Source organism: Bradyrhizobium sp. AUGA SZCCT0431, assembly GCF_018131065.1.
GTDB lineage: Bacteria > Pseudomonadota > Alphaproteobacteria > Rhizobiales > Xanthobacteraceae > Bradyrhizobium.
Window position 1 is genome coordinate 1 of the sequence record NZ_JAFCLR010000050.1, and the last position, 54418, is coordinate 54418.

The 54418-nt window shown below is 61.3% G+C and carries 40 protein-coding genes and 6 pseudogenes; 17 read left to right on the plus strand and 29 right to left on the minus strand.

Features of this window, described 5'->3' with window-relative positions; translation table 11 throughout:
• Positions 1 to 193: 193 nt before the first annotated feature.
• The 7 genes from JQ567_RS32995 to JQ567_RS33025 form a co-directional block, all read right to left on the minus strand.
• Positions 194 to 2155 (minus strand): acetyl-CoA carboxylase biotin carboxylase subunit, encoded by a 1962-nt coding sequence (locus JQ567_RS32995; RefSeq protein ID WP_212442727.1) that lies wholly within the window; start codon positions 2153 to 2155, stop codon positions 194 to 196.
• Positions 2156 to 2160: 5 nt separating this feature from the next.
• Positions 2161 to 3777, minus strand: a complete 1617-nt coding sequence (locus JQ567_RS33000) for an acyl-CoA carboxylase subunit beta (protein ID WP_212442688.1) — start codon at positions 3775 to 3777, stop codon at positions 2161 to 2163.
• A gap of 98 nt (positions 3778 to 3875) precedes the next feature.
• Positions 3876 to 4742 carry a 3-keto-5-aminohexanoate cleavage protein gene (locus JQ567_RS33005; RefSeq protein WP_212442689.1) on the minus strand — a complete coding sequence of 289 codons (867 nt, stop codon included), beginning with the start codon at positions 4740 to 4742 and terminating at the stop codon, positions 3876 to 3878.
• A gap of 109 nt (positions 4743 to 4851) precedes the next feature.
• Positions 4852 to 5670: a helix-turn-helix domain-containing protein gene (locus tag JQ567_RS33010; protein ID WP_212442690.1), complete on the minus strand. Its 819-nt coding sequence runs from the start codon at positions 5668 to 5670 to the stop codon at positions 4852 to 4854.
• A 246-nt stretch (positions 5671 to 5916) separates the two neighbouring features.
• Positions 5917 to 6573 (minus strand): glutathione S-transferase family protein, encoded by a 657-nt coding sequence (locus JQ567_RS33015; protein ID WP_212442691.1) that lies wholly within the window; start codon positions 6571 to 6573, stop codon positions 5917 to 5919.
• A complete protein-coding gene (locus JQ567_RS33020) occupies positions 6573 to 7736 on the minus strand; it encodes an acyl-CoA dehydrogenase family protein (protein WP_212442728.1) in 1164 nt (387 codons plus the stop codon). The genes JQ567_RS33015 and JQ567_RS33020 overlap by 1 nt, the downstream gene beginning before the upstream one ends.
• Before the next feature lie 160 nt (positions 7737 to 7896).
• Positions 7897 to 9051, minus strand: a complete 1155-nt coding sequence (locus JQ567_RS33025; protein ID WP_212442692.1) for an acyl-CoA dehydrogenase family protein — start codon at positions 9049 to 9051, stop codon at positions 7897 to 7899.
• Positions 9052 to 9224: 173 nt separating this feature from the next.
• On the opposite strand from JQ567_RS33025, the gene JQ567_RS33030 reads away from it, so the two are divergent.
• The gene (locus JQ567_RS33030) at positions 9225 to 10433 is read left to right on the plus strand and encodes an ABC transporter substrate-binding protein (RefSeq protein WP_212442693.1); all 1209 of its coding nucleotides are present in this window, start codon (positions 9225 to 9227) and stop codon (positions 10431 to 10433) included.
• A gap of 776 nt (positions 10434 to 11209) precedes the next feature.
• Positions 11210 to 12757, plus strand: a complete 1548-nt coding sequence (locus JQ567_RS33035) for a long-chain fatty acid--CoA ligase (protein WP_212442694.1) — start codon at positions 11210 to 11212, stop codon at positions 12755 to 12757.
• Between the two features lie 112 nt (positions 12758 to 12869).
• On the opposite strand, the gene JQ567_RS33040 is transcribed toward JQ567_RS33035, so the two are convergent.
• Both JQ567_RS33040 and JQ567_RS33045 read right to left on the minus strand, forming a co-directional pair.
• Entirely contained in the window at positions 12870 to 13079 is a 210-nt protein-coding gene (locus JQ567_RS33040) for a cold-shock protein (protein ID WP_192735591.1), read from the minus strand.
• 227 nt (positions 13080 to 13306) lie between these two features.
• Positions 13307 to 14071 carry a helix-turn-helix transcriptional regulator gene (locus JQ567_RS33045; protein WP_212392061.1) on the minus strand — a complete coding sequence of 255 codons (765 nt, stop codon included), beginning with the start codon at positions 14069 to 14071 and terminating at the stop codon, positions 13307 to 13309.
• Between the two features lie 192 nt (positions 14072 to 14263).
• Here JQ567_RS33045 and JQ567_RS33050 point away from each other — a divergent pair, with 192 nt between their 5' ends.
• The 3 genes from JQ567_RS33050 to JQ567_RS33060 all read left to right on the plus strand — a co-directional run bounded on the left by JQ567_RS33050 (position 14264) and on the right by JQ567_RS33060 (position 19726).
• A complete protein-coding gene (locus JQ567_RS33050; protein ID WP_212442695.1) occupies positions 14264 to 16537 on the plus strand; it encodes a marine proteobacterial sortase target protein in 2274 nt (757 codons plus the stop codon).
• 199 nt (positions 16538 to 16736) lie between these two features.
• Entirely contained in the window at positions 16737 to 17306 is a 570-nt protein-coding gene (locus tag JQ567_RS33055; protein ID WP_212442696.1) for a class GN sortase, read from the plus strand.
• 197 nt (positions 17307 to 17503) lie between these two features.
• Positions 17504 to 19726, plus strand: a complete 2223-nt coding sequence (locus JQ567_RS33060) for an acetate--CoA ligase family protein (protein WP_212442697.1) — start codon at positions 17504 to 17506, stop codon at positions 19724 to 19726.
• 120 nt (positions 19727 to 19846) lie between these two features.
• On the opposite strand, the gene JQ567_RS33065 is transcribed toward JQ567_RS33060, so the two are convergent.
• Positions 19847 to 20608, minus strand: a complete 762-nt coding sequence (locus JQ567_RS33065) for a trypsin-like serine protease (RefSeq protein ID WP_212442698.1) — start codon at positions 20606 to 20608, stop codon at positions 19847 to 19849.
• Positions 20609 to 20718: 110 nt separating this feature from the next.
• Between JQ567_RS33065 and JQ567_RS33070 the strand changes: the two genes are divergently transcribed.
• The 4 genes from JQ567_RS33070 to recQ all read left to right on the plus strand — a co-directional run bounded on the left by JQ567_RS33070 (position 20719) and on the right by recQ (position 25783).
• Entirely contained in the window at positions 20719 to 21354 is a 636-nt protein-coding gene (locus JQ567_RS33070; RefSeq protein ID WP_312017508.1) for an HAD-IA family hydrolase, read from the plus strand.
• A gap of 108 nt (positions 21355 to 21462) precedes the next feature.
• Positions 21463 to 22413 carry a MoxR family ATPase gene (locus JQ567_RS33075; RefSeq protein WP_212442700.1) on the plus strand — a complete coding sequence of 317 codons (951 nt, stop codon included), beginning with the start codon at positions 21463 to 21465 and terminating at the stop codon, positions 22411 to 22413.
• A gap of 5 nt (positions 22414 to 22418) precedes the next feature.
• On the plus strand, positions 22419 to 23795 hold the full coding sequence (locus JQ567_RS33080; RefSeq protein WP_212442701.1) for a VWA domain-containing protein: 1377 nt from the start codon (positions 22419 to 22421) through the stop codon (positions 23793 to 23795).
• A 125-nt stretch (positions 23796 to 23920) separates the two neighbouring features.
• Positions 23921 to 25783 carry a DNA helicase RecQ gene (gene recQ / locus JQ567_RS33085; protein WP_212442702.1) on the plus strand — a complete coding sequence of 621 codons (1863 nt, stop codon included), beginning with the start codon at positions 23921 to 23923 and terminating at the stop codon, positions 25781 to 25783.
• Positions 25784 to 26017: 234 nt separating this feature from the next.
• Here recQ and JQ567_RS33090 read toward each other — a convergent pair whose 3' ends face one another.
• Positions 26018 to 27031, minus strand: a complete 1014-nt coding sequence (locus JQ567_RS33090; RefSeq protein ID WP_212442703.1) for a 1-aminocyclopropane-1-carboxylate deaminase — start codon at positions 27029 to 27031, stop codon at positions 26018 to 26020.
• 160 nt (positions 27032 to 27191) lie between these two features.
• On the opposite strand from JQ567_RS33090, the gene JQ567_RS33095 reads away from it, so the two are divergent.
• Positions 27192 to 27656: an Lrp/AsnC family transcriptional regulator gene (locus JQ567_RS33095; RefSeq protein ID WP_212442704.1), complete on the plus strand. Its 465-nt coding sequence runs from the start codon at positions 27192 to 27194 to the stop codon at positions 27654 to 27656.
• A gap of 24 nt (positions 27657 to 27680) precedes the next feature.
• On the opposite strand, the gene JQ567_RS33100 is transcribed toward JQ567_RS33095, so the two are convergent.
• The 3 genes from JQ567_RS33100 to JQ567_RS33110 form a co-directional block, all read right to left on the minus strand.
• Complete coding sequence (locus JQ567_RS33100) at positions 27681 to 28949, minus strand: S1C family serine protease (protein ID WP_212442705.1); 1269 nt, start codon at positions 28947 to 28949, stop codon at positions 27681 to 27683.
• A 183-nt stretch (positions 28950 to 29132) separates the two neighbouring features.
• Positions 29133 to 30125 carry a tripartite tricarboxylate transporter substrate binding protein gene (locus JQ567_RS33105; RefSeq protein ID WP_212442706.1) on the minus strand — a complete coding sequence of 331 codons (993 nt, stop codon included), beginning with the start codon at positions 30123 to 30125 and terminating at the stop codon, positions 29133 to 29135.
• A 159-nt stretch (positions 30126 to 30284) separates the two neighbouring features.
• Positions 30285 to 31589 (minus strand): MFS transporter, encoded by a 1305-nt coding sequence (locus tag JQ567_RS33110; protein WP_212442707.1) that lies wholly within the window; start codon positions 31587 to 31589, stop codon positions 30285 to 30287.
• A gap of 202 nt (positions 31590 to 31791) precedes the next feature.
• Here JQ567_RS33110 and JQ567_RS33115 point away from each other — a divergent pair, with 202 nt between their 5' ends.
• Entirely contained in the window at positions 31792 to 32814 is a 1023-nt protein-coding gene (locus tag JQ567_RS33115; protein WP_212442708.1) for an MBL fold metallo-hydrolase, read from the plus strand.
• An 81-nt stretch (positions 32815 to 32895) separates the two neighbouring features.
• Entirely contained in the window at positions 32896 to 34209 is a 1314-nt protein-coding gene (locus JQ567_RS33120) for an MFS transporter (RefSeq protein WP_212442709.1), read from the plus strand.
• 6 nt (positions 34210 to 34215) lie between these two features.
• On the opposite strand, the gene JQ567_RS33125 is transcribed toward JQ567_RS33120, so the two are convergent.
• Positions 34216 to 34383, minus strand: coding sequence for a hypothetical protein (locus tag JQ567_RS33125; RefSeq protein WP_212442710.1), 168 nt, complete (start codon positions 34381 to 34383; stop codon positions 34216 to 34218).
• 625 nt (positions 34384 to 35008) lie between these two features.
• On the opposite strand from JQ567_RS33125, the gene JQ567_RS33130 reads away from it, so the two are divergent.
• The 4 genes and pseudogenes from JQ567_RS33130 to JQ567_RS33145 form a co-directional block, all read left to right on the plus strand.
• Positions 35009 to 35986, plus strand: coding sequence for a BTAD domain-containing putative transcriptional regulator (locus JQ567_RS33130; RefSeq protein WP_212442711.1), 978 nt, complete (start codon positions 35009 to 35011; stop codon positions 35984 to 35986).
• 149 nt (positions 35987 to 36135) lie between these two features.
• Entirely contained in the window at positions 36136 to 38148 is a 2013-nt protein-coding gene (locus tag JQ567_RS33135) for a caspase family protein (protein ID WP_212442712.1), read from the plus strand.
• Between the two features lie 110 nt (positions 38149 to 38258).
• Positions 38259 to 38597: a hypothetical protein gene (locus tag JQ567_RS33140; RefSeq protein WP_212442713.1), complete on the plus strand. Its 339-nt coding sequence runs from the start codon at positions 38259 to 38261 to the stop codon at positions 38595 to 38597.
• 923 nt (positions 38598 to 39520) lie between these two features.
• Positions 39521 to 40233: pseudogene (locus JQ567_RS33145) on the plus strand (transposase); the annotation flags it as partial.
• Between the two features lie 81 nt (positions 40234 to 40314).
• Here JQ567_RS33145 and JQ567_RS33155 read toward each other — a convergent pair.
• The 9 genes and pseudogenes from JQ567_RS33155 to JQ567_RS33195 form a co-directional block, all read right to left on the minus strand.
• A complete protein-coding gene (locus JQ567_RS33155; protein ID WP_212442716.1) occupies positions 40315 to 40704 on the minus strand; it encodes a response regulator in 390 nt (129 codons plus the stop codon).
• Between the two features lie 9 nt (positions 40705 to 40713).
• A pseudogene (locus JQ567_RS38445) lies at positions 40714 to 41583 on the minus strand (sensor histidine kinase); the annotation flags it as partial.
• A gap of 716 nt (positions 41584 to 42299) precedes the next feature.
• Positions 42300 to 43487, minus strand: a complete 1188-nt coding sequence (locus JQ567_RS33165) for an FIST signal transduction protein (protein ID WP_212442718.1) — start codon at positions 43485 to 43487, stop codon at positions 42300 to 42302.
• A gap of 211 nt (positions 43488 to 43698) precedes the next feature.
• Positions 43699 to 44160, minus strand: a complete 462-nt coding sequence (locus tag JQ567_RS33170) for a cysteine rich repeat-containing protein (RefSeq protein WP_212442719.1) — start codon at positions 44158 to 44160, stop codon at positions 43699 to 43701.
• Between the two features lie 77 nt (positions 44161 to 44237).
• The gene (locus JQ567_RS33175; RefSeq protein ID WP_212442720.1) at positions 44238 to 44717 is read right to left on the minus strand and encodes a DUF992 domain-containing protein; all 480 of its coding nucleotides are present in this window, start codon (positions 44715 to 44717) and stop codon (positions 44238 to 44240) included.
• 51 nt (positions 44718 to 44768) lie between these two features.
• On the minus strand, positions 44769 to 45572 hold the full coding sequence (locus JQ567_RS33180; protein WP_212442721.1) for an outer membrane protein: 804 nt from the start codon (positions 45570 to 45572) through the stop codon (positions 44769 to 44771).
• Complete coding sequence (locus JQ567_RS33185; protein ID WP_212442722.1) at positions 45569 to 45916, minus strand: HdeA/HdeB family chaperone; 348 nt, start codon at positions 45914 to 45916, stop codon at positions 45569 to 45571. The genes JQ567_RS33180 and JQ567_RS33185 overlap by 4 nt, the downstream gene beginning before the upstream one ends.
• A gap of 331 nt (positions 45917 to 46247) precedes the next feature.
• Positions 46248 to 46964: pseudogene (locus JQ567_RS33190) on the minus strand (transporter); the annotation flags it as partial.
• Positions 46965 to 47149: 185 nt separating this feature from the next.
• Entirely contained in the window at positions 47150 to 49162 is a 2013-nt protein-coding gene (locus JQ567_RS33195; RefSeq protein WP_212442723.1) for a hypothetical protein, read from the minus strand.
• A 403-nt stretch (positions 49163 to 49565) separates the two neighbouring features.
• Here JQ567_RS33195 and JQ567_RS33200 point away from each other — a divergent pair.
• A pseudogene (locus JQ567_RS33200) lies at positions 49566 to 49788 on the plus strand (IS5/IS1182 family transposase); the annotation flags it as partial.
• A gap of 38 nt (positions 49789 to 49826) precedes the next feature.
• On the opposite strand, the pseudogene JQ567_RS33205 reads toward JQ567_RS33200, so the two are convergent.
• The 5 genes and pseudogenes from JQ567_RS33205 to JQ567_RS38455 form a co-directional block, all read right to left on the minus strand.
• A pseudogene (locus tag JQ567_RS33205) lies at positions 49827 to 50173 on the minus strand (haloacid dehalogenase-like hydrolase); the annotation flags it as partial.
• A 133-nt stretch (positions 50174 to 50306) separates the two neighbouring features.
• A complete protein-coding gene (locus JQ567_RS33210) occupies positions 50307 to 52016 on the minus strand; it encodes an arylsulfatase (protein ID WP_249165891.1) in 1710 nt (569 codons plus the stop codon).
• 140 nt (positions 52017 to 52156) lie between these two features.
• Positions 52157 to 53146, minus strand: coding sequence for a formylglycine-generating enzyme family protein (locus JQ567_RS33215; RefSeq protein ID WP_212442725.1), 990 nt, complete (start codon positions 53144 to 53146; stop codon positions 52157 to 52159).
• A 94-nt stretch (positions 53147 to 53240) separates the two neighbouring features.
• Positions 53241 to 53570, minus strand: coding sequence for a helix-turn-helix domain-containing protein (locus JQ567_RS38450; RefSeq protein ID WP_312017509.1), 330 nt, complete (start codon positions 53568 to 53570; stop codon positions 53241 to 53243).
• A 363-nt stretch (positions 53571 to 53933) separates the two neighbouring features.
• Positions 53934 to 54418 (minus strand): annotated as a pseudogene (locus JQ567_RS38455) (IS5/IS1182 family transposase); the annotation flags it as partial.

Consider the following 54418-nt stretch of genomic DNA (forward strand, 5'->3'; position numbering starts at 1 on the left):
CCGAAGTGTCGCAATATGAATCACACAAAATGCCGATTCGGGAATCCCCAATAAACTAGATGTGTGCATGCCCTAGGGCGAACGCCGGGACCCATAACCCCGGTCATATGTTGCTAGAAAAAGCTGTTGACCATTGTGCTTAACAATAGCCGCCGCGGCGTATGGGTCCCGGGTCAAGCCCGGGACGACATGGCTACGCAGCCGCATCGATCTCCACCACGATCTTCCCCGTCGTCACCTGCTCGCCTTCGGCGACATCGATGGCCGCGACCGTGCCCGCAACACCCGCCGTATGCACGTGCTCCATCTTCATCGCTTCCAGCGTCATCACCGGCTGGCCGGCCGCGACCTGATCGCCCGGCTTGACCAGCACGGCCACGACGCGGCCGTTCATCGCCGCGCGCACCTTGCCGTCGCCGCCGCTGGCCGCGGCCGACACCGGTGCCGCCAGCGTCAGGTCGCGAACCGCAATCGTGGCGCCGCGGTGCAGGAAATAGAGCCGATCCCGGTCACGCAGGAGTTTGACGGACTCCGCAAGACCGTCGCGGCTGAAGCGGATGGTGTCGCCGCCGACGGCGTGAACTTCGATCCGATAGAGCGTGTTGTTGAGACCGCGATAGCTGCCGTCGCGCTCGCGCACGATCTCGATCTCATGGACCGCGCCGTCGATCTCGACACGAATGGGAACCGGGAACGCCGCCGCCAGCGAACGTCCGGGCTTCCACTTCGGCGCCGAGGGATCGGTGACATACAGCAGCAACGCCGCAAGCTCGGCTTCCGAAGCGGCATCCTTGCGCGGCGCCAGCAATTCATCACGATGGCTGCCAATGAACGCCGTGGTCGCCTGACCCGCGGCAAAACCGGGATGGCGCAGGCATGAAATCAGAAAGCCCTGATTGGTGGTGACGCCGAATGCGGCCACCTGCTCCAGACCAACGATCAGCTTGCCCCGCGCCTCATCGCGGGTAGCGCCATGGCTGATGATTTTGGCGATCATCGAATCATAGAACGGCGGAATTTCGCAGCCGGATTCCAGCGCATGTTCGACCCGGATACCGTCAGGCATCTGCCACAACGCCATCGTGCCTGATTGCGGCATGAAATCGTGGCCTGCGTCTTCCGAACAGAGCCGCACCTCGATAGCATGACCGGAGAATTTGATGTCTTCCTGGACCAGCCCGAGCGGCTCACCGCTGGCGACGCGCAGTTGCAGCTCGACCAGGTCGAGGCCCGTGATCGCCTCGGTGACGGGATGCTCGACCTGCAGCCGCGTATTCATTTCCATGAAATAGAACTCGCCGCTGCTATCGAGCAGGAATTCCAGCGTGCCGGCGCCCTCATAACCGATCGATTTCACCGCTGACACCGCGACCGCGCCCATCCGCGCCCGCAGCCGCTGCGACACCGCCGGCGATGGCGCCTCCTCGATCAGCTTCTGATGACGCCGCTGCACCGAGCAATCGCGCTCACCGAGATGGACGGCATTGCGGTAACGGTCGCCGAACACCTGGATTTCGATATGGCGGGGATTAACGATGGCGCGTTCCAAAATGACCGTGGGATCGCCGAACGCGCCCTGCGCTTCCGACCGCGCGCTACGCAGCGCATCCGGAAACGAAACGGCATCCGCGACCAGCCGCATGCCGCGGCCGCCGCCACCGGCCACCGCCTTGATCATCACGGGAAAGCCGATCTTTTTGGCTTCGGCCAGCATGACAGGGCCGCTCTGGTCGGCGCCCTGATAGCCGGGCACGCAGGGCACACCGGCCTTTTCCATGATCTCCTTGGCGCCGGCCTTGTTGCCCATCGCTCGGATCGCTTCCGGCGACGGCCCAATGAACACCAGCCCCGCATCGCGGCAGGCTTGCGCAAAATCCTCATTCTCGGCGAGGAAACCGTAGCCGGGATGCACCGCCGTGGCGCCGCTGGCTTTGGCCGCCGCAATGATCGCCTCGATCCGCAAATAGGATTGCGCCGGCAGCGCCTCGCCGATCCGCACGGCTTGATCCGCTTCGCGGACATGCAGCGCGTCGCGGTCGGCATCGGAATAGACCGCGACCACGCCATAACCGAGACGGCGCGCGGTGCGCATGATGCGCAATGCGACCTCGCCGCGATTGGCGATCAGGATCTTGAAGAACGGCGTCGGCTTCATCATCGTCATGGCCGCGCGACCGAGAATTGCATGCGCTGGGGCGTGCGGGCTTCGGCCTCGCGGCAGATCGCCAGCACCTCGGACAAGATGCTGCGGGTATCGCGCGGATCGATCACGCCGTCATCGAGCACGCGTGCCGAGGTCGAGAACACGTCCATCTGGCCGTCGAACACGCCTGTTATCTGCGCCTTCATCGCATCAAGTTTTTCCTTCTCGACCGGCTTGCCGCGCCTCGCGGCGGCCGCTTCGGTCACGATGGCCATGGTCTCCGCCGCCTGCTCGCCGCCCATCACCGCGGTCTTGGCGTTGGGCCAGGAGAAACAAAACCGCGGATGGAAGCCGCGCCCGCACATGCCGTAATTGCCGGCGCCGAACGAGGCGCCGCAATAGATGGTGATCTGCGGCACCGTGGCCGAGGTCACCGCCTGGATCATCTTGGAGCCGTGCTTGATCATGCCGGCTTCCTCATAGGCCTTGCCTACCATGTAACCGGTCGTGTTGTTCATATACAAAAGCGGCGTGTGCGACTGGCAGCAGGCCTGGATGAAATGCGTCGCCTTGTTTGCGCCGGGCACGTCGAGCGGACCGTTATTGGTGATGATGCCGATCGCCTGCCCCTCGATGCGGGCGTGGCCGCAGATGGTGGCGGGGCCGTAATTGCTGCCGAATTCGGTAAAATCGGAATCGTCGATAAAGCGCGCGATGGCCTGCCGCATGTCGACCGGACGCTTGTGGTCCATCGGCATGATGCCAAGCAGTTCCTCCGCGTCATAGCGCGGCGGCCGGTACGAGGTTTCAGCCGGTTTTGGCCGGTCCCACTGCATATTGGTCATGATGTCGCGCGCGATCCGAAGCGCGTCGCGGTCATCTTCGGCGAGATAATCGCCGAGGCCGGAAATCGAGGTGTGCATCTCGGCACCGCCAAGCTCTTCCTCGGTCGCGATCTCGCCCGTCGCCGCCTTGAGCAGCGGCGGCCCGGCGAGGAAGGCGCGGGTGCGGCCGCGCACCATCACGATGTAGTCGGAGAGCCCGGTCTGGTAAGCGCCGCCCGCGGTCGACGAGCCGTGCGTCACCGTGACCACAGGCAGTCCCGCCGCCGACAGCCGCGCCAGGTTGCGAAAGATATTGCCGCCGCGAATAAAATCCTCGACGCGGTAGCGCAGCAGATTGGCGCCGGCGCTTTCGACCAGTTGCACGTAGGGCAGCTTGTTCTCCAGCGCCAGTTCCTGCACGCGCAAGGTCTTGTCGAGGCCATAAGGCTGCAACGCGCCGGCGTCGATGCCGGAATCATTGGCGCTGACCATGCAACGGATGCCGGAGACGAACCCGATGCCGGCGATCGCCCCGCCGCCCGGGATGCTCTTGTCGGCATCCGGCACGTCGAACATGTAGCCCGCCAGCGTCATCAATTCGATGAAGGGCGAGCCTGGATCGAGCACCAGCGCGACGCGCTCGCGCGGCAATAGTTGGCCGCGCTTGTGAAAGCGGTCCTTGGCAGCGGCGGAGGCGGCGCGCGTCCGCTCCTCAAGCCCGCGCATCCGCGCAATCAGCGCCAGCATGCCGTCGCGGTTGGCCTTGTAGCCGGCGCTGCTTGGGGCGATGGTGGATTCAATGATGGCCATGAATGTTCCTGGTCGTCATTCCGGGGCGTCCGAAGGACGAACCCGGAATCTCGAGGTTCCGGGTTCGATGCTTCGCATCGCCCCGGAACGACAATTAATTAATGCCTCGTCCCAAAAATCTGCCTTGCCTCAGCGGGGCTGGCGATCTCGCGCCCAGCGCGGCGGGCGCAGGCGGCGATGGCTTCGATCAATTGGCCATTGGAGGTCACCTTGGTGCCGTCGGCGAGATAGAAGGTGTCCTCCAGCCCGGTGCGCAAATGACCGCCGAGATCGGCGCAACGCTGGTGCAGCGGCCAGATTTCGGCGCGGCCGATCGCGGTGACCTGCCAGTGCGCTTCCGGCAATTTGAGCTTGAGCAGGATCGGCAGCAGATCCGGATCGGCCGGCATGCCCGAAGCGACGCCCATCACGAAATTATACTCCAGCGGCCCTGAATACATGCCGGTCTGCCGGTACATGCCGACGCAGCGCACGATGCCGACATCGAAGCATTCGAACTCGGGGATCGTGCCCGCCACTTTCATCACGTCGAGATAGGCCTGCACCTTCTCGACTGCGTTATCGAACATCATCGGCGGCCAGGCCCAGGTGTTGTCGGATTTCACCTTGAGGTAATTCAGTGAGCCTGCGTTGCAGGCCGCGATCTCGGGTTTTGTCTCGCGCACGCAATCGAGCGCGCCGCCGTAATTCGGGCCTGACGTGCCGGTGGTGTGGTTGATGATGACGCCGGGGCAGGCCTCGCGCACCGCCTGCTGAATCTCTTTGCTGACGCTGACTTCCCACGACGGCAGGTGGCCCTTGTTCGGCTCCTGCTGGCGCAGATGGATGTGCATGATGCTGGCGCCGGCGTTGAAGGCGGCCTTGGCCTCGCGCGCCATCTGTTCGGGCGTGACAGGCACGTTGTGCTGTTTCGGGTCGGTCAGCACGCCGTTCAGCGCGCAGGTAATGACGGCCTTGTCGCTCATCGATCAGCCTTCGAAAATGGGCGGAAATCGCCCTTGTTTTGCGTATGATCCGTTCGGAAAACCGCTTCACACTTTTCCGGATCATGCGCTGCCGATCATGCGGCCCGCATCAGCCCGCTTCTTGCGTCCACCCGCTATTGGCGCCGCTGGTGCGATTGCTGCGGTAGATCGCCAGATCGCGCGAGCCGGAAAAGATCGCGCGCGGCTTCAAGCCGTAGAAGCGGCGGATCGAGTGGCTGAAATGCGTGGAGTCGGGATAGCCGATGTCCTGCGCGAGATGCGCAAGATTGATGTCCTGGTTGGCGAAATGCAGCAAATGCCGCGCCCGCTTCCAGGCGCGGAACGAGCGGAACGAGATTCCGGTCTCTTCCTTGAACAGATGCAGGAAGCGCGACGGCGAGAGGCCTGCTTCCTCGGCGCAGCTCGCGGCCGTCACCGGTTCGCCGCAGAATCGTCCGATCTGCAGTATGGCGCGCGTCACACGTGGATCGAGCACGCGTTGCGGGAGGGCTTCGCCAAGGCACAGAAAGTCGAATTCGGCGCTGGAGAAATCCTCGCCCGCATGGTGCTCGCGCAAGGCGAGATAGGCGGCGCGAATGCGCTCCGCGAAGGCTTTGCCTTCAGGCCCCGACAGCCGCCCGGCGAGGTCTTCGATGACGCCGGGACAAACGCTTTCCGGCTCGATCACGACGCTCAGCACCGAACGATAGTCGCTGGCGATGGTATGCCCAGTGTTCGGCAGCACCGCCACCATTTCGGCGTGGCTGTTCCGGCCATCGGCCGTAAGCCATAACCCGCCTTCGATCGCGACATAGATGTTGAACGCACCCGAGCAGCGTTCCCGCGGCCGGCCGAGCAGGCCCGCGTAGAACACGCGTTCCGGAGTGATCAGCATCAGATGGCCCGATTTCCGGCCGATGTCGTCCATGGTGCATCCTCCTCGCGCGGCTCTTGGGGCGCTGCGATAGGGCAACCATAGCGGAAAATGGGAGGCTGTCACGGACGAGAATTGGCCCAAACAGGGACCGCAAATGCCGACAAAAGCCGTCATTGCGAGCGAAGCGAAGCAATCCATAGCGCCGAATAACGGATAGATGGATTGCTTCGTCGCGGAGCCTGTCATCGGGCGCGCATTCGCGCGACCCGTTGGCTCCTCGCAATGACGGAGGGTGCGTCAGTTCCTTACCCGCGGTGCCACATTCTGCTCGACGCCCGCCTTTTGCTCGGCGGCCACCGCCCGCTTATAACCGTCACGCGCCTGCAACCGCGCCCAATAGGCCGCAACATTGGGCCCGAAATCCTTGGCCAGGCCGATATTTCCGGCCAGCCGCAACGCATAGCCGTTGGCGATATCGGCGGCGGTAAAGCGGTCCGCGCAGAGCGTTTCCGATTTGCCGGTGGCGGCTTCCACGGCCCGCAGCCGCCCGAGGAACCATTTGGCATAGTCGCCGGCCACCTGCGGATTGCGCCGCTCCTCCGGCTCGAGCTGGCTGTATCTCAGCACCAGCGTTTGCGGGAAGGTGAGCGTGGCGTCGGAAAAATACATCCAGTTCAGGAACGCGCCATAGCCGGGCTCGTCCGGCCCCACGATCAGGGGCGTCGGACCATATCTGGTGCCGATGTAGTGGCAGATGCCGGACGATTCCGTCATCTTGGTCTCGCCATCGACCATGAAGGGAATGGTGCCGAGCGGATTGATCGCGAGATATTCCTTGGCGAACACCCGCGGCGGAAACGGCAGCATCTTGAGCTCATAGGGCAGCCCGAGCTCCTCCAGCATCCAGAGCGGGCGGAACGAGCGCGCCCCGTCGCAGTGATAAAGTGTGATCATCAGGCGTTTCCTATGGTTCCCGGCAGCGTGCCCATCATCTTGCACAACACCGTCAGCATCACCTCATCGGCGCCGCCGCCGATCGAGGTCAGGCGGCTGTCGCGATAGGCGCGGCTGACATGTGTCTCGTTCATAAAGCCCATGCCGCCCCAGAATTGCAAACAGGCATCGGTGAGTTCGCGGCCCAGCCGTCCGGCCTTGAGCTTTGCCATGGTCGCAAGACGCGTGACGTCCTCGCCCGCGATCAGCGCCTCGGCGGCACGGTAGATCAGCGCCCGCAACAGCTCGACCTCGGTCTGCATTTCCGCAAGCTTGAAATGGACAATCTGGTTGTCGAGGATGGTCTTGCCGAACGCTTTTCGGTTGCGCGTGTATTCGATGGTCTCGGCGATAATGTACTCATGCGCCTTCAGGCATGCTGCGGCGCCCCACAGCCGCTCCTCCTGGAACTGCACCATCTGGTAGGTAAAGCCCTTACCCTCCTCGCCTATGCGGTTGCGCTTGGGCACCCGGACATTGTCGAAGAAAATCTGCGCGGTGTCGGACGAGCGCATGCCCATCTTGTCGAGCTTTCGCGCGACCTCGACGCCCTTGCTCTTCATCGGCACGCAGATCAGAGACTTGTTGCGATGGACCTGCCCATCGCTGGTGTTGGCAAGCAGGCAGATCCAGTCCGCCTTCACGCCATTGGTGATCCACATCTTGCCACCATTGATGACGTAATCGTCGCCATCTGAGCGGGCATTGGTCTTGATCGAGGCGACGTCGGAGCCGGCGCCCGGTTCGGACACGCCGATGCAGGCAACCGCATCGCCCGCGATCGCGGGCGCCAGAAATTCACGGCGCACTTCATCGGAGCCGAACCGCGCCAGCGCCGGGGTGGCCATGTCAGTCTGCACCCCGATCGCCATCGGCACGCCGCCGCAATGGATAGCGCCGAGCTCTTCGGCCATCATCAGCGCGTAGCTGTAATCGAGCCCCTGCCCGCCGAATTCGACGGGCTTGTTGAGTCCGAGAAAGCCGAGATCGCCGAGCTTCTTGAACAGCGCATGCGAGGGAAACTGTTCGGCCTTCTCCCATTCGTCAACGAAGGGATTGATTTCGGCGGCGATGAACTTTTGCAAGGCCCGGCGTGGTTCGTCGTGGTCGGCGGTGAAGAGCATTTTTGTTCCCTGTCGTTCCGGGGCGGCGCAAAGCGCCGAACTAAGATGCGCAATTGCGCATCTGAGAATCTTGATATTATTTAACTCACCTCTAGATTCCCCGATGTGCAATTGCACATCTGAGGTTCGCGTCTTCGACGCGCCCCGGAATGACGAGAATTCACAACCCCATCTGCCTCGACGCCAGATCCTTCATGATCTCCTCCGTCCCGCCGCCGATCGCATTGACCTTTACTTCGCGGTAGATGCGCTCGACCTTGATGCCGCGCATGAAGCCGGCGCCGCCGAAAATCTGCACGGCTTCGCTGGCGCAGAACGCCATGGTCTGCGTCGCCTGGTTCTTCATCATGCAGATTTCGGCGACCGGGCTTTCGCCCTGCCCGAGCCGCCACGCCAGCATTTCCAGCATCGCCTGCGAGGCCGCGACCTTCTGCGCCATGTCGACCAGCTTGTGGCGGATCACCTGGTGCTGCGCGATCGGTTTTCCAAAGGTCTGGCGCTCCTTGGCGTAGGCGATCGCCTCCTCGACGCAGACGCGCGCGTAAGCCGTGCAGCTCGCCGCCATGCCCATCCGCTCGCTGTTGAAGTTGTGCATGATCAGCTTGAAGCCCTGGCCTTCCTCGCCGAGCAGGTTTTCCACCGGCACGCGGCATTCGTCGAAATGCAGCGTCGCGGTATCCGACGCCCACCAGCCCATCTTCTTGAGTTTGGTGCGCGAAAGCCCCGGCGTATCGCCCTCGATCAGGAGCAGGCTGACGCCGCCGGCGCCCTCTCCGCCGGTGCGCACGGCGACCGTGAGATAATCGGCGCGTATGCCCGAGGTGATGAATGTCTTCTCGCCGCTGACGACATAATGGTCACCGTCGCGGCGCGCCTTGGTGCGGAGATTAGCGACGTCGGAGCCACCGCTCGGTTCGGTGATCGCCAGCGCCGATATCTTCTTGCCCGACAGCACCTCAGGCAGCACCCGCGCCTTGATCTCGGGGCGGGCGGCGCGCGCGATCGGCGGCGAGCCGATGGTGTGGCTCATCAGGCTGGAGCTGACACCGCCGGCGCCGGCACGCGCGAGTTCCTGCGAGGCCACGATTTTCATGAACTGGTCGGCAGCGACGCCGCCATATTCCTCGGGGAAACCGAGCCCAAGCAACCCGATCTCGGCGGCCCTGGCATAGAGCGCGCGCGGAAACTCGCCGGCCTCGTCCCATTCATGGGCATAGGGCTCGATCTCACGCGTCACAAAGCGCTGCATCACGTCGCGAAACGCTTCGTGATCCGCGTTGTAAAACGGGCTGTTCGCCTTTGTCCGCTCCAGCATGCTGTCCTCCCGACGGAATCACGATGCCCTGAATCGGCCTACGTAAACTTGCGTTGAGCGGCTGACGGGCGCCAGCGCCAGCAACTCAACGCAAGACCGGTTCCCCGGCCATGCCCTAGCCTTCTGCAAAAAAGCAATAACACAAAATCGGCAAAACGCCGGGGAGATGAAGCATGATCCGATCGAGCCAATCTGTCCCGGCCATTTTCCTGGCGCTGTCGCTCGCCGCATCATCAGCGGCTTTCGCCCAGCAACCCGGCATCACGTCTACCGAAATCAAATTCGGCAACATCATGCCGTATAGCGGCCCGGCCTCGGCGCTCAGCGTCGTCGGCAAGGCCTTTGCCGGCTATTTCGACATGATCAACGAAAAGGGCGGCGTCAACGGGCGCAAGCTCAACATGGTCTCGCTCGACGACGGCTTTTCGCCGCCGAAGACGGTCGAGGCGACGCGGCGGCTGGTCGAAAGCGACAACGTCGCCTTCATGTTCGGCACCATGGGCACCGCGCCGAGTTCAGCGACCGCGAAATACCTCAACAGCGCCAAGGTGCCGCATCTGTTCCTGATCTCATCCGCGTCGAAATGGAACGATCCGGTCAACCAGCCCTGGCTGATGGCGCTGCCCTGGGCGCCGAATTACGTCGAGGAAGCCGGCATCGACGTGCGCTATGCGCGCGCCAAAAATCCCAACGCACGCTTTGCGATCCTTTACCAGAACGACGACGCCGGGAAGGATTATTTGCGCGGCGTGAAAGAGGCGCTTGGGGCCGACGCCGACAAGGCGATCGCACTGGCATCGAGCTTCGAAGTCGCCGATCCGAGCGTGGATTCGCAGATCCTGACGCTCGCCAACACCAAGGCCGACGTTTTCCTGATCTACAGCGTGACGCCGCGCGCCTGCGCGCAGGCCATCCGCAAGGCCTATGAGACCGGCTGGCGGCCGATCCGATTCATCTCCTCGGGCTGCGCCAACAAGGAGACGGTCATGGTGCCGGCGGGCCTCGAAGCCGCGAGCGGCATCATGTCGGTCGGATCGCTAAAGCCCTATGCGGCCGACTCCAAAGATCCCGACCTGGTCGCCTACCGCGAATTCATGAAGGCGCGGGTGCCGAATGTCGATCCGGCGAATTTCGCCGCCGGATATGGCTACATGGTCGCCCAGGCGCTGGTGGTGGTGCTGGAGCAATGCAAGAACGATCTGAGCCGCGAGAACATCATGGCGCAGGCCGCCAACCTCAGGGATGTGCAACTGCCGCTGCTGATGCCGGGCGTCAAGCTCAACACCTCACCGAAAGACTATCGGCCCATCAAGGACGGCTACATGGTCGAGTTTCGCGACAACCAGTTCAACGTCATCAGCGAGTTGCTGCGGGGTTCGTGAAGCGACTCCCCCAAGAACAATTTCTGATTTACGGAAATTTTTCTTGACCCGAGCCCGACTCAGCAATATATCGATTGGGTCCCGTCCCGGTACGAGGGGCGTTTCGCGATCGTCATAAGCGCGGGATGGGATGCGGTGGACGCTGAGGTTGCGCTTGACGCGTGCAGCTTGAGCGTACGGTGAAGTCGTGTGGTCCCGACGCCCCGATGCTGGCGTCAAGTTCCAAAGAGGCTAACGCTTCGGAGGAGCGACGGTGACAACGAGCTCGGCCCGACCGAGGAGAGCACGAAGTAAGCCGTAAAGCCATTGCGCAGGGAATGTCGGATGCCTCCGCTGCCCTGTATGCTCGTGTGCGCATTTTTTTGCACAGTTTGCACACGAGACCGCGGGTGCAGTGCGCACCCGACATTCCCTGCGCCCTCTGTTTGGAGGGTTAAGGAAATTCGATAGCAAGCCTCGGGCGAATCGAGCCGCGAGATCGCGAAGGTGTGTTTGCGTGATTCTATCCCTGTCGTCCCGGCGAAGGCCGGGACCCATACGCCGCAGCCCATCGGCGAGAATGCTGGCGTTCGAGACCTTCCGCAAAACAAGTGCCACGGCGTATGGGTCCCGGCCTTCGCCGGGACGACGCGTGATCTATCTAAACCGGCTGGTGCGTCGCGTCCCACCCTCAGCCACTCCACGCAAGACAGCATCCCCATATGACCTCTCAACTGCTAGAAATGCCATCAAGCAAAACCAGCGGCGCAAGAACCGCGCGACGTCAGGAGGAAGCCTTGTCCGTCCGCTATTACGACTGGATCGCCCATTTCGGCCGCCGTACGCCGGATAAAATCGCGGCGATCGACCTCGCCAGCCAGCGCCGGCTTTCCTATGCGGAGTTTGATGCGAGGATCTCGCTGCTCGCCACGCATCTGCGTGACAAACTCAAGATCGCGCGTGGCGACCGTGTCGCGGTGCTGGCGCTGAACACGACCGATACGCTGGAGGTGCAGTTCGCCTGCTTCCGGATCGGCGCCGTGTTCCTGCCGCTCAACACCCGCCTCACCGTACCCGAGCTGCAGTTCATTGTCGGCGATGCCTCGCCAAAAGTCATGATCCACGACACCGACCTTGCCGAGGTCGCGCTATCAGTCGCCAAACTCTGCAACGTTTCATCGGCACTGCTGCTCGGTCCCGGCGGCACCTATGAGGCGGCTATCGCCGCGTCAAAACCGCTCGATCGCGCGGAGATGGTCACGCTCGATGACATCTCGACCATCATGTACACCTCGGGCACCACGGGTCAGCCGAAGGGTGCGATCATCACCCACGGCATGACGTTCTGGAATTGCGTCAATCTCGGCGGTCCCGCGTACATCTCGCCGTCGTCGGTGCTGCTCACGGTGCTGCCGCTGTTCCACACCGGCGGGCTGAATTGCTATACCAATCCCGTGCTGCACGCCGGCGGCACCGTGCTGATCATGCGCGTGTTCGATCCTGCGCTCGCGCTGCAATTGATCAGCGATCCCTCCCAAGGCATCAACCAGTTCTTCGGCGTGCCTGCGATCTACCAGTTCATGTCGCAGCATCCGTCGTTTGCTGCAGCCGATTTCAGCCGGCTCGTGATCGGCGGTGTCGGTGGCGCGCCGATGCCGGTGCCGCTGTTGAAAATATGGGAAGCCCGCGGCGTCGCCCTGCAGCAAGGTTACGGCATGACCGAGACCAGCCCCGCGGTGCTGACGCTCGACAAGGAGGACGCCGCGCGCAAGGCCGGCTCCTCCGGCAAGCCGGTGCTGCATACGGAAGTGCGGATCGTTCGCCCCGATGGGTCAGACGCCGATGTCGGCGAACTCGGTGAACTCTGGGTCAAGGGACCGAACGTCACGCCCGGCTACTGGAATCGGCCGGACGCCAACCAATCATCCTTCACCGACGGCTGGCTGCACACCGGTGACGCCACGCGCGTCGATGGAGAGGGCTTCTACTACATCGTCGATCGCTGGAAGGACATGTACATTTCCGGCGGCGAGAACGTCTATCCGGCCGAGGTCGAGAGCGTGCTGCATCAATTGACGGCCATTGCCGAGGCCGCCGTGATCGGCATCCCGAACGAGCAATGGGGTGAGGTCGGCATGGCGATCGTCGCGATCAAGCCCGGCCATACGCTTTCAGCCGACGAAATTCACGCGCATTGCCAGGCCAATCTGGCGCGGTTCAAGTGCCCGCGGGTGATCGAGTTCGTCGACGCGCTGCCGCGCAATGCGACGGGAAAGATTCACAAGCCGACGCTGCGAAAGAATTTCAGCGTGTTGAAGCCGACCGATAAGGCCATTGCCTCGTGATCGCGTGCCGACAAACGAAAAGCCCGCAGGTTCATCACCGGCGGGCTTCTGTATCAGAGGCTAATTAGAGGATCCCAGTACATCCGTGGTAATCCGTAATCAGCAACCGTTATTAGTCGACGCGAAGGTTCTCAGCGCTGGTCTTGCCGCGCATCGGGTCCTTCTTCGCTTCGAACGAGATCTTCTGACCTTCGTTGAGCGAGCTCAGGCCTGCGCGTTCGACAGCCGAGATGTGAACGAACACGTCCGTTCCGCCATCGTCGGGCTGAATGAAGCCAAAACCCTTGGTCGCGTTAAACCACTTTACTGTTCCGGTAGCCATGTAACTATCTCCAAGATGCGCGAATGCGCTTTGCTCACACGACCTCCGCGTGAGCTTGATCCGATTTCAACGATGTCTTGGGGATGGGCCGGTGTCGGCGTAGTCAACAAGGCAAACGACAATTCGAATGCAGTTGATATAGGCCCTTCCGCAGGAAATGCAAGGGACGATAGCGTTTTCGCGCGAAGCGGGTTCCGGCTCGCGTGAAGAAACGCGTCAAACGACAGCTAACCAGGCAGAAACATGGCAAACGGCTCGTCGATCGTCCGCCGCAGACGTTCGCGATACAGCGCATAATTGGCATTATCGGACGAAATGCGCCCAAAACTCGGGTTTGCGACCATCTTGATCGGGACATACGCGATCGGAGCGGCAATCGGTGTCAGCATGGAACCGCGCCCTGCCAGCAGCGTGGTGATGATGCCGTACATTTCGCCTGATATGGCCACGCGCGCCACCGTGATCAGGCGATGCTGACCGTTCCGGTTGGTGACGAGATAGATGTGGCCGGACTGGTTTGGCACCGCGACTTCGCCGAATTGGGTGTACAAGGCATCCTGCCGCTCGCCTTCGTGGAATACGAGCGACGAGGCCGCATCACTCCAGACAATCTCGGTACGGTAGGCGAAGATCGCGTCCTTGTCGCCGAACGACGGCCGTATCGTGACATAGGCGCCTTCAATCCACGCCACCGCGCGGCGCGAATAGGCGCCCAATCCATCCGGCGCGATGTCACCATTGACCGGCGCGGCCGGCGCCGGCGCGTCGGGCGTCTTGCGCAGGGATACGCCGAGCGCCTGTTCGAGCCGCACCGTGGTCGCGAGCGTGAATGGACGGCGGCCGCCGAGCACCTTCTCCAGCGTCGAAAGGCTGAGTTTTGCGAGTTCGGCCAGCGACTGGCGGGAGATGCGGCGGCGGGCGATCTCCTCCCGAATGGTATCGGCGATCTGCCGGCTTTGTTCGGCGGAAAGCTGCTTGTCCGGCGTCGGCATCGTCACCCCTGTTCGGCCTGTTTGGGCAGTCTACCAGACACACAATCCATCACAAACCCGCACAAACCCGTCCGGGCCGTGGCGCACCAAGCTGGCGTCAGGCTGAACAATGCCGATCATTCCGCTCGCGCCACATCGCGCGTTACCGGAAATTTCCCTGCACGACGAACACGTCGCACGGGAGTGAAGGAAATGACGATTTGCGGTGAAATCCAGCCCGACAGGCGTACGCGCCTGTCGCGCAAAATGCGCGTAATACTGTTCTTCGCCTTTGAAGGCGCCGCCGCACTCCTGATCGGTTTTGCGGCCTTATTTTTGAGCTTTGAGCCGGCCTGGTCCGCCGAACGCGCGCGGACCGCCTTCCTCAAGCCGGGCGATGCCCGTTCCGGTTCGCTGCTGCTGAAAACCGAGGACGGCTATGCCGACGCCTCGCGGCTTGGCATCGATGTCGACATCACCGTGTCCGGCCCCACGGTCCGCGCCCGCGTCACGCAGGTTTTCCGCAACCCGACGCAAGACTGGGTCGAGGCGGTTTACGTCTATCCGCTGCCGTCCGGCGGCGCCGTCGATACGCTGAAGATGGTGGTCGGCGACCGCGTCATCGTCGGCGACATCAAGGAGCGCCAGCAGGCCCGCATCATCTATGAGCAGGCGGCACGTAACGGACAGAAGGCGGCGCTGACCGAACAGGAGCGGCCGAACATCTTCACCAACTCGGTCGCCAATATCGGTCCCGGCGAAACCGTGCTGGTGCAGATCGAATACCAGGAACCGGTGCAACAGAGCGGCAATGAATTCTCGCTGCGGCTGCCGATGGTGATCGGGCCGCGCTACAATCCCGCACCCGTGGTGCAGAGCGTCGACTTCCGGCCCGGTGGCGGCGGCTGGGGCGCCAGCAAATCCGATCCGGTGCCGGACCGCGACCGCATCTCTCCGCACGTGCTCGACCCCGCGACCAACGCGCCGGTCAATCCGACCAGCATCACGGTGCGGCTGCAGGCCGGCTTCCCGCTCGGCGAGACCAAGAGCCATCATCACACCATCAAGACCGAAAGCCCCGACGGCAGCACGCGCATCATCAAGCTCGCCGAAGGCGCGGTGCCGGCGGATCGCGATTTCGAGCTGACCTGGAAGCCTGCCGCGGAGAAGGCGCCATCGATCGGCCTGTTCCGCGAACATGTCGGCGGCAATGATTATCTGCTCGCCTTCGTGACGCCGCCTTCGGTCGAACAGAACGACAGGAAGCTGCTGCCGCGCGAGGTGATCTTCGTGATCGACAATTCCGGCTCGATGGGCGGCGTCTCGATCATCCAGGCCAAGGCCAGCCTCACTTACGCGCTCGGCCGCCTGCAACCTGCCGACCGCTTCAACGTGATCCGCTTCGATCACACCATGGAGATGCTGTTCCCAACCTCGGTGCCGGCCGACCGCGAGCGTGTCGGTCAGGCCACCGCGTTCGTCGGCGCGCTGCAAGCCAATGGCGGCACCGAAATGGTGCCGGCGATGCGCGCCGCGCTCAGCGACAACACTGGCGATGCCAATTACGTCCGCCAGGTCGTGTTCCTGACCGACGGCGCGATCGGCAATGAGCAGCAATTGTTCGAGACCATCAACGCGTTGCGTGGCCGCTCGCGCATCTTCATGGTCGGCATCGGCTCGGCGCCAAACACCCATCTGATGACGCGCGCCGCCGAACTCGGCCGCGGCGCCTTCACCCATATCGGCTCGGTGGAACAGGTCGAGGAGCGCATGCGCGGGCTGTTTTCCAAGCTGGAGAATCCCGCGGTGACCAACCTCACCGCCAAATTCTCCGACGCCACCGCCGACGTCACGCCATCGGCGATCCCGGACCTCTACCGCGATGAGCCGCTGATTCTTGCCGCCAGGCTCGACAAGCTCGCCGGCTCGGTCGAGATCAAGGGCCGGATCGGTGACCGTCCGTGGGTGGTGACGCTTCCGCTGGCGAATGCGGCCGAGGGCAAGGGCCTGTCGAAACTATGGGCGCGGCGCAAGATTGCCGATGCCGAAGTTGCACACACCACGCGGCAGGAGAGCCCGGAGGATGCCGACAAGACCATCCTCGCGCTCGCACTCGAGCATCAACTGGTGACGCGGCTGACCAGTCTCGTCGCGGTCGACAAGACGCCGAGCCGTCCCGAAGGCGAACCGCTGAAAGCCTCGGAACTGCCGATCAACCTGCCGGCCGGTTGGGATTTAGCCAAAGTGTTCGGTGAACGCCCGCTTCTGCCGGTCACGCCGATGGAACGTCGCGCCGAGGCCGGCGAGGCCGGGGTTCAGGTTGCGGCATTGAAACGCGCGGCCCCTGCGGTCACGGCAGCGCCGGGCACGGTCCAGCTCCCGAAGACGGCGACCGACGCCGAGCTGAGAATGATCCTGGGTGTGATCTTCCTCATATTCAGTCTTGTCCTGTTCGGGTTCAATCGGCGCCAGGCGTTGATCCCCTGACGCCCATTTGACGGAGGAGGCCCCCCAAGCTCCTCCCGAATGCGCGCGCGGCCCTCCGTCCCCCAGGGTCGCGCGCGCGACTTTTTTCAAAGTCGCCTTCAACGCCGTCATTGCGAGCGAAGCGAAGCAATCCATGGCGCAACGGAAACGAGAGTGGATTGCTTCGTCGCTTCGCTCCTCGCAATGACGGATCTCCCAAATGCGCCGCTTCATCCTCCCTCTCCTCCTCGCCGTCACCGGCCTTATCCTGTTCGGCCAGGGCGGCTACATCCACGCCAAGGCGTTGCTCGCGCAAATCCTGCTCGAGCGCGCCTTCACCGAAACCATCGCCACCGGCCGCGAAACCAAACCGTGGTCATGGGCGGATACCTGGCCGGTGGCCCGCATCGAGGTGAGGCGAATCCATGCCAGCACCATCGTGCTGGCCGGCAGCAGCGGCCAGGCGCTCGCGTTTGGGCCGGGTCATGTCGAGAACACGCCCGATGCCGGCGAGCGCGGCGTGGCGGTCTACTCCGCGCACCGAGATACGCACTTCCGTTTCCTGCAGAATGTCGCCATCGGAGACGAGATCGACGTCACGCGCCGCGACGGCAAGAAATTCCGATATCGCGCGGATTCGACCTCGATCGTGCGTTTCGATGCTTCGGGCATCGATCCGTTGCGCGACGGATATGAGCTGGTGCTGTCGACCTGCTGGCCGTTCGAAGCGCTGACGCCGGGGCCGGATCGCTATCTCCTGCACGCCACCTTGATCGGGCCTGTTCCCTGAGTTCATCCGCCCGTCAATCCCGGGCGACGAGGAATACTCCGCCTGCCGGGATATCGTGCGCTGCGCGAAGGGCGCTATCGGGCCAACGCGTGTTGCCACCCTCCTCAAGTCTCAATAAAAAGAATGAAAACCCATGGCCGAAGCGATCGCACGAGATCGCCTCTGCCAAAGGAAACAACAAGGTAAGGGCACACTCCATGGAAGCTCGGGTAGTCAACGCGTCGCATTCGGCCGAAAACTGGTCGCCCTCGTCCGACGCCAGCGACATCGTCAAAAGCATCCATGCCATGCTCCACCCGCGCAACATCGTGCTGGTGGGTGCAACCGACAAACCCGGGAACTATGCCGAGCGCATCTGGAACAATCTGGTCAAGTACCAATACAAGGGCAAACTGTTCCCTGTTAACGCCAAGCGCGAAACGATCTGGGGCGTGCCCTGCTACAAGGATTTCGCCAGCCTGCCGGAGAAACCCGACCACGTGCTGGTGCTGGTGCCGGCGCGTTTCGCGGTGCAGGTGATCCGCGACGCCGCAGCCGCCGGCGCCCGCTCCGCCACCATCGTCACCTCGGGCTTCAGCGAATTGCAGGACGCGGAAAGCCAGCGGCTGGCGGTCGAACTGAAAGAGGCGGTGCGTGAAACCGGCTTGGCCGTCACCGGCCCGAACTGCCTCGGTAATCTGAGCGCGGGCGAAAACCTGTTCACCAATATCGATGACCGCATCGTGACGATGGAAGCGGGTCCCGTCGCGATCGCCGGGCAATCCGGCGCGATCGTGATGGCGATCCGGCAGGCGCTGGAAGATCGCGGCGTCGGCGTCGGCTACATGGTCACGACCGGCAACGAGACCGGGCTCGAGACGCCGGACCTGATGGCCTATTTCGCGGCCGATCCTTCGATCCGCGTGATCGTGGTCTATCTTGAAGGCGTGCGAAACACCAAGGTGTTCCGCGAGGCCTGCAAGGCCGCGCGCGCCGCCGGCAAGCCCGTGATCGCGCTCAAGCTCGGCGCCTCCGAGGGCGGCCGTGCGGCTGCGATGGCGCATACCGGCGCGCTTGCCGGCTCGATACAAACCTTCGATGCGATCTCGACGCGCGAAGGCGTGATCCGCGTTCGCGGCCTCGACGAACTGATCGAGACCACCGAATGTTTCGTGCATGCCGAACCGCCAAAGAGCAATCGCCTCGCCGCGGTGTCGCTGTCGGGCGGCAAGCGCGGGCTGCTGATCGACGCGTTCGATTCAGCCGGGCTCGACTTTGCGCCGCTGAGCGCGGACGCGACCGAGAAACTCGCAAAGATGCTCGGACCGGGCAGCATCGTCGGCAATCCGCTCGACGCCGGATTCGCCGCCGTGGTCGATCCCTCCGTCTACATGCAATCGATCAAGATCATGATCGACGATCCCGACACCGATATCGTGATCATCGACGCCGAGCTGCCGAAGGCGCCCCATGAACTGCGCGAACGCAATTTACGTATCGTCAACGACATGGCGGGCGCCGCCTCCAAACCCGTGGTCTACATCAGCGCGATGTCGATTGGCTTTACCGAGTTCACCAAGGGCTTGCGCAAGTCGCTGCCGAACATCGCGGTCATGCAAGGCCTCGACCGCGCGGTGGGCGCGATCAAGTCGCTGATCGAATATGCCTCGCTGCGCAAAGTCGTGCCGGAGATCGCGTCGAGTTCGAAGGCTTCCGCCCGTGCCGTGCTGGAGAAGACGCTAAAAAGCGCCAACGGCGCGGCCGCCCTCGATGAGGTCGCCTCTAAAAAGCTGCTGAAGGCTTACGGCATTCCTGTTTCCAAGGAAGAGATCGCGCAGACCGCCGCGGACGCGGTGAAGATCGCCAAGAATATCGGCTTCCCCGTGGTCGCCAAGGTGGTCAGCGCCGAGATCCTGCACAAATCGGACATTGGCGGTGTGGTGCTGAACATCAACAATGCCGCCGAGGTGAAGAAGGCGTTCAACGACATCTCCGCGCGGGTCAAGAAGCTGAAGAACAAGCCGAAGCTCGAAGGCATCCTGATCGCGCAGCAGGTCAAGTCCGACCTCGAACTCGTGGTCGGCGCCTCGCTCGATGCCGAGATGGGCCCCGTGGTGCTGTTCGGCACCGGCGGCGTCGATATCGAACTGATGAAGGACGTCGCCCTCGCCGGCGCGCCGCTCGATGCCGACGAGGCGAAACAGCTGATTGGCAAGACCAAGGCCGGCGTCAAGATGAAGGGCTATCGCGGCAAGCCCGCGCTGCACGAGGCTTCGGCAGTGAAGGCGCTGGTTGGGCTATCCAATCTGATGGCGGACGCGGGAACCCGCATTGCGTCGATCGACGTCAATCCGTTCCTGATCAACAGCAAGCTCGGCGTCGCCGTCGACGGCCTGATCGTGCTCAACAACGCCGCGGCCAACAAGGCGGCGGGGCATTAGAGCTACGCAGGAGCCGTAGGGTGGGCAAAGCGAAGCGTGCCCACCATCCAAGGGCAACGATTTCGATAGATGGTGGGCACGGCGCGAAGGTGCACCTTTGCCCACCCTACGAATCGTGTCTCACAACCCCGCGCCCCATTGCCGCGCGGTCTGCGCCAGCCAGTCGCGGTAAAGCGTCAGCGGCGTGACGCCGGTGAGCCCGCCGCAACCGGCCGAGCTATTGGGTCCGGTCGACCAGCTGACGACGCCGACGATGGCCGGACCTGATTGCTTGTCCTCGAATACCGGCCCACCAGAGTCTCCAGTGCAGGCGCCGAGCCCGTCGCGGGTGCCCTGGCTCACGGGATCAACCAGCCGAATCTGCAGCGTCCCCGGCTTGCCGGTTGCGACCAATCCGGCGGCGCGGATGGTGCCGCCGCTCTTGCCATCGCCGCGCATCGTGACGCCGATGCCGGCGATCGTAAAGCGGCTGCCGACAAGAATTGGAATATTGGGCATGCCGAGCGTCGATGGCGTCTTGCCTTTGACGGGTGAACCCAGTTGCAGCAGCGCCACATCGGCGGTCGCCCGGTGCGCCAGCATCGCCTGCATCTTGAAGCCGGGATGAATGGCGACGCTCTTGACGTCCTGCAACGACGGCTGCTTGTCGGCGCCATATTCGACGATCTTGTAATCGGCACCGGGCTGCACGCAGTGTGCCGCGGTCAGCACGATTTTGGGCGCGATCACCGCGCCGGTGCAGAAGTTGCCGCGGGAACCGACGATGGTGACGACCGAACGACCGACGCCGTCGGCGGATGGCGCGCCACCGCCCACGATGGCGTAAGCGGGCGCGGCCACCAGCAGCGCAAGACTGGCAATTATTCGAGCGAGGACTTTCATGGCCGCATGCAATACCCCGCGCAACCGACATCGCCAAGCCGCGGATCGGACTGGCCCCGAAGGGCATTCCGTGTTAGCCGCTCCCCGTCGCGTATTGATATGGCGGAGAAATAATGATCGAGGCGGTGATCTGGGATTTCGGCGGGGTGCTGACCACTTCGCCGTTCGAGGCCTTTACGCGATTCGAGACCGAGCGCGGGCTGCCCGTCGACATCATCCGGCGCACCAACGCCGCCAATCACCTGGAAAACGCCTGGGCGAAATTCGAGCGCGCCGAAGTCGATATCGAAGCCTTCGATGCGCTGTTCGCCACGGAATCGAAGGCGCTGGGCGCCGAGGTCCGCGGCAGGGATGTGTTGCCTCTGCTCTCGGGCGATCTGCGCCCCGAAATGGTCGAGGCGCTCAAACGCGTGAAGGCCAAATTCAAGACCGGCTGCATCACCAACAATCTTCCGGCCAACGCGATCGGCAGCCGCAGCGGCCGTTCGCTCTATGTCGCCGAGGTCATGGTGCTGTTCGATCATGTCATCGAGTCTGCCAAGATCGGCCTGCGCAAGCCCGACCCGCGCATCTACCAAATGATGGTCGAGACGCTGCAGGTCGATCCCAAAAACTGCGTCTATCTCGACGATCTCGGCGTCAACCTGAAGCCGGCGCGCGCAATGGGCATGACCACGATCAAGGTGCTCAATGCGGCGCGCGCGATCACGGAGCTGGAGGCGGCGACCGGGCTCACATTGCGCTAGGCGGAATTAGCCGAATTTGCCGCCTCCGTATGACCAAACGAGGCTTGTTCTTTGCCGGGAACGCAGGCAGAACACCCTGAAATCCAGTGAATTTCGGAGTTGAAACCCGTGGCTGACAAAGGGCCGACCGCCTCGATCGAGGCAGTGGAAAGCGGCCTTGCCGCGCAGGGCTATATTGCGAGCCGGCAGATCGCGACCGCGGTCTATCTATCGCAGCAGATCGAAAAACCCATCCTGGTCGAAGGTCCCGCGGGCGTCGGCAAGACCGAGCTTGCGAAGGCAATCGCGGCGTGGCGCGGGCTGAAGATGATCCGCCTGCAATGCTACGAGGGCCTCGACGAAGCCAAGGCGCTCTACGAGTGGAAATACGCCAAGCAGCTTCTGTACACGCAGATCCTGAAGGACAAGCTCGGCGAAGTGCTCGGCGGCGCCGAAACGCTGCACGACGCGCTGGCGCAATTGCATGATTTCGGCGACGTGTTCTTCTCCAAGGAATTCGTCGAACCGCGGCCGCTGCTGCAGGCGCTGGAACAGCCGGCCGGCTGTGTGCTCTTGATCGACGAAATCGACAAATCGGATGCCGAATTCGAATCGCTGCTGCTGGAAATCCTCAGCGACTTCCAGGTCACGATTCCGGAACTTGGCACCGTTACCGCGGTCGCCGCACCGACCGTGATTCTGACCTCAAACAGCGAACGCGATCTCGGCGACGCGCTGAAGCGGCGCTGCCTCCATTTGCATATCGGCTTTCCCGAGCAGAAGCTGGAGGAGCGCATCGTCGAAAGCCGGGTGCCCGGCATCTCGCAGACGCTGCGCAAGCAGATGGTCGGCTTCATCCACGAGGTTCGCTCACTGGACCTGAAGAAGCTGCCGTCGGTGAGCGAGACGATCGATTGGGCGCGGGTGCTGGTGCTGTTGCAGGCGCCCGAACTCGGCAGCGAGATCGTCAAGGATACGCTCAACGTGCTGCTGAAATACGAGGCGGATATCGAGGCCACACTGCCCCAGGTATCCAGCTTCATCGCCAAGACATCGCGGCAGAGCGTCGTCTTCGGATAAAGCGGATGAGAGAAAACCTGCATCGCTTCTTTCGTGCGGCGCGGGGCGCAGGCGTCAGGCTCTCGCCGGCCGAAAGCATCGATGCGATGCGCGCGGTCTCCAAGGTCGGCTTCAGCGACCGCACCGTGCTGCGCGACACGTTCCTGCTGACACTCGCGAAAACCCAGGACGAGAAGAAGGCGCTCGGCGACTGCTTTGATCTGTTCTTCGATCAGCCGGAGCCGGAGCAGCCACCGCCCGAAGACAGCGAGACGGACAAATCGGACACGCCGGAGTCCGGTGCGGCATCCGATACGCCAGGCGACGCCGATGGCGGCGACCATGCCCAGGATCTCGGCCAGCTCGCGCAGATGCTGCTGTCGCAGGACCGCAACGCGATGGCAGCTGCCATCGCCAACGCTTCGAATGCAGCATCTCTGTCCGACATCCGCTATTTCACGCAGCGCGGCATCTTCTCGGGCCGCATTCTCGACCAGATGGGCATCCAGCGCCTGCGCGACGATCTCGACGCGCTGACGGCGACCAACCCCGCACTCGCGGAACGGCTGCAGGCAGCACTCGACGGCTTGCGCGACACCGTGCGCGAGACCGTCTCGCAGGCGCTGATGCTGTACGGCCGCGAGGAGGCCGAGAACCTGCGCAACGAGATTTTGCGCAACGCGCCGCTGTCCCGGATCGAGCCGCGTCAGGTCGAGCAGATGCGGCTTCTGATCCGCCAGATCGCGCGCCGCCTGCGCGAGCGTTACAGCAAGCCGCGCAAGCGCCAGCGCCGCGGCCATCTTGACGTGCGCCGGACCATCCGGCGCAACGCCGCCTGGGGCGGCGTGCCGTTCCTCACCGCATGGAAACGACGCCACCGCGACAAGCCAAAAATCATCGCACTCTGCGACGTCTCGGGTTCGGTGGCGCGGGTATCCGATTTCTTCCTGCTGCTGATCCACAGCCTGCATGAAGTAGTCTCGGATGTCCGCTCGTTCGCCTTTTCCGGACATCTGATCGAGGTCAGCGACATCCTGGAATCCAAATCGCCTGAAGAGGCGATGGCCGAGATCATGTCCAAGGTCGGCTTCGGCTCGTCGGATTACGGCAATTCCTTTGCCGATTTCGAACACGAATGGATGAACGCGATCACGCCGCAGACCACGGTGATCATTCTCGGCGACGCCCGCAGCAACAATCTCGATCCTCGCGCGGATATCCTTCGCCGGATCGGCGAACGCTCGAAGCGGCTGGTGTGGCTCAATCCCGAAGGGCGCATGGCCTGGGGCTGGGGCGATTCGGAAATGCCGCGTTATTCGACCTTCTGCACCGTCGTGCGGCAATGCGCCACCGCGCAGCAGCTGGAGCGCGCGGTGTCGGATATCGTGGCAAGTTACCAGTAATCCGCGACGAGTGTTTGCCCGTAACCCGTTTGACAGCGAAGATGGGCAACTGCCCGAATCAGGAACCGGCCGGCGGCCCAAATTGGCCGGCCATACCAAAAGCCCCAGCCGGATCGCCTCACCCTATGCCCGCCTCCGCAGCCCGTCACCCCGACAAAACCCCTGATGCGCTGTCGGTGCTGAACTCTGTGTTCGGCCTGCCGGCCTTTCGGGGCGAGCAGGAAAAGATCGTCCGTCACGTCACGGATGGCGGCAACTGCCTGGTGCTGATGCCGACCGGCGGCGGCAAGTCGCTGTGCTATCAGCTGCCGTCACTATTGCGCGAAGGCTGCGGCATTGTGGTGTCGCCGCTGATCGCATTGATGCGCGACCAGGTCGCCGGCCTGCTCGAAGCCGGCGTCAAGGCAGCGGTGCTGAATTCGACGCTGTCGTATGAGGAGGCCAACCAGGTCGAGCAGCGGCTATTGGCCGGCGATCTCGACGTGCTTTACGTCGCGCCCGAGCGGCTGTTGACGCCGCGCTGCCTCGGTCTGCTTGCCCGCACGAAGATAGCGCTGTTTGCGATCGACGAGGCGCATTGCGTGTCGCAATGGGGGCACGACTTCCGCCCCGAATATATTGGTCTATCCGTCATCGCCGAGCGTTTCCCCGATGTGCCGCGGATCGCCCTGACCGCCACCGCCGATGACCTCACGCGCCAGGAGATCGCCGAGCGGCTCAAACTTACCGATGCGCCGCGCTTTGTCGCCAGTTTCGACCGCCCGAACATCCGCTATGAGATCGTCGACAAGCAGAACGCGCCCGCCCAGCTCAAGGCCTTCATCAGCGAGCGACATGCGGGCGACGCCGGCATCGTCTATTGCCTGTCGCGCGCCAAGGTCGAGGATACCGCGGCCGCATTGAACAAAGCCGGCGTGCCGGCGCTGCCGTATCACGCCGGCCTCGACGCCGGTCTGCGTTCCCGCAACCAGGATCGCTTCATCAACGAGGACGGCGTCGTGATCGTCGCCACCATCGCGTTCGGCATGGGCATCGACAAGCCCGACGTGCGCTTCGTGGCGCATCTCGACCTGCCGAAGAGCATCGAGGCCTATTACCAGGAAACCGGGCGCGCGGGCCGCGACGGCAAGCCTTCCAGCGCATGGATGGCCTATGGCCTGTCCGATATTGTGCAACAGCGCCGCATGATCGACGAATCCACCGGCTCGGACGCGTTCAAGCGCGTGTCGGTCGGCAAGCTCGATGCGCTGGTCGGCCTCGCCGAGACCGCGGCCTGCCGGCGCAGCCGCCTGCTCGGCTATTTCGGTGAAGCGGTCAGCGGTGGAAATTGCGGAAATTGCGATAATTGTCTCTCACCGCCACAGCTTCTCGACGGCAAGGTGATCGCGCAGAAAATATTGTCTTGCGCCTATCGCACCGGGCAGCGCTTCGGCGCCATGCATCTGATCGATGTGCTGGTCGGCCGCTTGACCGAGCGAGTCACTCAATTCGGCCACGACAAGATTTCCGTGTTTGGGATCGGCGCCGAACTCAACGAGAAGCAATGGCGCTCCGCGATCCGGCAGGTCGTGGCCATGGGCCACCTGCACGCCGACAGCGAAGCCTTTGGCGCCTTGAAGCTGACGGAGAGCGCGCGCGGCGTGTTGAAAGGCGAGACCGAGGTGATGTTGCGCGAGGCGCCCGCCGGCACCCGCGTTCGCGCCAGCCGGACCAAATCAAGGCGCGGCGATCTGGCGCCGCGGGCCACCGAACAGGGTGAAACCGCCGATGCCGGCCTGCAGGCGGCGCTCCGGGCCTGGCGCTCCGAGATCGCGCGCAAGCGCGGCGTGCCGGCCTATGTCGTGCTGCACGACTCGACGATCGACGGCATCGCCGCCTCCCGTCCCGCGACGCTCAACCAGCTCCGCAACATCCCAGGGATCGGCGACAAGAAGCTCGAGCACTATGGCGACGAGCTGATTGCGCTGGTGAAGGCCGCGGAGCGTTAGAGACCGACGAGATAAGATCAAGCTGCCATCCGCGGCGGGACTGTACTCCCTCTCCCGCTTGCGGGGGAGGGCTGGGGTGGGGGTGCTGCCGCGATTCGCACTCTTCGATTGGAGAGAGCCCCCACCCGTCACGCTGGCGCGTGCCGACCTCCCCCGCAAGCGGGAGAGGTGGACTGAGTTCGCGGCCAGACCAATGAATCTAACCGCATCCCGCTCTAGGCACGCGCTACAGCCTCACCCATTGCGGAACGTGTAGGCGTACCCGTTGATCGCCGGCGCGCCGCCGAGATGGGCGTACAGCACCTTCGATCCCTTGGGAAAATAGCCCTTGTTCACGAGATCGATCATGCCCTGCATGGATTTTCCCTCGTAGACCGGGTCGGTGATCATGCCTTCGAGCCGCGCGCAAAGCCGGATCGCTTCCTTGGTCTCTTCCGAGGGAACGCCATAGGCGGGATAGGCGTAGTCTTCGATCAGAATGACGTCGTCCGCGACGATCTCCTTGCCCAACTCGACCAAGCCAGCGGTGTTACGGGCGATATCCAGCACCTGAGCCTTCGTTTGCGACGGCGTGAAGGAGGCATCGATGCCGATCACCTTGCGCGCGCCGCCGTCCTTGGCAAATCCAACAAGCATGCCGGCATGGGTAGAGCCGGTGACGGTGCAGACCACGATGTAATCGAAGGCGAAGCCGAGTTCCTTTTCCTGGGCGCGGACCTCTTCGGCGAAGCCGACATAGCCGAGCCCGCCATACTTGTGCACTGAAGCGCCCGCAGGAATCGCGTAGGGCTTGCCGCCCTTGGCTTTCACGTCCGCGATCGCTTCTTCCCAGCTCTGGCGAATGCCGATGTCAAACCCTTCATCCACCAGCTGGACGTCGGCGCCCATCACGCGGCTGAGCAGGATGTTGCCGACGCGGTCGTAGACGGCGTCCTCATGCGGCACCCAGCTTTCCTGTACCAGACGGCATTTCATACCGATCTTGGCCGCGACCGCGGCCACCATGCGGGTGTGATTGGATTGCACGCCGCCGATCGAGACCAGCGTATCGGCGTTGGAAGCGATCGCATCGGGCACGATGTATTCGAGCTTGCGCAGCTTGTTGCCGCCGAAGGCGAGCCCCGAATTGCAGTCCTCGCGCTTGGCGTAGAGCTCGACCTTGCCGCCGAGATGCTGCGTCAGCCGCTCCAGCTTCTCGATATGCGTTGGCCCGAATGTCAGCGGATAGCGTTCGAATTTTTCCAGCATGCGTCATCCCCGTTGATGTCTGATCTTGCGGGAACGCCTATCATCAGACGACGGAAAGGTGCTCTCTAAGTTGCTTCCGGATTTTGACAGATTGGTTGCTAGATAGGCCATAAATGGTAGTTTTCGTCCATCTATTGACGATTTTATGAGAGATTCTTCCGTGAGTCCCCGACTGGATCGCATCGACCTCAAGATGTTGCGTTTGCTGCAGAATAACGGGCGGCTCAGCAATGCCGAGCTGGCCGAAGCGGTCGGGGTCAGCCCGGCTACCTGTCATCGCCGTACCCAGCGCCTGCTCGACGACGGCTTTGTCAGCACGGTCCGCGCCATGGTGGCGCCGCGCAAGGTCGGCAAGGGCGCGCTGGTCATGGTCGGCGTCGTGCTCGACCGCTCCACGCCCGAAAGTTTTGCCTCGTTCGAGCGCGCGATTGCGAAACTGAAATTCGTTCTCGACTGCCATCTGGTGGCCGGCGATTTCGATTATTTCCTCAAGATCCGCGTCGGCGACATGGAAGACTTCAACCGCATCCATGGCGAGCAGCTGATCGCATTGCCCGGGGTGCGCCAGACGCGGACCTTCTTCGTCATGAAGGAAGTCGTCGACAACGCGCCGCTGGATTTTTGAGAAGGCGTTTTGGCGAGGAGCGGATCACTCGCTTGATTTTTTCGCACTCGCGCTCTGTTCGGTCGCCGTGCAGGAAATCAGCAGCGTGAACGCCCTTGCATTGCGCGCGATGTCGGACGTCTTCAGCTCGGCCTTTGCCTCGACGGCGGTCTGGTAGGGCACGACGCTGTTGTCCAGAAAGTCCCGCAGCGCGCCGGTCTTGATCGCAAAATTGATGTTCTCGGGGATGTTGCCGGTCGCCCTGGCAACTTTCAACGCATTGAGTTTTGCTGCCACCATGCCGGCGATGGTGCCGCTGGTGTCCAGCAGCGGCCCGCCGCTGTTGCCGGGCTGAACCGCCGCGCTGATCTGCAGGAAGCGGGTATCGTTCATGATGCCGCTCAGGGAGCTTACAATTCCGGTGGTGACCGTGAAATCGGAGGACAACAGGCCGTGGAACGGATAGCCGATTGCGACGACGCTATCGCCCGAATGGATCGCCTTGCCCCGAATCGTCGCCACTTCCTTGAAGGCGCTCGGCGCCTGCAGCAAGGCGAGATCGTTGGTTTCATCGCTTGAAACGAGCCGCAGCTTGACCGGGGCCTCGCCGGTCAAATTTCCGAGGATGTCGCCACTGCAGCCATCGACCACGTGTTGATTGGTGACCACGTGTCCGCTGCTGCTGACGACGAAGCCCGTACCGGTTTTGTTGACAGATCTGGTGGCCTTTGGCGGCGCGGAATTTGGTTGCGCCGGCCCGACCGCCGCCACCTGCTTCGGAGCAATCGCGAACTCGCCGGCGCTCGCGATCCCGTTCTTTTTGACGCTGGCGACGCAATTGGCCAGCGCGGGCAACAATTGCGCCGTCTGATCAAGCTTGAACTGGAAAAGCTGCCCTTGCGTAAAGGCCGTCATCGTCTTGGCCTTGCGGAATTGCGTTATCAGTGCCGAATTGATCGGCATGGGCACGCGGACCAATTTCTCGCCAATCGGGACGCCGTGAACATTGAATGGCGTCTGGCCATCAAACGTAAGGACAATCGGGAATGCCTGCCCGGTCGTCAGCGTCCAATTTTCGTGGGCGAACCCCAGGCCCCATCCTCCCTTGTCGTCTATCGTGACGAGAAAGTGGATGCCGCTCCCGTAAGTAGCGCCCGCTGCGCAATGCGTGAAAGCGCCGCTCTGGTCGTGGGTATAGGCCCCGCCCTTCCAGTTGCCGACATTGATCGAGCCGTAAGGGCCACGGGCATCCGAGGTTGAAAGCGTCGCAATCAGGCAAGACGCTGCAACAATTGCTTTGATTGCAAATTTCATTTCGATCCACTCAAATGAGCGTCCATCATAAGAGGCGTTGAAATCAAACCGCAAGCGCTGCGCGAATCTTCAGCGCCGCGTCACCGCGACCGGCGAAGTGCAGCCCAAAACCCCACAAGTTCTTATTTTGTTCTTTCAACTCCCGCGTGTCAATCCGGAAATTGAACTGCGAGGCCTGGCGCCCTACTTCGCTTCGCTCGCCTTGATGCCAGAGCTTTCAACGAGCTTTGCCACCCGTGGCAGGTCGGCGACGAACAGGCGCGCATGCGCCTCGGGCGTCAACTCGTTCTCAGGGAATGGCAGGGTGCCAAGCTGCGTCAGCTTCTCCAGCAGGACCGGGTCAGACAGCGCCTTGCGGAGCGCCGAATTCAGCGCGCCAACGGTTTCCTTGGGCGTGCCCTTGGCCACGTAGAGGCCATGCCACATCGTGTAGCTGACCTCGGGCATGCCGAGCTCGGCGGTGGTCGGCACGTCTTTCAACTGTTCAAGACGTTTTGGCGACGTAATGGCGATGCCGTGCAGCGTTCCGGCTTGAATCTGCGGCAGCGCGTTAGTCACCTGATCCCACAGCAGATCGATCTGCCCGGCCAGGAGATCGCCGATCGCCGGCGCCGATCCGCGATAGGCTGCGACGGTCGGTTTGAAGCCGAGCACATTGCCCATCATCACCGCGCACAAATGACTGTTGGTCCCGATACCACCATGCGCGAAGTTCGCCTTGTCGCCCTGCGCCTTGATCCAGGCCACATAATCCTTGGGTCCCGCGCCGGGAATCGACTTGCGGCCGATCAGGACCATCGGCGCGTTGTTGACGAGGCCGACCGCCTCGAATGCGGTTGCCGTGTCGTAGCGCAGATTGATGAACAGGCTGGGCGCCGCCAGCAGCGCGACGTGATTGATCAGGATGGTGGAGCCGTCAGGTGCCGATCGGGCAACACGGTCGTTGGCCAGCGTGCTGCCGCCTCCGACCACGTTCTCGATGATGACGGTCTGGCCGAGCGTTTGCGACATCCGCTCGCCGATGAGACGCGCGATGGTATCGGTGCCGCCGCCGGCCGCATAAGGCACCACCAGCGTGATCGTCTTGGAGGGCGATTGCGCTTGGGCCTGCGTTGCAAGCGCGCCAAGCAAGAGGCCAGTGCCGATAAGCGCGCTTCTAAAAAGCCGATTGATCACGACGGCGTCCTCCCATGGTTTTCTTTGTTGTCATGCCGCATGTTTGCGGTCGTGCACGCGTCCGCGAAATCGCACTGCAGCAAAGCGAGCGGTATCGCATGGCGTCAGATCATGCTGATTGTACGCATGCAAATCAAATACAATGCGACACGGGAATTCCTAGTGTGCCGGGCTCAATGTCGGGCGCTGATAGCGGAGCCATATGACAGCGGCGGCGGCGGCCAGCATCAGGAGCACCGAAAACCAGTTGAGCGGATGCCAGCCCCAGCGATCCTGCAGAAACCCCGCCATGAAGCTCGACGTCGCGGTGGTGCTGAAAACCAGGAGATCATTGAGCGCCTGGGTCTTGCCGCGCTCGTTCGGGCGGTAGCATGTCGTCACCAGCGTGGTGGCGCCGACGAACAGGAAATTCCAGCCGACGCCGTTGACGGTGAGTGCGATCCGGAAATTCCATTCGGTCAGCCCGGCGAGCGCGGCGGCAACGCCGGCCAGCATCAGCCCGACGCCCCAGGCCATGACGGTCGTGGCGCCGAACCGGTTGATCAGATTGCCGGTGAAGAACGACGGCACGAACATGCCAAGCACATGCATGAAGATGACCCAGTGGGCTTCCGCATGCGGAAACCCGCAGCCGACGATGGCCAGCGGCGAAGCGCTCATGATGAAGGACATCGTGCCGAACGCCAGCATGCCGGCGATGACTGAGGCGATGAAGCGCGGCTGGCTGGCAATCACCCACAGCGGACACGGAGGCGCTGCGGCCTCGGCTGTACCCGAGGCAGCAGTCGAAGCAGCGACGGAGGGGAAGGTGATGAAGGACATCACCGCAAAGACGATCACGTGCAGGCAGAGGATGGCGGCATACGTCGCCAGATACAGCGGCATCACCAGATCATGCGTCACGCGCACGAGGCTGGGGCCGATCACGGCAGCGGCGACGCCGCCGGCCGTGACCCACGAAATCGCCTTGGCGCGGTAATGGATCGGCACCAATTCCGCCGCGGCAAACCGGTACATCTGCAGGCAGGCTACCGCGTAGCCGAGGATGAGGCCGCCGGCGCACATGACCATGAAGTTGGCGGTGTATAGTCCGGTGCACATGATGATGGCGCCGGCCATGCCGAACAGCGAGCCGACGCGAAAGCCGATGCTGCGGCCGACCCGCTGCATCAAGAGCGCCGCCGGGAATACCCAGACCATGACGCCGAGGTGCTGCATCGTGACCGGCAGGTTGGCGAACTCTGGATGGTGATAGAAGGTGATGACGGACAATCCCGTCGCCGCAAACATCATGGTGTTGCAGGACTGGCCGACCGCCTGGCAACAAGCCAGCAGCAGGAGATTGCGACGCGCGCGCCGGTCGAGGTCCTGCGCCAAGTCTTGTTTAGCCAAGCCTTGTTTAGCCAAGTCTTGAACTAGGTCAGCTTCCGGCTTGAGCCCTGATTGGGGGTTCAGCGCATCCATTGTTCTTGCCCAACTGGCCCTCGGGAGCCGCCACGCGTCGCCGAGCGCGGGAGGCTGCACGGTCACCTTCTCTAGGAAAAACCGCTCCCGCTCAAGGCCCGGATGGAAGATTTTGCTGCCCGAAGCCGCATGGGAGGCATGAAAATCCCTTTGGCGTTGATGGTCCGACGAAATCGCGTAAGCTCCGTGGCAGGGGAAACGAATGTCCGATGATCTGAAATTCACGGTCCAACGCCCGCCCGCCTATGGCGAATTGACCGACGTGCTGCCCGGATTGTTCTGGGTGCGGCTGCCGATGCCGACGATTCCCAATCACGTCAATTGCTGGCTGCTCGACAACGGCCCTGGATGGACGCTGGTCGATTGCGGGCTGAACACCGACGACACGTTTGAGATCTGGGACAAGCTCTGGCGCGGGCTATTGCGCGCCCGTCCGTTGCAGAACCTCACCTTCACGCATGCCCATCTCGATCATTTCGGCCTCGCCGGATATCTGGTGAAGGAAATGAAATGCACGGTGCGCATGCCGCTCGCCGAATGGCTCAGCGGCTGGAAGATGTGGCATGAGCGCGAAGACGGTCCGGACGAACATTTTGCCGCCTTCATGAAGCGGAACGGCGCCTCCGACGAGGACGCCGCCGGGATCATCCAAGCGCAGCGCCCATCGAAATATCTTGGCCTGCGGCCGCCGCGCGAATTCATTCGCATCCGGGACGGCGATGTGATCGCCATGGGGCAGCGCGAGTGGCTGACGATCACGGCGGGCGGCCATTCGTCCGAACATGCGATGTTCCATTGCGAGAGCGACAAGCTCCTGATCGCCGGCGACCAGATCCTATCGCACATGGCACCGTCGGTGATCGTGCCGTCGGCGCAGCCGGAAGCCAACCCGATGAAGGAGTATCTGGAGGCGCTGACGCGGCTCGAGGCGCTATCGCCGGATACCCTGGTGCTGCCGTCGCATGGCCTGCCGTTTCGCGGGCTGCATGCCCGGCTCGCCCAGCTGCGCGAGCATCATCAGGCGCGGCTCGACGACGTGGCATCCGTCGTCACGGGCAAGACGAATGCGTTTGCGATTGCGCAGGAAGTGTTTCCGCGGGTGCTGTACGCCAATCCGCGCCAGGCTTTTGGCGAGTCGCTTGCGCATCTGAACATGCTGGCTTCGATTGGCAGATTGACGCGCGATGTCGATGCTAATGGTGCGATCAGCTTCGCACCGGCGTAACACAACGTGCCATCAGCAACCGAACCCGATCCTCCCAAAGCATTTGCCGGCCTGCTTCACTCGAAAGGGTGGCAGATCGTCATGATCGGGCTGGGCACGGCGACGGCGCAGCTCGATACGTCAGTCAATATTGCATTCCCTGCCATCACCCGCGGCTTCGAACTCGCGATCGGCGACATCCAATGGGTGGTGATCTGCTACGTTTTGACCTACGCCAGCCTGCTGTTGGCGCTCGGGCGCATCGGCGACACCATCGGTCACGCGGCCGTCTACCGGGCTGGCCTCATCTGCAGCGCGGTGGCGTTGCTGCTGGTCAGCTGTGCGCCCAGCTACGGCGCGATGCTGGTGTTTCGCTGCCTGCAGGGGATCGGCGCGGCACTGGTGATGAGCTGCGGCGTGGCGCTGGTGACGTCGCTCTACGGCGAGGAGCGACGCAGCCGGGCGCTCGGCATCTATACCATGATGATGGCATTGGGCTGGATGCTCGGTCCCCTGCTCGGCGGCGCTTTGACGGCGATCTGGGATTGGCCGGCGGTGTTCTGGTTCCGAATTCCCATCGCGATCGCGGCGCTGCTGCTGTTGCGCGGCCTGCCCATAGCGCCGCCGCGCCTGACAAGCGAACGCTTTGACATTCTGAGCGGCATCGCGCTGGCGCTGGGCCTGGCGACCATGCTGATGGCGATCAACCGCGTCAGAGAGTTCTCCGCCGTCTGGCTCGGATTGCTATCCGTCGTGGCGTTTGCAGGCTTTGCCTTCCGCCAGTCCCGCGCGGAGCGTCCGATCATCGCAATGGACGTTCTCAAACTGCCGGGATTTGCGCTACTCAACCTTGTCAGCGTGCTGGCCAATCTCGCGGCCTTTTCGGTTTGGCTGCTGGTGCCGTATTATCTGGCGCGAATGCCCGGCTACACGCTGACAGAGGGCGGCGCCATCCTGGCCGCGGGAGCGGCCGGCGCTGCACTGGCAGCGCCGATCGGCGGTCGCCTCACCGGGCGGCTATTCTCATCGGAGCGGCTGGCCATCGCAGGTGCCGCCATCATTGGCGCCGGGCTTCTGCTGCTGGGCGCATGGACGGCGCAGACCCCAACTGCGCTGCACGTTGCAGGACTGATCGTGCAGGGTATCGGCCTCGGTCTGTTCCAGCTCGCCTATTCGGACATCGTGACTGCAACACTTCCGCTGACGGAGCGCGGCGTCGCGGGCAGCCTTGCGCTCCTCACACGAACACTGGGCACCGTGACCGCGGCGTCGGTTTTCTTTCTGGTGTTCGAAATCCTGCAAGCGACGCATGGCTTCTTTGAAGCCTTCCAGCAGACGTTTCAGCTGGCAGCGGTACTGGCATTTGTCGCAGCGGGGCTGTTGATGCTTGCACCGCGCAAGATCGGCAAGGCGTAGACACGCTCAATCCGGCGACACCAGCAGCCACGCCAAATAGCCGTAATAGCCGGTCGCGCCCAGCGCGATTGCGAGCGCAAGGCCGGCGATGATGTCGGTCGTGGCAGACTTCGACGCCTTCATCCGCCAACAAGACGAATGCTCGGGCGTTGGTTCCTCGGCTTTCCAATTCATCGCGGAAGTTCGAACCAGCCCGCCGTCGCTGCTCCGCAGCTATGGCGCGGCACCCACCTTCGCTTGCGCTCATCGCGGGCATGCCGCGCCGAAGCCAAGGCGGGTGGCGGGTGGCAAATGGCTGAGGGAGAGGAACTGGGATCGAACCTTCTCCGCAATCAAGTATTCGAGGTAGTCCTCTACCCGTGCCGGCACGTTAGGAGAGGGAGCCAGACCGGGACAATGGCAGCTTCAAAAGGAACTACGGGACGTTCATCGGAACCTATCTGTATTTGCGATCCATCAGTGCTGCGCGTGGATGGTCTTTCTTTTGGACTGGGTTGTTTTCATTCGCTTGTTCCGTTGCGCTGGCTTGGCTGGCGAGGCACGGCTTATCCTGGCTACACGCCGGATGAGCGACTTCACCAGTGCGTCGATCAAGCTCGACACCCATATCAGCTTCGGGAGGGTCCCTCCAATCCTGAACCTTCAATTCAAGATTGATTCGTACTTAGGTCGAGCTGGTTTAATGACATTAACGACGCGTGAGTGACGACTCCGTAGCTTTCCCAGAATGTGAAACAGCTCACACGACAATCTCGGCTTCGCGTTACGTTTTCAGTTGGGGCGCACGAGGAGGGAGGTCATGGAGAACACACCAGCCCAGCGTCCGATATGCCGACTGTTCGGTCAACTGGAAGTCTGGGGTCGCCACGGGACCCGCGTTGAGTTTCTCAGCGAACGCTCAAAGCATCTCTTTGCCGTGCTTGCCCTGCAGAAAGGGGCGCCTGTCAGTCGTGACGTCCTCGTCGCGCGTCTTTGGAGCGATGGACCAGCCGAGCGTCTTCGCCGCAACCTCAGTACCGAAGTATGGCGCCTTCGTTGCGCGCTTGCGAACGCCGGCGAGAATGCCTCTCAGTGGATCAACGCCCGGCCGGAATCGCTGTCCTTGTCCACAAACGAGCAAGTATGGATCGACATTGAAGCGTTTGATCAGTGCATCAAGACGCCTTCACCGCAGTCGATCCCCTCAAACCCGCTTGCGACATCGGAAACCATCGAGCAACTCTATCGCGGCGACCTTCTTCCCGAACTCAACTACGACTGGTGCCTGGCAGAAAGGGAGGCCTATCGCGGCCGCTTCCTCGCCTGCCTCGAGACCCTGCTGATTGCGGCAAAGCACAGGTCCGATTGGGGAGAAGCCATCCGCATTTCGCGCCGAATCCTGGCCGAGGATTCCTTCCTCGAGCACATCCACCGCGAGATCATGCATTGCTACGACATGATGGGCGATCGGGTAGCCGCGCTACGGCACTATGAGAAGCTTCAGCTGGCATTTCGGCACGAGCTCGGAGTCTCGCCAACCCGTGAAACCACAGCGCTATTCCGTCGTCTACGCGACGATGGGGCACAGCAACCGGATACGATCGCGCCGGAGTCCAACGTCGACCGGGACTTTGAGCGCCGGCTCAAACTCATTCAGAAGCACCTCCACCAACTCAGCCAGGAAGTTCGGGCTTTCGCCTCGATAATGCAGACTGCTCCTCGCCTGAGGCAACTGCACAAAACTATCGAGATACCGCCGGGCATCGACCTGGCAAAAAAAATTTCTTCCGCATCCTAGTTTGTGAGACCCGACCACTCCGGTTGTGACCGGCGCGAGACACCCGCGCTCGATAATCGCCCGGTGTCATGGAGTGCGGATGCGAACGAGCCGCAAACCTTAGCCGGTCGCAGTGTCCGAATCCGAACCACCAATTGCGAGGAATGATCATGCCAAATTACAAAGCATACATCGCTGCCATCGACCATTATCCAAACCCCGCAAACAACCTCCCGAGTTGTATCAACGACGCGAAAGCGTTCCACCAGAAGATCACCGACGTCTACAAATTTGCAGACGTTCGATTCGACTACGACGAAAAAGCAACCCTGCAAAACGTCGAGGCCGGACTGTCCTGGCTGTTCAACGGAGCGAGCCCGGATGATCGGCTCGTGTTCTTTTTCTCCGGCCACGGCTTCCAGGTCGCCCGGGACCAGGATCTGGAAGAGGTGCTGTGTCTATACGACCAGTTCCTGTTCGACAACGTGCTCAGTCAAAAGTCCCAGGCGGTCCCCCCTGGCGTCTTTACGCTGATATCGGACAGCTGCCACTCAGGCGGCATGTACAAGGTCATGATGACCGACGGTCACATGGACGTCGCCCAGACCAAGGTACTCAAGGTCCCGCCGATCGTCGAGAGCGACAAGGTATTCCTTGATCCGAAGAAGGTCTCTCAACTGCGCTACCGGCCCTTCGGCGCGTGGCCTGGTGCGGCATCAAGGATTGGCAATCGCTTCGGGATGACGGTCGGAAAGGAATTCGACGAAGCCGGCCAATTGCAGATGAATGGGATGCTGTTCTCCGCCTGCCTCGCAGACGAGACCGCATCTGCTTCGACGCCGAAGACCGGCGGCAAGTCGGCCTTCACCTACGCCCTACTTGAGCAACTCACTGTCCTCGGTCCCAACGTCTCGAACCGGCGGCTCGTCGAAGGCACGACCAAGATGCTGCGGGACCTTGGCTTCCGGCAGACACCGGTCCTCACCGAGCCCGCCAATCCCGCTGGTCTGGCCGCCGCGTCATTTCTGCTCTTCCAGGGCCAGGCCGCGCTCCCTCCTTCTTCCCCCGACTGGATGACGAGGATCATCCAGGATGTACTCAGCAACCAGAGAAAGGATCCCACCATGATGCAAGACAAATCTTACGGCCAGCCTGCTGCAGGCGGCGACGAAAAATTCTGGGGTGTGCTCGCGAGCCTCGCTTCGGTGGCTGTGCCGGCCATCGTCGATGCGCTGCGAAAGGGTGATTTTCAACCGCAAAAGGACTTCACGGCTATTCCAGGCGGCGAGGAGAAGTTCTGGCGCACCTTGCTCAACGTCGTCTCGACCGCTGTGCCGGCGGTAGTGCAGGCCTTGCGCAAGGGGGGCTATGAACCACAGAAGGATTTCTCGGGTGGTCAGGAGAAGTTCCTTGGGTCCATCCTCGGCATAGCCACTAGCTGCATACCAACGCTGTTCCGCACAATCGCGGCGCAGGGAATTCAGCCGCAAAAGGATTTTGGCGGTCAAGAGAAGTTCTGGGGCGCTATTGCGAGCGCGATCTCGGCGACACTGCCCGTCGTTATCAACGCGCTCAGCAAGCAGGGCACCCCCGTTAAGGGATTCGAGGATGTGCCCCCCGGCGATCAGAAGTTCTTCGGCGCCATCGCCAGCGTTATCGGCACACTCGGGCCGATCGTCATTCAGGCGCTGAGCAAGAGCGGTGTCGATCCTCAGAAGGATTTCCAGCAGGCCGGGCAAGAAAAGTTCCTCGGCGCCCTTATGAGCGTCATCGGTACGGTGGCGCCGGTCGTCATCCAGGCCCTGACAAAAAGCGGCGCTGAGCCGCAGAAGGACTTCGGTGGCGAAGAGAAGTTCTGGGGAGCATTCGCGAACATCGTTCAGGCCGCGCTCCCGGCCGTCATCGGCGCGCTGCGCAAGGGTGATTTCCAGGAGGACAAGGACTTCGCTCCAACAGTATCGGGAGCGGGCGCCGGCGATGAAAAGTTCTGGGGTGCGATCGCGCGCGTCGTGGCCTCTGCAATCCCGACGATCGTCGGTGAACTGACCAAGAGCGGTACTGGACTAAGCACGATCTCACCGGCATTGGCTCCGAGCCTGGCCCCGAGCGGTTTGGCGATGCCGCACGACCTGGTCGCAAACGTCGTCTCCTCGACGTTGCCCCAGCTGCAGCGGACACACTAGCCTGCGAGAACCCGTGCCTCCTGGCCCCCACTAGGAGGCACGGCCCACTGATAACGACGGCACGCGGGTTGCAGCCACTCTAGGCGCCCGCAGATTGTTTGGAGACGGTCATGGGCGATTTCGTTGACTTTGCGGGTGTTGCCGAGCGACGCGGCGACACCATTCGACTCATAGCTCAAGGCAACAATGGGACTCTGGAATTCGCGGCACTTGACGTGAAGCTCGAGAACAATCGGGTTGCAGTGCGCCAGGGCGCCGTGGCCATCGCGGTCGAGGAACCCGGCGACAGTAAGGTCGATGACCGTCCGCCCGTCGACACGCTTCGCGACAACTGTCCAAGTGGCATTACATGTTGCATTGGATCCGTTCACATTTGTTGCGATGATTTCCGGGTAATCGGTACTTGTACAGGCGCCTGGGGCTGCGCTCGTGCGCGATTTATTCCCTGATCGCGCCAGCGCGGTTTAGGGCCGCTGGCGAATTCATAAACCAACAGCGCTGGTCAGCTTTGGTTTACCAGTCCCGTTAAGCCTTCACGGCCGAACCCCATGACATGGTGGCTCGCAGTTCGAGGGCAAACCTCGACAGGGAAAGCGTCAGGGTCAGGCCACCAAGCGCGCCTGACCCGCCATTTTTCGGGGAATGCAATGCGAGCGAAGACGCCACCGAAGTCAAAGCGCAACGCGAACAAGATCAGCCAAACGTCGGCCCGTGTCTCACCCATGATATTGATGGCCACGCGAAACCTGATCAACATGGTCGCGGTCGGTGCGACTTCGGGTGCAGTTCTGCTCACCCTCCTGGCGGCCAAGCATTTTTGAGACGACGCAGGTTCGCGATATTAGGTGTTATGGAAGAATTCGGCCAATGGCCCATCGCGCACCACCAAACCCCCATGCGTAACCGGGCCGGCCGTGTCCAACTGGCGCGGAGAACATGCGGCGTCGGCCAAGCTGGCGGAGAGAGTGTCAGTCAATCCCTATTGAAGGATAAAGTCTTTTCGACCTTCCTAAACCAAAACCCACAGTTTGAGCTAACGGAAAAAAGGGGATTTTGCGCTCGACAAAAGCCTGTCCCGCCCAATGGCCCGTCATCGACAACAGTGCCATCAAGCGACTAGCTAGCGAAAGGATTGCAGTCGCACCGCTCAGCCTGATGGCCATCCAGTTGCGGAATCTGATGGTGGCTCATCCTGGTTCTTGCCAAGGCCTTCAATCTCCGTCGGCAGTCGACGTCATGAATGAGCCATAGCGCGGTTTCGCAAGGCAGCGTAGCGCGGAGCAAGGAGGCACGGTCTGGCGTGGTTGCCGGGGGCTTGCAACACCTCATTCTTGCGATTGATTAAATGCGTTGTTCCGGGATTGAGATCGCGGGCCGCGGCTCCGGCGTGGCCGGCTACAACGTGCTGGTCGCCGTCGATACCGAGCATCATCTGATTGTGGCGCACGAGGTAACGAACAGCGGCTCAGATCGGGCTCAACTGGCCAATATGGCCAAGCAGGCCAAGGCTGTTCTCCAGACCGAGACGCTCGAGGCCGTTGCCGATCGCGGCTACTTCAGCAGCCTGGAGATCCTCGCGTCTCACGAGGCCGGCATCACGGTAACTCTGCCCAAGCCGCAGACGTCGGGTGCCAAATCAGATGGCCGCTTCGGCAAGCAGGATTTTGTCTATTTGCCAGACGAGGACGCCTATCGCTGTCCAGCCGGGGAGCAACTGCCGTATCGCTTTACGAGCGAGGAAGACGGCAAGCGGCTACGACGCTACTGGACCACAGCCTGTCAAGATTGTTCCCTTAAATCGCAGTGCACGACAGGGCCAGAGCGGCGGATTACGCGATGGGAGCATGAGCATCTGCTCGAAGCTGTGCAGCAGCGCCTTGATGCAAACCCACAAGCCATGCGCCTGCGTCGCGAGACGGTCGAGCATCCGGCACGATGACGGCCCGCATGGGAGCGACACACTTCCTCACCAAAACGCTTCCAAAAGTAGCCACCGAGATGGCGCTCTCGGTCCTGGCCTATAATCTGACACGGGTCATGAACATCGTCGGGACCAAGCCGCTGATGGCTGCGATCGTGGCCTGAGACCGAACGGGCACTGGCTTCTCACCAACTTCCGTGGGAAGGGCGTTTTTACACGGCCAAGACCCAAAGCGGACATGTGAACTACTGTGCAGGCTTGAGTCGCCCATCTATTTCGCTACGGAGCGCAGTAAAGTCGATTGGTTTAGTAAATAAGGTCTCTGCACCTCCTTCCAAGGCTCTTCGTCTGGTGTCGCCATCGCCGTAGGCGGTGATGAGGATCACCGGGACATCCGGTCGTGACGCTTTCACTTTTGGCAGGAGTTCAAGCCCGCTCATACCGGGCATATTGACGTCGGACAAAATCAGGATCAAAGGCACCGCATTGGCGTCACTGATTTTTTGAAGGGCGCTATCTCCCGACTTAGCGAATTCCATTGTGAAGCGGCCGACACGGATGTCGCGCCTGAATTGCTGGCGAAACAGGTCTTCGACGTCGGGTTCATCATCGACCACGAGTATAAGGGGATTCACGTATGAGCCTCAGCTTTGCCCGCGGGGGGCGGAGCGTGGAAGGACAACCCTGAATTCAGTGAATTTGCCGAGCTGAGTGTCAAACTTAATCGATCCGGCGTGTTGCTTGACAACGATGTCGAAGCTCAGCGAAAGCCCGAGACCGGTGCCTTCGCCCGGCGGTTTGGTAGTGAAGAACGGGTCGAACATCTTCTCCCTCACCTCGGGCGGAATGCCCGCGCCGTTGTCGCGAATTCGAATTTCGACGCGGTCACCCAGGTTTCTGGTCGCGGCCGTAAGCGCAGGCTCATAACCATCGAGGCCATCTTCGGCCTTGCGTTTCATTGCCGCATAGAAACCGTTCGATATCAGGTTGAGCAGCACGCGCGTGATCTCCTGCGGCAGCAGTTCGGCTTCGCCAGCGGCGGGATCGAAATCCTGCTCCAGCCTGATCTCCAGCTTCTCGGCGCGGGCGCCGTGGTAGGCGAGGTTGAGGCTCTCGCCAACCAGCGTATTGATGTCAACAGCGCGCCGCTCACCCGAGCCATCGCGCGAGTGCATAAGCATGTTCTTGACGATCGAATCGGCGCGCTTGCCGTGCTGCACTACTTTTTCGAGATTGCCCTTCAGCAGCTTTGCGATTTCGTCAGTTTCTTGCCGCATCAGGTCGCTCAATGGCGCGGGCTTGAGGACATCGCCTAGTTCGTCGACCAGCTCCGCCGACAGTGCGGAGAAATTATTGATGAAATTAAGCGGGTTCTTGATTTCGTGGGCGATGCCGGCGGTGAGCTGGCCTAGCGAGGCAAGCTTTTCGGTTTGGATTAGCCGATCCTGCGCGGCGCGCAATTCCTCCAGCGAGCGCGAGACCTCCCGCGTGCGTTCGCGAACTTTCTCTTCGAGAGACTGCCGCTCCCATTCGAGCGCTTGGTAGAAGCTCGCGTTGTTAATCGCGGTAGAGGTCTGGCTTACCAGGTTTGCTAGCCCGAGTAGGGCCTCGCCTTCCTGGACAACCCGGCGCTGATAAGGCGCTCGCCCCGCTGTATTTCCCGCGACTAGCAAGCGAATTGGGTTCTTCGGTTCCCCGCCGAACGGCAAGACGACGTACTCGTCCATACCGATGAGACGTCGCAGCGAGGTCAGCTCGCTGCGGCGGCAATCGGGCAAACACAGTACCCGCTCAACGCCTGCATAAAGTGGTGCGAGCGCCAACGAGGCGGTGGGGAGTGCCAGCCTAGCAATGCTGGTATTCTCGGCATCGTCATAGTATCCATCCATCGTCTCGATGGAGAAGACGTTCGAGCCGGATTGCTTCAGAAGAAAGAGGCAGCGCTCGAAATTGAGTTCATATAAAACGAATTCGACGGCAAGCTGCAGGATCGTAGTGAGGTCGACGGTTGTGTTGAATTTCTTACCAAGCTCGTAGAGCTGGCGATACGCGCTCATCTGGCCGTCGAGATGCTCCTGGACTTCGTAGAGCTGACTCTCGGTTGTCACCAGGCGCTTGACCTCATCCGAAAGGCGCTGGTTTTCGACGCGAAGCCGATCAATCTCGCTCATGCTACCGGTCTTTCCAAAGGACGCGGGAGTATAGCGTAGCGTGCTGGACATTGGCTAACTCAGTATACTGCTAATACTACGGCGGTGTAGTTGTGGAAATAGTCGTGCCCTCCTATCGGACCAATCTCTCCATAGGTGTAGAGACCTATCCATGGCACGGTGGGCCCAATTTTTTGCTGAAGCTTTTCCAGTATTTGGCTTTTTTGCTGGTCGCGGAACACGGCTTTCCCGCGGCCTATGCAGTCGAACTGAAACACCATTTTCGCCGCGCTATTACCTAATGTTGACTTGATTTCTTCGCCAATGCGTTCGACGCCGGCCGATATCTTTTCGTGGTCGCGCCGGCTCATCCAAATGCTCGTGCCCTCTTCAACTTCGGTCGGAATTGTGATTGACCCCGCCTTGTCATCTTTTGTCGGCATGAAGCGGATCAAATAGTCGTCGTAGCCCTTGATCTGTTCGGGCGCTTTGAATGCCATGCAGAGACTGAGGACCGCCTTGCTCCAATTGTCGATCTCATCACCGACGAGATATTCTTTGAGCACATCGAGGACCGGCATGCCGTCGATCTCGTAAATAACGTTGCCGGAGCAGCGGGTCACTTTCCGTTCGCCGCCGATGGGGAGGCAGCCGTGGTTAACCGCCCAGGCAAGCCGGGCTGATCCCGACAGCAGAACGCAGGCAACACCATCTGATGTGATTTGATCGTCGCAGTATTGATAAGTTTGTTTAAACTCCATGTTATCGGCCGACGTACCCCCAAACAAAGGCAGGTGACGATCAAGCTGCAATTCACTCTTGAGGCCTGCAGCGAACCGGTCAAAATTCAGGGTTAACCCGTCGCCAAGCATAATCAGCCCAAGCGTGTCAGGCTGCACCTCGCAAGCTAAGTTCTGGGCAATGGTCCTTCCCGCGGCTTCCGAATCGGCCTTGAGGCCAGAGGCGATGGCGTTCTTGAAAGTCAATTCGTCGGAGCTAATGGTCATCACGGCTACCGAGAAGTTCGACTCGTCGGCTTCGACACCTGCGATGACTCCCCCGCCAGACCCGCCGGCGAGCGGAGCACCACCGGTGGCTATGCGGACGGCGTCTAAGAGTGCGCGCTGTTCATATCCGACGGAAGCAAACATAAAGACAAAGTCGGGCCGGTCGATCCCGGCCGCCGCCAATGCTCTCTCGGCGGCCTCGCGCCCGGCTACCTTCGGATTTCGATGATGGCTCATCCCAACACCGGCATTCGTACCCATCGGCGCGACCTTTCATTGATGAAGACATCGCTTGCCTCCGGTTCCCTACATCTCTAGGAGGCGGGGGAGGGCGCTAGCGAGCGCCCGCCATAATCACTAAAGGTCTACTTAGCCATCGCCGTCCTGGCAGCCTCGATTTTCGCTTTTACGGCATCAACCGGCCGCATTCAAAAACTGGGGGTGCCTTAAGGCGTGATCCGCCTGCGCATTTCTATTGAGCGGCCATGGCCTCGATCTTCTTGATCGCTTCCGCGCAACCGCTTGACGCCGTAGACTTGTTTTCAAGCAAGCAAGTCGCGATCCGTCCTTGGCCAGGCACAATCTTTCCACACACACCGGCTATCTCGGCCTTGCAAGCGATCACTCCATCCTTGAGGACGTCAGCTGTAATTTGCACGCTCGCTGCGGCGTCCCCCAGCTCGAACGCGCATTTGGGACTTATCTTGTCCTCATGAGCTTGCATGCAGTAGATCATTCGACCCTCGCCGGGCGTCACGGTGCGGCAATATTTCTTGATGTCTTTTGCGCACGCGCTCTCGAGTTTCGAGACCTTCGCAGTCAGTTTCTCCAGAATCGCTTTTCCGACACTGGACTGCGCCGAAACGGAACTGATTGACACTATGGCCAACAAGGGCAACCAGACCGTTGCCAGCAAACGCGTTGTGAACTTCATCGAACATCCTCTGATGATTGGCTCCGAACCGAGCAGCTTGGTCGACACCGGCTGGCCGGTGTTCTTCGCACTGAACCTCACTGGGCCAGGGCAAGCGTGAGACTGGAAACTCCAACAGACAGGTTGATCCCAACCGAGCCTTCAACGGAAAGCGGTTGCAACGCGATCGAACGGTTGGATCCTCCGAACAAGAGGTTGGCACCAACGCCGACGCCGAGGCCCACGGAGCCGCTCGCGCCTACATAGGTGCCGGCCAGTTTTCCACGCATTGGGCCCGCCGTCGGCGCCAACACGCCCCATGCCAGGACACCTCCTGCGGTGATGCCGACATCGAGACCAATCGTGCCCATAACCCCGACATATGCCTCCGGCGGGTATGGACCGTTGGGAGCGAAGCGGCAGGCCATCCGCTGCCGGGATCCGAAGATCAGGCCGATCGAAGGCGCCATCTGGCAGGTGAGTGTACCGGCACTGGTCGTCGGTGGGGTCTGGGCTTGTGCCGGAGAAACGACCGCAGCGAACGCAACAAGCACCAGCGCAGTGAAGGACTTTAACATGACTGAACTTCCCGCTTTCTGAAATAATTCGCCGGCTACGATCTACGATCATTAGAATTTGTAGCCCACTCGTGCAGTGACCTGATTGTTGCTCAGTTCCTGTTTGAATCCGACGAGACCGAGACCCAGGATCGGTATCGGATATACGAAGGACTTGGCTTGGTATTGGGAGTACCGGTATTCTAGCCCTGTAAACCAGTTGTTTGTGAACGCGTAGTCGAGACCCGCTCCAGCGGTCCAACCCACGCGCGTGTCCTCCCCACCGATTGAAATTCCGGTAAAGGGAATCGAGGTCTCGTTGGAAACAAACGCGGCGCCACCCGTGACATAGAGTAATGCCCGATCGGCAGCGTAACCGAGTCGCCCGCGGATCGACCCACCCCATTTGCTGTGCGCGGTAAGGAAATCTCCGGTGATGGCGGTGTAGCGTATCTCTCCAACCGTCCAGCCTTGGAAATCGGCTTCAATGCCGACCACCAGCTGGCCCATCTGGTAGTTATAACCACCCAGAATTCCGTAGGTGAGGCCATTCTTGTCCGAGCCGGACGTGACAAGGAAAGGCGCTCCTAGCAAAAGCGCTCCGGTGCTGTACTCGGGATTGGTCTGTATCCACCCGAGCTCACCCCCAAGATAAAAGCCGCTCCACGAGAACGCAGGTACATATGCGATCGGCGCAACGGGCTCCATCCGAGCGGGAAGGTCGGCACCCATCGCGGACAGACTGAAGCTGCAGCCGGTTACGGTAAATAGAAGGACGCGTACAAAACGATCCTTGATGCCTCGCAATCTGGACGAGCGGCAATTCGGTTTCATGCAGAACCTGAAGCGATCACGAAGGCGCCAATGCTCTTTCATTTGAACCCACCCATAAATCTCTCTTGCTTGAGCATTACATCCATCGCTTCGATGACGCGAACTTGCGGATTTGCTTTGCAGTACACAATCACTTCATGCTCGAGCTCTTTCGACCGGGCAATATTGAAGTAGTGCTTCTTTGCGAGACCGTTGTACCAGCCACTGTACCAGGTTGTGAGCCTGTCAGCGTCTCCCTGCCAGGTTCCTGCAAGCGCGGCGCACGTCAGTGCCTGCACGTCAATGTACCCCTTGGCATCCGCGTATGCAGTAAGGTCTGTTTGGGCGTGTACATGCGAACTAACTGCCGCGAATATCGTCGTCACAATAACCAGCGTTGTCCGCATCTCGTCACTCCTGCAAACTTCACGCATGTGAAGGTTCGGTCTTGAGGATTGTGGCAGGATCGTCAGTCCGCGCTATGCGCTTTCGGCAGGTAGTTGTATTTACATGGGACCGGCCCAAAGCTTTGAGCACGGCTGCATCATCATCAACTACGTCAATCCACGGTGATATACCGCTAATTATGGTGGCGGTGCGGGGCGCTCGCCGAGTTGACTATTGGGTAACAAACCTCGATTTTCTCTTCGAGATTTGAACGATCTCTACGTTGCGCACGAGATCCGGTGCGCACGTGCAGGCTCTACCGGCACGAGCGACAGGCGCGGTCTGACGTTTCTACTTCGTGATCCTGTGCCGGATCGGCGCAACGGTGCTTTCAGGCGCGGCAGGCGAGATCGCGAACGTCAGCCAGGTATTCCAGCCCGATGGCCGGTTTGCCGCCGCTAACTCGACATAGCCTTTCAGGTTCAGGTATCCCTGCATATGTCCGATTGAGAAAATGTATCCAATCTGTGGACCAATACCGGTCACCCGCGACCTAAAGCCTCCAAGGATCGGCGCCCCGCCGATGTCATCGGTGATCTGCTGATAAGTATATTCGACAAGGCCCACGAAGACCTGTTTCGAGAGAAACGTCGACATCCCCCAATCGAAATGGAAATCGACGCCGCTCTGAACCTGCGTATCCGGATTCTTGAAGTTGTAGGTGAAGCCGGCGACGCCTGAGAATTCATGTCCCGTCGCCGGGTTAAGGTAGGTGTAGCCGGCGCCGGTATCGATGGCACCGTGACCGATCCCAATGTTGGAGAGGCGGCTGGGATTGTAGGCGCCGACGGGAATATCTCCGGTCACGTAAGTCATATAATTATGAACGCCCGCATTCCATTTCAGTGTCACCATTGGATACAGGTCGCCGAACGCTGTGAGCGAGTCTGATGTGCTTCCCATACGGGTGGTCGCAAGCGGACCAAACCCAGTTGTCAGCGTGCCGTCGAGGGTGGTGCTGTTTCGGCCGAATACCCCCGGCCAGCGTTGGCTGAGAAGCGCCCCTAAATCCCAACGTTATCTTCATCAGTGAATCTCCAAGTGGCAAAGAGGATTTGCGTCAAGCCAGGACGTGAACCCATAAATCTGCCGGGCGGAAAGTCCGCTATGTCGCAATAGCGACCAAATTCCGCACCGCGCCGAAATGACGCGATGTGCCATGACCGGACTCGTGCACCGCCGTCAAAAGGCGACTAGGGCCTGCGCACCATTCCCATGCGCGGCGGCTGCACCGGGGCGGCAACTCCGTAGATGACCGTGATGCCCGAACCTCCACCCCATGTCGAAGTGGGGCGAAGCGGGTCGGGCGCGGCCGCACCGTTTAGGTCGTTCCAGTTATTCGCCGCCCAAACGTTGCCCGCGGCGTCGATAGATACGTCAGTCAGCATCTGGATGCTGCCGCCTTTGAAAACGTGGATGGCATCGCCGGTCTTCGTGCCTGCGGGATGACCCTTCGTATTGTCTCCGGCCATCAGCACCACCCCACGGCCCCAGAAATTGCCAATCCAGACGTCGTCGTTGCCGTCGATATTCAAGCCCCACGGCACGCTGACTGCCTTGTTACCGGTGAAGCCGGTCGGAGCAGGTTGGGACCCATCGGGGCGGATCATATTGACCACGCCGGTCACCATCTTGGGGTTGGTTTCGAGGACCTTGAGCATGTGCCCTGCGGCGATTTTGAACTGCTCCATGATCGACGCGCCGTCGGGAATGACGGGCGGGGGAAAGTCGAGCGACATGTTACTCGCAACCCATGCGTTGCCCTTCGAGTCGAGCGCAAGGGCACGAACACCGATACCGGCGCGGAATGACTCCGCCTTCGACGGATCATCGGCAGGAAACCGCACAACGGTGTCCGACTGGGAGTTGCTGACCCAAACCCGGTTTTGGGCATCGATCACGATGTCAAAGGGAGACTTGAGTCCGGCGACTTTTACAATCCTGCCGTCCTTCACCCGTCCGCCGGGAAAGTGCAGCAACTGATTGTCAGACCCGTCGGCAATCCAGACGTCGCCGTTCGCGGCGACACCGATGCCCATCAAGCCAAGGAATTTCTCTTTGAAGGGAAAGTCGCTCTCTTTGCCAACGGGACGACCATTGAAATCCATCACGAGAATCTTGCCATTGAAACTCGTGGTCCAGACCTTGTCCCGCGTTACCGCAGTGCCCCAACCGACTCCATCAATGCCCATCCCGGTGAAGCCCGTGATCGGTGGCGAGAGCGCGGTTCCGTTAGGCGAGAGTTTGACGACACCGCCACCGATGCTTTGATTGACGCCGGACTGCGAACCGGCCATCCAGTTTTGGCCGCTCCAAAGATTGCCCTCGGCATCGAACATGAGGCGACCGGCCGAGTAAACGCCGCCGCCGGCGAAGCAAAGCGAGAGGGCGAAGTCATCGGGGACGTAGGCCAGGTACGGTACGAATGGTGCCTTACGCCGAGAGCCGTCCTTGGGCTGCGGGTAGGCTTCGTCGAACAGCGCGTAGAGGGTCTTTGGATCGGCCCACGGCTGGCGGGCGATGCCAGCCATCACCTCGATGACATTTTTCGGCGTCGTTCCTCCGGGAACGGTTGCAGCCTTGAGGAAGCGGGCGCGCCAATCCTCGTTGGTGGTCGTGGCAAAGGCAGTGATGAGCGATCCGAGCGTATTCAAATTTGCGAGTGTGGTAGTCTGGGTGCTGTTGAGTGGGTCCGACAGTACCTTGCCCCACTGGCCGGTAGCAGGATCAACAAGGTTCGGAACGTTTCCAGCCGCGATCCGCAGTCCTAGCGGATTGCCGGAGATTGCTTCACCCTTGATGAATTGAGCGCCAACGAACGCTGAGGCTACGGTGGTGAGTTCGTTGACGATGACGGTTTTCGGCAATGGGCCTCCAAGCAACACCATCAGGGCGATGGCATTGTTTGCACCTGCGTTTGCCGTGCCTCTCGCCGTGCCGCCTTTGGCCACAAGGTACACCGGAGCCTTGCCGGCTGCGCGGATTGCGTTGAGCGCGAAGCGGCCATCCGCGCCGGTTTGCGTCTGGGCGACTTGTGCGGGGACGTCTGCGCCGGCTGCCCAAAGAGTAACTGTCGCTCTGACGACCGGCTCACCTGCGAGGAGAACCTGACCTTCGAGATTCTGCTGTGCGGACGCAGGCGCTCCTGGGACCATGATGGCGGCGCCGAGCGCGATAATGAGCCAGAATTGTCGAGCGAGCTTCATCGTCGTTCTTCCTGTTTTCTAGCCAGGCGCCCTCGAGCACAGACGTCACGATCTCAAATGCCTTCGAGCGGTCAGGCGCCACATTAACAGTGAAAATATTCAACCAGTCGGGAATGGAGCAGGAATCACTTTCTCCGAGCTATGCACTTTCGGCAGAACGAAAAATTTCGGTGCTACGTCGTCCATTGAGCCCCATGACCGTTTGGGGTCATTCGCGACCGGGTCGAGCCGGCCTCAAGTCCGGCCATGTCCACTATGCCGCCGAAAGCGGAGTAAATTCAGAGAATTAGCGGCTCCGCAACGGCCCTTGCGGCGGGTTGATGGTACGGCCGTGGACGTGATTCAATCTGCGAAACCGGTGTTCGGTTCTCCTCATCTCGTTGCTCCCACAAACGATGTTACTCGCGGAGCATGGGCGAATATTCCGCCGAAACGAGATCGTAAAGACCCGATCTGCTTCAGCCCGTATCTGTTCGTGCGCGAAATCTCGTCGAACGGTTCTGCAACAGGATCATACAATGTCGCGTGTCGCGACCCGATACGACAAACTCTCAGCCAACTATCTGGCGTTCATTAAGCTCGCATCAATCCGCATTTGGCTGCGCGCAAATGAGTCCACACCCTAGTGTCGTCGCGAGGTGCGGCAATGTCGGGTCTCGCCTGCCATGCCCTTTTCGCCGGAAGCCGCCATAGCCATCACCGTCCAGCACCGCTGCGAACGGCTGCTTGTCCTTCCATTCCGGATGCATCGGGGCGAGCGCCTTCACGCGGACGAACACAAAGGCCCGCTGCACGTACATCGGCTGCTCGATCCAAAGCGTGCCGTCATTATCGAAGGTTGCGATGCGCTGCTCGGGCGGAACGAAATTAGGCGCCTTGCGCGGTAACCCGCGCGATGAAGTCGAGGATGGAAGCTTTTGTCGCCCCTTCGTTCCAGGATGGCAACGGATCGCGCCGCACTTGCGCTGCCGCCGAGGTGGAGCGGAGCGAGGCAGAGAGCAACGGACGCATCGCCAGGGACGATAGCAGCAGGCCGCGACGATCGAGAACAGGAATACGAACAATCGGATTCATGATCGGCGCCTTTGCCAGGCGGGCGCACAGGGTCTGGCGCGCCCGCCATGAATCCGTCGAAGCTCGGCGGCTACTTACCCATTGCCGCCCTGGCAGCCTCGATTTTCTCTTTTACGGCACTCAGATTGAAGCTCGCACCCCTTTGCATCGGCGGAAACTCGATCGCCGTCATCGCCAGTTTTTCCACCTGCTGCTGAACAAACACGAAGCGCCAGAATTCGTATTTGAACCAGTCGAAATATTGCTGGGCGCCCTCTTTGGTCCCGCTATTGGGCCAGCCGGTGCGCTCGAAAGGATCGAGGCGAAGGTTGATCAAGTAGGGCACGTCCGGCCTGGTCTTGTCGCCCAGCCAGCCCCCTGGCTGGTCCATGAAACGATACTTGTAGTCGTCGATGCGCACGGCACCCAGTTCGCTTTCGCCAAAGTACCAGACCTCGTGGCGGTTCGACGGCCCCTTGCCGGTGATCATGTCCATCTGGTTATAGCCGTCCAGATGACACTTATAGCTCCTGTCACCGATCTGCTTGCCCTTCTTCAGCTCCTCGACAATGTTCGGGTTACCGGCCGCCGCAAGGAAGGTCGGAAACCAGTCCAGACCGGAAATGATACCGTTCTCGACCTTGCCGGCCGGCACCTTGCCCGGCCAGCGGATCATGCAAGGCACGCGGAAGCCACCTTCCATGACGGTGCCTTTGCTCTGCGCGAACGGCGTCTGCCCACCGTCGGGCCAGGTGAAGACCTCGGTGCCGTTGTCGGTGGTGAAAACCACGATCGTGTTGTCGTCGACGCCCATCTCCTTGAGCTTGCTCATCACAATCCCGACGTCATCGTCGAGCTGTGCCATGCCGGCTTCTTGGATCGACCAGCCGTTCTTGGAATTGCGCAGCGCTTGGTATTTCGGCGACAAATGCGTGACAATGTGCATGCGGGTTGGATTGAGCCACAGGAAGAACGGCTTGTTGTCGGCCTTGGCCTTCTCGATGAACTTCAGCGCGAGATCGCGGATTTCGTCATCGACCGTTTCCATCCTCTTGGGATAGAGCGTTCCGGCATCCTCGATCCTCTGTTTGCCGACCTTGCCCCAGCGCGGATCCACCGTGGGGTCGTCCACGTTAGTTGCATACGCGTGCAGCATGTTGCGCGGGCCGACGGTGTTAAGCAGCTCCTGCGGGTAGTTCGGGTGCGCGGGATCTTCCATTGCGTCCAGGTGATAGAGATAGCCGAAGAACTCGTCGAAGCCGTGCACGGTCGGGAGGAATTCATTCTTGTCGCCAAGATGATTCTTGCCGAACTGACCGGTGGCATAGCCCATTCCCTTCAGCGCAGTGGCAATCGTCGCCGCCTGCGCGGGGATGCCAATAGCGGCGCCGGCCTGGCCGACCGTGGTCATGCCGGTGCGGATGGGCAATTCACCGGTGATGAAGTTGGCGCGACCTGCCGTGCAGCTTGCCTCGGCGTAGTAATCCGTGAACAGCATGCCTTCAGCGGCGAGCTTGTCGAGGTTTGGCGTCCGGCCGGCCATCAGACCGCGGTGATAAGCGCCGATATTCCACATCCCGATGTCGTCACCCATGATGACAACGATGTTCGGCCGCCGCCCGGCTGGCGCGGGTGAAGGTGTTGGCTGCTGCGCCTGCGCAGAACTTGTCAGCCCGACCGCGGAGAGCGCCGAAGCGGCGACAAGAGAACTCCCGCTCAATAACAGATCGCGACGCTTCAATCCTCCCCCGGTTTGCCTGGTGTTGGTCTCCAGAGTCTTCGAGTTCTCATCGTTGCTCATGACGCTATCTTCCTTCCTGGCCTGTACCTAACGCTACGCATGTTTGAGTCGACCGGCTGCGTGACCCGCAAACCGTGACGTCTGCCGTATCAGGCGGTTTGTCCTTGAGTGTGATGTCTAACAATGGCGTCGTTCTCCTGTTATGATGCGTCAGAGGTTCGTCGCCTGATGCATCGAAAGCCGAGGTGACTCGTGGATGTGTCGATCGGCTCCGCATGCCGCGCAGCCGGCCGGTAACGTCGGCAGTAGTTCGGCGCGCACAAATGCGAACCGCCTTTGATGACCTTCCGTGCAATCTTCACATTGGTTGTGCGGGGGACGTAGCTGTCGGCCTCACGCCCGCCGCGCGGATTCTGCGGAATGCAGCAGGCATTCGCCGCATCCGCCTGATGCTTTGGCGAATACCAGTCGGCGGTCCATTCCCAGACGTTGCCGATCATGTCGTGCAGCCCGTAGCCGTTCGGCGGGAATGCCCTGACCGGCGACGTACGTTCAAAACCATCGGCATTGGTGTTCTGGAGTGGAAACTCGCCCTGCCAGGTGTTGGCCATGTGACGGCCATGCGGCGTGAATTCATCGCCCCATGCGAACTCGGCGCCGTCCAGCCCACCGCGCGCCGCAAACTCCCATTCCGCTTCGGTTGGCAAGTCCTTGCCGGCCCATCGCGCGTAGGCAAGCGCGTCGCTGAAGGCCACGTGCACGACGGGATGATTGTCGAGCGCGACGATGTTGCTCTCGGGTCCGTAGGGATGCCGCCAGTTCGCGCCCTTGGCGAACGTCCACCACTGGCTGAAGTCGCGTAGGCTGACCGCAAGCTTGGGCGGCGAGAACATCAGCGAGTCCGCATAGATCATGTGTGGCAATATCCCGGGATAGTCTTTTGGGTCGGGCGCAACCTCGGCGACGGTGACATGGCCGGTAGCCTCCACGAACGCCCGGAATTGCTGGTTCGTGACAGGGTGACGGTCCACCAAGAAGCCGTCCAAGGTGACGCGATGCGCCGGCGCTTCCTCCGCATAGTGCCTGTCCGAGCCCATGCGGTAGGTGCCACCCGGGATAATCACCATATCGTCGTCTGCCCGACGCTCGAGCGTTTTCCCTTGCACAGATTTCGCACTCGCAAGATTCATGACAAGGACCGGCTTCCTTAGATGGTCTGCCCTACTTCATCGACAAAATGCCGAAATGCGATTTGGCGCGCTATGCAGTTTCGGCAAAAATGCCTTAGGTCGTTTTAGCCCGAGGATGTCGCAGTGTCGTCGAGGGCATTTCGCCAAAAATGGCTCGATAGGCCAGAGCGAAGCGGCCATGCTCCAGAAATTGATGGTCTCGCGCAATTTGTGCGACGCTTGCTGTTTCCGGATCTGCGTGACGCAATGCCGAGCGTGCCCTGTTCAGACGTCGCAGCAGGTAGTACCGGGTCGGGCTGATGCCGAGGAATTCAGTGCAACATAATCTCAAGGTTCGTTCCGGCACACCGATTGCCATGCAGAGTTGCGGGAGATTTAGGTGCGGATGGTCATGAGCGGCCAAGGCATCCTCGAAACTGGCCATGACGTCAGCGTGACGTTGCCTCCGTCTCAGATGGTCGCTGGCGTCTTCTGCTGTCAGGTAATTGACAAGTGCGTGAAGCAATTCCTGTTGGAGGGCTCGCGAAACTTCTGGATTTGCGATCAATTCATGCCTTGTTTCGGCGAGACGACACGCCTTCGAATGAAGTTGCAGCAAACGCGTTGCCGCGCTCCGCGACGGCCGCAGCACCCTTCCCTCGGAAGGTGCGGTTATCCTCAAGCCGGTTAGGGCTTGAGCGCAAGCGCCGAGCTGCTCGGGCGGCAGCGATATGAGCCCCCATTGGGCTTCTCCATTAGTCCGCTGATGGTTTCGCTCGCCACAACTGTGAAACACGAAATCGCCAAGCTGCTTCGACTTGTCGAACACGGGAATATGTGGCGCGATGCCCTTCTCCTCGACCAGCCAGTTCAGCATCGGGGCAGCCCCGTAAGCGGTATCTCCGACAAGCCGCTCCGGCTTGAGACCAAAGCGCTCCTCCGTTCGTTCAATCATGGTTCTCGCCGCTCCGACTTCGGCCTGGCGAATGGAGCGGGAGGCCTCGACATCAACGATGACGCCGAACTTCACGTCGATGAGATAATTGTCGGAGTAAGCGAAGAATGCTGGTCCCTTGTGCGCTCCGGTCCACTGCGCCGCGGGATCGGATGGCGAAACAAACTTCGGGACAACGTCACTGGCCGCACCCCACGCCGTATCGTCGAGGGTCGCCAGATACTCCTTTACCGCGCGGCTTGACCTCGCCGGATCGCGATTCCTGTGCCAATCCTGACCCGCGACCGAGCGCTGCTTGTTGGCATCGGCCGCAATCAGGCTGGCATCAACAGCAAAGC

What these genes read in the sequence shown, in the direction of transcription:
- JQ567_RS33210 (WP_249165891.1), bottom strand. Translation starts at nt 52,016, where the DNA reads ATGAGCAACGATGAGAACTCGAAGACTCTGGAGACCAACACCAGGCAA.
- JQ567_RS33195 (WP_212442723.1), bottom strand. Translation starts at nt 49,162, where the DNA reads ATGAAGCTCGCTCGACAATTCTGGCTCATTATCGCGCTCGGCGCCGCC.
- JQ567_RS33135 (WP_212442712.1), top strand. Translation starts at nt 36,136, where the DNA reads ATGCCAAATTACAAAGCATACATCGCTGCCATCGACCATTATCCAAAC.
- JQ567_RS33110 (WP_212442707.1), bottom strand. Translation starts at nt 31,589, where the DNA reads ATGGATGCGCTGAACCCCCAATCAGGGCTCAAGCCGGAAGCTGACCTA.
- JQ567_RS33010 (WP_212442690.1), bottom strand. Translation starts at nt 5,670, where the DNA reads ATGGACGACATCGGCCGGAAATCGGGCCATCTGATGCTGATCACTCCG.
- JQ567_RS33140 (WP_212442713.1), top strand. Translation starts at nt 38,259, where the DNA reads ATGGGCGATTTCGTTGACTTTGCGGGTGTTGCCGAGCGACGCGGCGAC.
- JQ567_RS33050 (WP_212442695.1), top strand. Translation starts at nt 14,264, where the DNA reads ATGACGATTTGCGGTGAAATCCAGCCCGACAGGCGTACGCGCCTGTCG.
- JQ567_RS33030 (WP_212442693.1), top strand. Translation starts at nt 9,225, where the DNA reads ATGATCCGATCGAGCCAATCTGTCCCGGCCATTTTCCTGGCGCTGTCG.
- JQ567_RS33080 (WP_212442701.1), top strand. Translation starts at nt 22,419, where the DNA reads ATGAGAGAAAACCTGCATCGCTTCTTTCGTGCGGCGCGGGGCGCAGGC.
- JQ567_RS33060 (WP_212442697.1), top strand. Translation starts at nt 17,504, where the DNA reads ATGGAAGCTCGGGTAGTCAACGCGTCGCATTCGGCCGAAAACTGGTCG.
- JQ567_RS33130 (WP_212442711.1), top strand. Translation starts at nt 35,009, where the DNA reads ATGGAGAACACACCAGCCCAGCGTCCGATATGCCGACTGTTCGGTCAA.
- JQ567_RS33115 (WP_212442708.1), top strand. Translation starts at nt 31,792, where the DNA reads ATGTCCGATGATCTGAAATTCACGGTCCAACGCCCGCCCGCCTATGGC.
- JQ567_RS33125 (WP_212442710.1), bottom strand. Translation starts at nt 34,383, where the DNA reads ATGAATTGGAAAGCCGAGGAACCAACGCCCGAGCATTCGTCTTGTTGG.
- JQ567_RS33005 (WP_212442689.1), bottom strand. Translation starts at nt 4,742, where the DNA reads ATGAGCGACAAGGCCGTCATTACCTGCGCGCTGAACGGCGTGCTGACC.
- JQ567_RS33090 (WP_212442703.1), bottom strand. Translation starts at nt 27,031, where the DNA reads ATGCTGGAAAAATTCGAACGCTATCCGCTGACATTCGGGCCAACGCAT.
- JQ567_RS33055 (WP_212442696.1), top strand. Translation starts at nt 16,737, where the DNA reads ATGCGCCGCTTCATCCTCCCTCTCCTCCTCGCCGTCACCGGCCTTATC.
- JQ567_RS33015 (WP_212442691.1), bottom strand. Translation starts at nt 6,573, where the DNA reads ATGATCACACTTTATCACTGCGACGGGGCGCGCTCGTTCCGCCCGCTC.
- JQ567_RS33040 (WP_192735591.1), bottom strand. Translation starts at nt 13,079, where the DNA reads ATGGCTACCGGAACAGTAAAGTGGTTTAACGCGACCAAGGGTTTTGGC.
- JQ567_RS33215 (WP_212442725.1), bottom strand. Translation starts at nt 53,146, where the DNA reads ATGAATCTTGCGAGTGCGAAATCTGTGCAAGGGAAAACGCTCGAGCGT.
- JQ567_RS33020 (WP_212442728.1), bottom strand. Translation starts at nt 7,736, where the DNA reads ATGCTCTTCACCGCCGACCACGACGAACCACGCCGGGCCTTGCAAAAG.
- recQ (WP_212442702.1), top strand. Translation starts at nt 23,921, where the DNA reads ATGCCCGCCTCCGCAGCCCGTCACCCCGACAAAACCCCTGATGCGCTG.
- JQ567_RS33175 (WP_212442720.1), bottom strand. Translation starts at nt 44,717, where the DNA reads ATGTTAAAGTCCTTCACTGCGCTGGTGCTTGTTGCGTTCGCTGCGGTC.
- JQ567_RS32995 (WP_212442727.1), bottom strand. Translation starts at nt 2,155, where the DNA reads ATGAAGCCGACGCCGTTCTTCAAGATCCTGATCGCCAATCGCGGCGAG.
- JQ567_RS33120 (WP_212442709.1), top strand. Translation starts at nt 32,896, where the DNA reads ATGATCGGGCTGGGCACGGCGACGGCGCAGCTCGATACGTCAGTCAAT.
- JQ567_RS33185 (WP_212442722.1), bottom strand. Translation starts at nt 45,916, where the DNA reads ATGCGGACAACGCTGGTTATTGTGACGACGATATTCGCGGCAGTTAGT.
- JQ567_RS33100 (WP_212442705.1), bottom strand. Translation starts at nt 28,949, where the DNA reads ATGAAATTTGCAATCAAAGCAATTGTTGCAGCGTCTTGCCTGATTGCG.
- JQ567_RS33180 (WP_212442721.1), bottom strand. Translation starts at nt 45,572, where the DNA reads ATGAAAGAGCATTGGCGCCTTCGTGATCGCTTCAGGTTCTGCATGAAA.
- JQ567_RS33025 (WP_212442692.1), bottom strand. Translation starts at nt 9,051, where the DNA reads ATGCTGGAGCGGACAAAGGCGAACAGCCCGTTTTACAACGCGGATCAC.
- JQ567_RS33170 (WP_212442719.1), bottom strand. Translation starts at nt 44,160, where the DNA reads ATGAAGTTCACAACGCGTTTGCTGGCAACGGTCTGGTTGCCCTTGTTG.
- JQ567_RS33165 (WP_212442718.1), bottom strand. Translation starts at nt 43,487, where the DNA reads ATGGGTACGAATGCCGGTGTTGGGATGAGCCATCATCGAAATCCGAAG.
- JQ567_RS33045 (WP_212392061.1), bottom strand. Translation starts at nt 14,071, where the DNA reads ATGCCGACGCCGGACAAGCAGCTTTCCGCCGAACAAAGCCGGCAGATC.
- JQ567_RS33000 (WP_212442688.1), bottom strand. Translation starts at nt 3,777, where the DNA reads ATGGCCATCATTGAATCCACCATCGCCCCAAGCAGCGCCGGCTACAAG.
- JQ567_RS38450 (WP_312017509.1), bottom strand. Translation starts at nt 53,570, where the DNA reads ATGGCCAGTTTCGAGGATGCCTTGGCCGCTCATGACCATCCGCACCTA.
- JQ567_RS33065 (WP_212442698.1), bottom strand. Translation starts at nt 20,608, where the DNA reads ATGAAAGTCCTCGCTCGAATAATTGCCAGTCTTGCGCTGCTGGTGGCC.